47 protein-coding genes are annotated in these 49,347 nt (G+C 75.8%); 36 read left to right on the forward strand and 11 right to left on the reverse strand.

Translation table 11 applies throughout. From position 1 onward, the window contains the following. The 17 genes from KVT14_RS11480 to KVT14_RS11560 form a co-directional block, all read left to right on the forward strand. Positions 1 to 1,016: ATP-binding protein (locus KVT14_RS11480; protein WP_217615788.1), on the forward strand; the 1,016-nt coding region annotated here is incomplete at its 5' end. Continuing rightward, on the forward strand, positions 1,013 to 1,567 hold the full coding sequence (gene hpt, locus KVT14_RS11485; RefSeq protein WP_147795449.1) for a hypoxanthine phosphoribosyltransferase: 555 nt from the start codon (positions 1,013 to 1,015) through the stop codon (positions 1,565 to 1,567). The genes KVT14_RS11480 and hpt, both read left to right, overlap by 4 nt. Before the next feature lie 129 nt (positions 1,568 to 1,696). Then, complete coding sequence (gene ftsH / locus KVT14_RS11490; RefSeq protein ID WP_217615789.1) at positions 1,697 to 3,724, forward strand: ATP-dependent zinc metalloprotease FtsH; 2,028 nt, start codon at positions 1,697 to 1,699, stop codon at positions 3,722 to 3,724. A gap of 2 nt (positions 3,725 to 3,726) precedes the next feature. Continuing rightward, positions 3,727 to 4,329 carry a GTP cyclohydrolase I FolE gene (gene folE, locus KVT14_RS11495; RefSeq protein WP_217615790.1) on the forward strand — a complete coding sequence of 201 codons (603 nt, stop codon included), beginning with the start codon at positions 3,727 to 3,729 and terminating at the stop codon, positions 4,327 to 4,329. Positions 4,330 to 4,448: 119 nt separating this feature from the next. Next, the gene (gene folP / locus KVT14_RS11500; protein ID WP_217615821.1) at positions 4,449 to 5,267 is read left to right on the forward strand and encodes a dihydropteroate synthase; all 819 of its coding nucleotides are present in this window, start codon (positions 4,449 to 4,451) and stop codon (positions 5,265 to 5,267) included. After that, complete coding sequence (folK, locus tag KVT14_RS11505) at positions 5,264 to 6,610, forward strand: 2-amino-4-hydroxy-6-hydroxymethyldihydropteridine diphosphokinase (protein ID WP_217615791.1); 1,347 nt, start codon at positions 5,264 to 5,266, stop codon at positions 6,608 to 6,610. The genes folP and folK overlap by 4 nt, the downstream gene beginning before the upstream one ends. Beyond that, complete coding sequence (locus KVT14_RS11510) at positions 6,610 to 7,107, forward strand: DUF3180 domain-containing protein (RefSeq protein ID WP_217615792.1); 498 nt, start codon at positions 6,610 to 6,612, stop codon at positions 7,105 to 7,107. The genes folK and KVT14_RS11510 overlap by 1 nt, the downstream gene beginning before the upstream one ends. 97 nt (positions 7,108 to 7,204) lie before the next feature. After that, positions 7,205 to 7,801 (forward strand): PH domain-containing protein, encoded by a 597-nt coding sequence (locus KVT14_RS11515; RefSeq protein WP_217615793.1) that lies wholly within the window; start codon positions 7,205 to 7,207, stop codon positions 7,799 to 7,801. Continuing rightward, positions 7,798 to 9,423, forward strand: coding sequence for a PH domain-containing protein (locus KVT14_RS11520; protein ID WP_308161039.1), 1,626 nt, complete (start codon positions 7,798 to 7,800; stop codon positions 9,421 to 9,423). The genes KVT14_RS11515 and KVT14_RS11520 overlap by 4 nt, the downstream gene beginning before the upstream one ends. After that, complete coding sequence (locus KVT14_RS11525; RefSeq protein ID WP_217615794.1) at positions 9,420 to 10,523, forward strand: Rossmann-like and DUF2520 domain-containing protein; 1,104 nt, start codon at positions 9,420 to 9,422, stop codon at positions 10,521 to 10,523. Before KVT14_RS11520 ends, KVT14_RS11525 begins: the two co-directional genes overlap by 4 nt. After that, positions 10,520 to 11,410, forward strand: a complete 891-nt coding sequence (gene panC, locus KVT14_RS11530; protein WP_217615795.1) for a pantoate--beta-alanine ligase — start codon at positions 10,520 to 10,522, stop codon at positions 11,408 to 11,410. The genes KVT14_RS11525 and panC overlap by 4 nt, the downstream gene beginning before the upstream one ends. A 2-nt stretch (positions 11,411 to 11,412) precedes the next feature. Beyond that, positions 11,413 to 11,988, forward strand: a complete 576-nt coding sequence (gene panD, locus KVT14_RS11535; RefSeq protein WP_217615823.1) for an aspartate 1-decarboxylase — start codon at positions 11,413 to 11,415, stop codon at positions 11,986 to 11,988. Then, positions 11,985 to 13,688, forward strand: coding sequence for an L-aspartate oxidase (locus KVT14_RS11540; RefSeq protein WP_217615796.1), 1,704 nt, complete (start codon positions 11,985 to 11,987; stop codon positions 13,686 to 13,688). Before panD ends, KVT14_RS11540 begins: the two co-directional genes overlap by 4 nt. A 121-nt stretch (positions 13,689 to 13,809) precedes the next feature. Next, positions 13,810 to 14,745, forward strand: a complete 936-nt coding sequence (gene nadC / locus KVT14_RS11545) for a carboxylating nicotinate-nucleotide diphosphorylase (protein ID WP_217615797.1) — start codon at positions 13,810 to 13,812, stop codon at positions 14,743 to 14,745. Between the two features lie 36 nt (positions 14,746 to 14,781). Then, on the forward strand, positions 14,782 to 16,317 hold the full coding sequence (gene lysS / locus KVT14_RS11550) for a lysine--tRNA ligase (protein WP_217615798.1): 1,536 nt from the start codon (positions 14,782 to 14,784) through the stop codon (positions 16,315 to 16,317). 78 nt (positions 16,318 to 16,395) lie between these two features. Next, positions 16,396 to 16,572: a hypothetical protein gene (locus KVT14_RS11555; RefSeq protein WP_168216971.1), complete on the forward strand. Its 177-nt coding sequence runs from the start codon at positions 16,396 to 16,398 to the stop codon at positions 16,570 to 16,572. Positions 16,573 to 16,691: 119 nt separating this feature from the next. Further along, positions 16,692 to 17,033, forward strand: coding sequence for an Lsr2 family protein (locus tag KVT14_RS11560; protein WP_147795459.1), 342 nt, complete (start codon positions 16,692 to 16,694; stop codon positions 17,031 to 17,033). Between the two features lie 73 nt (positions 17,034 to 17,106). On the opposite strand, the gene xylB is transcribed toward KVT14_RS11560, so the two are convergent. Both xylB and xylA read right to left on the reverse strand, forming a co-directional pair. Then, complete coding sequence (gene xylB / locus KVT14_RS11565; protein ID WP_217615799.1) at positions 17,107 to 18,537, reverse strand: xylulokinase; 1,431 nt, start codon at positions 18,535 to 18,537, stop codon at positions 17,107 to 17,109. 121 nt (positions 18,538 to 18,658) lie between these two features. Further along, entirely contained in the window at positions 18,659 to 19,846 is a 1,188-nt protein-coding gene (xylA, locus tag KVT14_RS11570) for a xylose isomerase (RefSeq protein WP_147795461.1), read from the reverse strand. Positions 19,847 to 19,925: 79 nt separating this feature from the next. Between xylA and KVT14_RS11575 the strand changes: the two genes are divergently transcribed. The 4 genes from KVT14_RS11575 (at position 19,926) to mshA (ending at position 25,194) form a co-directional block, all read left to right on the forward strand. After that, complete coding sequence (locus KVT14_RS11575; RefSeq protein ID WP_217615800.1) at positions 19,926 to 21,233, forward strand: ROK family protein; 1,308 nt, start codon at positions 19,926 to 19,928, stop codon at positions 21,231 to 21,233. 82 nt (positions 21,234 to 21,315) lie between these two features. Continuing rightward, positions 21,316 to 22,380, forward strand: a complete 1,065-nt coding sequence (locus KVT14_RS11580) for a lactonase family protein (protein ID WP_308161040.1) — start codon at positions 21,316 to 21,318, stop codon at positions 22,378 to 22,380. Then, complete coding sequence (locus KVT14_RS11585; RefSeq protein ID WP_308161041.1) at positions 22,377 to 23,807, forward strand: sugar porter family MFS transporter; 1,431 nt, start codon at positions 22,377 to 22,379, stop codon at positions 23,805 to 23,807. The genes KVT14_RS11580 and KVT14_RS11585 overlap by 4 nt, the downstream gene beginning before the upstream one ends. A gap of 151 nt (positions 23,808 to 23,958) precedes the next feature. Beyond that, positions 23,959 to 25,194 (forward strand): D-inositol-3-phosphate glycosyltransferase, encoded by a 1,236-nt coding sequence (gene mshA / locus KVT14_RS11590; protein WP_254630802.1) that lies wholly within the window; start codon positions 23,959 to 23,961, stop codon positions 25,192 to 25,194. A gap of 4 nt (positions 25,195 to 25,198) precedes the next feature. On the opposite strand, the gene KVT14_RS11595 is transcribed toward mshA, so the two are convergent. Then, positions 25,199 to 25,639, reverse strand: coding sequence for a nitroreductase family deazaflavin-dependent oxidoreductase (locus KVT14_RS11595; RefSeq protein WP_217615802.1), 441 nt, complete (start codon positions 25,637 to 25,639; stop codon positions 25,199 to 25,201). Positions 25,640 to 25,728: 89 nt separating this feature from the next. Here KVT14_RS11595 and KVT14_RS11600 point away from each other — a divergent pair, with 89 nt between their 5' ends. Beyond that, the gene (locus KVT14_RS11600; RefSeq protein ID WP_217615803.1) at positions 25,729 to 26,469 is read left to right on the forward strand and encodes a phosphoglyceromutase; all 741 of its coding nucleotides are present in this window, start codon (positions 25,729 to 25,731) and stop codon (positions 26,467 to 26,469) included. Positions 26,470 to 26,645: 176 nt separating this feature from the next. Here KVT14_RS11600 and phoU read toward each other — a convergent pair whose 3' ends face one another. Continuing rightward, positions 26,646 to 27,308, reverse strand: a complete 663-nt coding sequence (phoU, locus tag KVT14_RS11605) for a phosphate signaling complex protein PhoU (RefSeq protein WP_217615804.1) — start codon at positions 27,306 to 27,308, stop codon at positions 26,646 to 26,648. A 208-nt stretch (positions 27,309 to 27,516) separates the two neighbouring features. Between phoU and KVT14_RS11610 the strand changes: the two genes are divergently transcribed. The 6 genes from KVT14_RS11610 to pstB all read left to right on the forward strand — a co-directional run bounded on the left by KVT14_RS11610 (position 27,517) and on the right by pstB (position 33,705). Next, positions 27,517 to 28,761 carry a cell wall metabolism sensor histidine kinase WalK gene (locus KVT14_RS11610; protein WP_217615805.1) on the forward strand — a complete coding sequence of 415 codons (1,245 nt, stop codon included), beginning with the start codon at positions 27,517 to 27,519 and terminating at the stop codon, positions 28,759 to 28,761. A 4-nt stretch (positions 28,762 to 28,765) separates the two neighbouring features. Next, positions 28,766 to 29,485: a response regulator transcription factor gene (locus KVT14_RS11615; protein WP_217615806.1), complete on the forward strand. Its 720-nt coding sequence runs from the start codon at positions 28,766 to 28,768 to the stop codon at positions 29,483 to 29,485. A gap of 164 nt (positions 29,486 to 29,649) precedes the next feature. Further along, positions 29,650 to 30,768, forward strand: coding sequence for a phosphate ABC transporter substrate-binding protein PstS (pstS, locus tag KVT14_RS11620; RefSeq protein WP_217615807.1), 1,119 nt, complete (start codon positions 29,650 to 29,652; stop codon positions 30,766 to 30,768). A 205-nt stretch (positions 30,769 to 30,973) separates the two neighbouring features. Then, positions 30,974 to 31,915, forward strand: coding sequence for a phosphate ABC transporter permease subunit PstC (gene pstC / locus KVT14_RS11625; protein ID WP_254630805.1), 942 nt, complete (start codon positions 30,974 to 30,976; stop codon positions 31,913 to 31,915). 1 nt (position 31,916) lies between these two features. Then, positions 31,917 to 32,879: a phosphate ABC transporter permease PstA gene (gene pstA / locus KVT14_RS11630; protein ID WP_217615809.1), complete on the forward strand. Its 963-nt coding sequence runs from the start codon at positions 31,917 to 31,919 to the stop codon at positions 32,877 to 32,879. 46 nt (positions 32,880 to 32,925) lie between these two features. Continuing rightward, entirely contained in the window at positions 32,926 to 33,705 is a 780-nt protein-coding gene (gene pstB / locus KVT14_RS11635) for a phosphate ABC transporter ATP-binding protein PstB (RefSeq protein ID WP_147795472.1), read from the forward strand. Positions 33,706 to 33,845: 140 nt separating this feature from the next. On the opposite strand, the gene KVT14_RS11640 is transcribed toward pstB, so the two are convergent. Then, positions 33,846 to 34,463: a hypothetical protein gene (locus KVT14_RS11640; RefSeq protein ID WP_217615810.1), complete on the reverse strand. Its 618-nt coding sequence runs from the start codon at positions 34,461 to 34,463 to the stop codon at positions 33,846 to 33,848. Positions 34,464 to 34,831: 368 nt separating this feature from the next. Here KVT14_RS11640 and KVT14_RS11645 point away from each other — a divergent pair, with 368 nt between their 5' ends. Genes KVT14_RS11645 through ispF form a run of 3 tightly spaced genes read left to right on the forward strand, consistent with a single transcriptional unit; the run spans position 34,832 to position 36,642 of the window. After that, positions 34,832 to 35,314 carry a CarD family transcriptional regulator gene (locus KVT14_RS11645; protein ID WP_147795473.1) on the forward strand — a complete coding sequence of 161 codons (483 nt, stop codon included), beginning with the start codon at positions 34,832 to 34,834 and terminating at the stop codon, positions 35,312 to 35,314. Between the two features lie 39 nt (positions 35,315 to 35,353). Beyond that, positions 35,354 to 36,097: a 2-C-methyl-D-erythritol 4-phosphate cytidylyltransferase gene (gene ispD, locus KVT14_RS11650; RefSeq protein WP_217615811.1), complete on the forward strand. Its 744-nt coding sequence runs from the start codon at positions 35,354 to 35,356 to the stop codon at positions 36,095 to 36,097. A gap of 53 nt (positions 36,098 to 36,150) precedes the next feature. After that, positions 36,151 to 36,642 (forward strand): 2-C-methyl-D-erythritol 2,4-cyclodiphosphate synthase, encoded by a 492-nt coding sequence (gene ispF / locus KVT14_RS11655; protein WP_217615826.1) that lies wholly within the window; start codon positions 36,151 to 36,153, stop codon positions 36,640 to 36,642. A 176-nt stretch (positions 36,643 to 36,818) separates the two neighbouring features. Here the strand turns inward: ispF and KVT14_RS11660 are convergent, their stop codons facing one another. Beyond that, a complete protein-coding gene (locus KVT14_RS11660) occupies positions 36,819 to 37,763 on the reverse strand; it encodes an EamA family transporter (RefSeq protein ID WP_217615812.1) in 945 nt (314 codons plus the stop codon). A gap of 72 nt (positions 37,764 to 37,835) precedes the next feature. On the opposite strand from KVT14_RS11660, the gene KVT14_RS11665 reads away from it, so the two are divergent. The 4 genes from KVT14_RS11665 to KVT14_RS11680 are packed head-to-tail and all read left to right on the forward strand — an operon-like array spanning position 37,836 to position 41,761. Further along, positions 37,836 to 38,771: a LysR family transcriptional regulator gene (locus KVT14_RS11665; RefSeq protein WP_217615813.1), complete on the forward strand. Its 936-nt coding sequence runs from the start codon at positions 37,836 to 37,838 to the stop codon at positions 38,769 to 38,771. 11 nt (positions 38,772 to 38,782) lie between these two features. Continuing rightward, positions 38,783 to 40,222 carry a cysteine--tRNA ligase gene (cysS, locus tag KVT14_RS11670; RefSeq protein ID WP_217615814.1) on the forward strand — a complete coding sequence of 480 codons (1,440 nt, stop codon included), beginning with the start codon at positions 38,783 to 38,785 and terminating at the stop codon, positions 40,220 to 40,222. Beyond that, a complete protein-coding gene (gene rlmB / locus KVT14_RS11675; protein WP_217615815.1) occupies positions 40,222 to 41,220 on the forward strand; it encodes a 23S rRNA (guanosine(2251)-2'-O)-methyltransferase RlmB in 999 nt (332 codons plus the stop codon). The genes cysS and rlmB overlap by 1 nt, the downstream gene beginning before the upstream one ends. A 55-nt stretch (positions 41,221 to 41,275) precedes the next feature. After that, complete coding sequence (locus tag KVT14_RS11680; RefSeq protein WP_217615816.1) at positions 41,276 to 41,761, forward strand: pyridoxamine 5'-phosphate oxidase family protein; 486 nt, start codon at positions 41,276 to 41,278, stop codon at positions 41,759 to 41,761. Here the strand turns inward: KVT14_RS11680 and KVT14_RS11685 are convergent, their stop codons facing one another. From KVT14_RS11685 to KVT14_RS11705, 5 genes are all read right to left on the reverse strand, one after another. Beyond that, positions 41,762 to 43,033: a DUF4032 domain-containing protein gene (locus KVT14_RS11685; protein WP_217615817.1), complete on the reverse strand. Its 1,272-nt coding sequence runs from the start codon at positions 43,031 to 43,033 to the stop codon at positions 41,762 to 41,764. Positions 43,034 to 43,115: 82 nt separating this feature from the next. Next, positions 43,116 to 44,240 carry an ABC transporter ATP-binding protein gene (locus KVT14_RS11690; protein ID WP_147795481.1) on the reverse strand — a complete coding sequence of 375 codons (1,125 nt, stop codon included), beginning with the start codon at positions 44,238 to 44,240 and terminating at the stop codon, positions 43,116 to 43,118. A 158-nt stretch (positions 44,241 to 44,398) separates the two neighbouring features. Next, positions 44,399 to 45,988: a PQQ-binding-like beta-propeller repeat protein gene (locus KVT14_RS23155; protein WP_217615818.1), complete on the reverse strand. Its 1,590-nt coding sequence runs from the start codon at positions 45,986 to 45,988 to the stop codon at positions 44,399 to 44,401. A gap of 9 nt (positions 45,989 to 45,997) precedes the next feature. Then, complete coding sequence (gene otsB, locus KVT14_RS11700) at positions 45,998 to 46,870, reverse strand: trehalose-phosphatase (protein WP_308161042.1); 873 nt, start codon at positions 46,868 to 46,870, stop codon at positions 45,998 to 46,000. Between the two features lie 11 nt (positions 46,871 to 46,881). Then, positions 46,882 to 48,315 (reverse strand): trehalose-6-phosphate synthase, encoded by a 1,434-nt coding sequence (locus KVT14_RS11705; RefSeq protein WP_217615819.1) that lies wholly within the window; start codon positions 48,313 to 48,315, stop codon positions 46,882 to 46,884. Positions 48,316 to 48,480: 165 nt separating this feature from the next. Between KVT14_RS11705 and KVT14_RS11710 the strand changes: the two genes are divergently transcribed. Next, a partial coding sequence (locus KVT14_RS11710; RefSeq protein ID WP_217615820.1) for a serine/threonine-protein kinase occupies positions 48,481 to 49,347 on the forward strand: 867 nt, incomplete at its 3' end.

Here is a 49,347-nt window from a genome sequence, read left to right on the forward strand (position 1 = left end):
CGATCCGGCTTGCCGCCCGGGCCCGGCGCCCGGGCAGCGCCCGGGGGGCGCCCCGCCCCGCGGCGGCCCGCCGGGCGCTGGGCCTGGACCCGGTCGCGGTGGTCGCGGTCGACGCGTCGGCCGGCGCGGGCGGCGGCGGGCCCGAGGCCGCCGCGCGGGACGCCCGGTACGCGGCGCTGGAATCCGAGGCCGCGCGGCTCGGCGCCGCGGCCGTGCTGCTCGGCCACACCCGCGACGACCAGGCCGAGGGGGTCCTGCTCGGCCTGGCGCGGGGCTCCGGGGCGCGGTCGCTCGCCGGGATGCCCGCCGCACGCGGCCTGCTGCGGCGCCCCCTGCTCGGGGTGTCCCGCGCCGAGACCCTCGCCGCGTGCGCCGCCGAGGGGCTGGACCCGTGGCACGACCCCACGAACACGCCCGCCGACGGGGACGCCGGGGTGCCCGCCCGGTCCCGGGTGCGCGCGCGGGTGCTGCCGGTGCTGGAGCGGGAGCTCGGCCCGGGGGTGGCCGCGGCGCTGGCGCGCTCGGCGGAGCTGCTGCGCGAGGACGCGGACGCGCTGGACGCCCTGGCGGCGGACCTGCTGGAGCGCGCGGAGGCGGCGGCCGGGCGAGTGGATCCCTCGGAGCGGACACGCCCGGGCGTGTCGGTGCCGAGGGATCCACTCGCAGCGGGCGACGGGGCGGCCGGCGACCCCGGCCTCGTCCTGGACGCCGCCGTCCTCGCCGCCGCGCCCGCCGCGCTGCGGCACCGCGCGCTCCGGGCCGCAGCCGTCCGCGCGGGCGCCCCCGCCGGCTCGGTCACCCGCGCGCACGTCGCCGCCGTCGCCGCGCTCGTGACCCACTGGCGCGGCCAGGGCCCCGTGCACCTGCCCGGGCGCGTGGCGGCGACCCGCGCGTGTGGCAGGCTTGCGCTGCGCGCAGCACCCCCGTCGACCGACCCGGACGACGTCGTGCGCGCGCGGGTCCGGGCGCAGCGCCGGGCCGTCGAGCCGGACGACGAGGGAGACCCGCAGCGGTGAACGTGGAGGACATGGGCGCGGACCTGGAGCGCGTGCTCCTGACCGAGGAGCAGCTCGGGACCCGCCTGGACGAGATCGCGGCCCGGATCGACGAGGACTACGCCGGCCGGGAGATCCTGCTCGTCGGCGTGCTCAAGGGCGCCGTCATGGTGATGGCCGACCTGGCCCGCCGGATCAGCACCCCGCTCGCGATGGACTGGATGGCGGTGTCGTCCTACGGCTCCGGCACCAAGTCCTCGGGCGTCGTGCGGATCCTCAAGGACCTGGACGCCGACCTGACCGGGCGGCACGTGCTGATCGTCGAGGACATCATCGACTCCGGCCTGACCCTGTCGTGGCTGCTCGCGAACCTGCGGAGCCGCGGCCCGGCGTCGGTGGAGATCGCGACGATGCTGCGCAAGCCCGAGGCGGCCAAGGTCGAGGTCGACGTGCGCTACGTCGGGTTCGACATCCCGAACGAGTTCGTCGTGGGCTACGGCCTCGACTACGCCGAGAAGTACCGCAACCTGCCGTGCGTCGGCACCCTGGCGCCGCACGTCTACTCGTCCTGACCGCGGCGGTCGCGCAGGGGCGCGTCCCGCCCTGGGCGAACACGGGCCGTGCGGCCAGGTTCGGCGTGTAACTTCTGAAGACTCCACCCCTGCGACCGGAGGGACGAGGGGGCCTGCCCCCGTCTGCCCATGACACTCAAGCGCCTCACCCGCGGACCCGTCCTGTGGATCATCGTGGCCGTCGTGATCCTGTGGATCGCGGCCAGCGCCTTCATGTCCTCCGGCGTGCAGCGGATCGACACCTCCGACGGCCTCGAGCTGCTCAAGGACGGCAAGGTCGACCAGGCCCTGGTCACCGAGGGCTCGCAGCGGGTCGACCTCACGCTGTCCGAGGACTTCGTCAAGGACGGCGACAACCTCGGCAAGAACGTGCAGTTCTACTACGTCGTGCCGCAGGGGCCGACCGTGGTGGAGGCCATCGCCGACGCGGACCCGTCCGGCGGGTACACCTCGGACGTCCCGCAGCAGTCGTGGTGGGGCAGCCTGCTGACGCTGGTGCTGCCGTTCGTCATCATCCTGGGCCTGTTCTGGTTCCTGATGTCGTCGATGCAGGGCGGCGGCTCGCGGGTGATGTCCTTCGGCAAGTCGAAGGCCAAGCTCGTCACCAAGGAGACGCCGCAGGTCACGTTCGCGGACGTCGCCGGCGTGGACGAGGCCGTCGAGGAGCTGCACGAGATCAAGGAGTTCCTCTCCGACTCGGACAAGTTCCAGGCGGTCGGCGCGAAGATCCCGAAGGGCGTGCTGCTGTACGGCCCCCCCGGGACCGGCAAGACCCTGCTGGCGCGCGCGGTCGCGGGCGAGGCGGGCGTGCCGTTCTACTCGATCTCCGGCTCGGACTTCGTCGAGATGTTCGTCGGCGTCGGCGCCAGCCGCGTGCGCGACCTGTTCGACCAGGCCAAGCAGAACGCCCCGGCGATCATCTTCATCGACGAGATCGACGCCGTCGGCCGGCACCGCGGCGCCGGCATGGGCGGCGGCCACGACGAGCGCGAGCAGACCCTCAACCAGATGCTGGTCGAGATGGACGGCTTCGACGTCAAGACGAACGTCATCCTCATCGCGGCGACCAACCGCCCCGACATCCTCGACCCCGCGCTGCTGCGCCCGGGCCGGTTCGACCGGCAGGTGTCGGTTGAGGCGCCGGACCTCAAGGGCCGCGAGCGGATCCTCCAGGTGCACGCGCAGGGCAAGCCGATGGCCACCGACGTCGACCTCGAGGCCGTCGCGCGCCGCACGCCGGGCTTCACCGGCGCCGACCTGGCGAACGTGCTGAACGAGGCCGCGCTGCTCACCGCCCGGTCGAACGCGCAGATCATCGACAACCGCGCGCTGGACGAGGCCATCGACCGCGTGATCGCCGGCCCGCAGAAGCGCACCCGCGTGATGAAGGTCAAGGAGCAGAAGATCACCGCGTACCACGAGGGCGGCCACGCCCTGGTGGCGGCGGCGCTGCGGTACACCGACCCGGTGACCAAGGTGACGATCCTGCCCCGCGGCCGCGCCCTCGGCTACACGATGGTCATGCCGACGGAGGACAAGTACTCCACCACCCGCAACGAGCTGCTCGACCAGCTCGCGTACGCCATGGGCGGCCGGGTGGCCGAGGAGCTCGTGTTCCACGACCCGACCACCGGCGCCAGCAACGACATCGAGAAGGCCACCGCCACGGCCCGCAAGATGGTCACGCAGTACGGCATGAGCGAGCGCGTCGGCGCCGTGAAGCTCGGCACCGACGGCAGCGAGCCGTTCATGGGCCGCGACATGGGCCACGGGCGCGACTACTCCGAGACGGTCGCCGGCACGGTCGACGTCGAGGTCCGCAAGCTCATGGACGCCGCGCACACCGAGGCGTGGGAGATCCTCATCGAGTACCGCGACGTGCTGGACCACCTGGTGCTGGAGCTCCTGGAGAAGGAGACCCTCAACCAGCAGGAGCTGGCGGTCATCTTCGAGCCGATCACCAAGCGCCCGCCGCGCGAGGTGTGGCTGTCGAGCGAGCAGCGCTCGGTCTCGGACCGCCCGCCGGTGCTGACGCCGAAGGAGAAGGCGGAGCAGAACGGCGCGGTCGTCCCGCAGGACGAGGCCGCCGCGGCCAAGGACGAGCACCCCGCCGCGATCGCGGTCGAGGTGCCGCCGAGCCAGACGCCGGACGCCTGACGGTGGCGGCCGACGGCCGCGGCCGGCGCCGCGAGGTCCCGGCGTACGACGCCGCGCGCGCCGAGGCGGCGATCCGGGAGCTGCTGCTCGCGGTCGGGGAGGACCCCGACCGCGAGGGGCTCCGGGACACCCCGGCCCGCGTGGCCCGGGCGTACCAGGAGATCTTCGCGGGGCTGCGCCAGGACCCGCACGACGTGCTGAGCGCGACGTTCGACATCGGGCACGAGGAGATGGTCCTGGTCAAGGACATCGAGGTGTACTCGACCTGCGAGCACCACCTCGTGCCGTTCCACGGCGTCGCGCACATCGGCTACATCCCGGGGCAGTCGGGCAAGGTCACCGGCCTGAGCAAGCTGGCCCGGCTCGTCGACGTGTACGCGCGGCGGCCGCAGGTGCAGGAGCGGATGACGGGCGAGATCGCCGACGCGATGGTCGAGGTGCTCGAGCCGCGCGGCGTGCTGGTGGTCGTCGAGTGCGAGCACCTGTGCATGTCGATGCGCGGCGTGCGCAAGCCCGGCTCCCGCACCGTGACGTCCGCGGTGCGCGGGCAGATGCGGGACCCGGCCACCCGGGCCGAGGCGATGAGCCTCGTCCTCGGCCGCTGAGGGGCCCGGAGCCCGTTCCCGTGCGCCCCGGTCGACCGCCTAGGCTGACGGACGTGCGTCCCCCCTCGCCGCTCCCGCCCGCGCCGACCGCCGCCGGTCGTGCGGGCCGGACCCTGGTCATGGGGGTGGTGAACGTGACGCCCGACTCGTTCTCGGACGGCGGGCGGTGGTTCGCGCCCGACGCCGCCGTGGCCCACGGGCTGGCGCTGCTGGCGGACGGCGCCGACCTGCTGGACGTCGGCGGCGAGTCGACCCGGCCCGGCGCGGCGCGGGTGCCGGTGGCCGAGGAGCTGGACCGGGTGCTGCCCGTGATCCGCGAGCTCGCGTCGCGCGGCGCGGCGGTCAGCGTCGACACCACGCGCGCGGAGGTGGCCGAGGCCGCCGTCGCGGCGGGCGCCGTGGTCGTCAACGACGTGTCCGGCGGCCTGGCCGACCCGGAGATCCGCGGCGTCGTCGCCCGCACCGGCGTGGTGTACGTCGCGATGCACTGGCGCGGGCACGCGGACGTCATGGACTCGCTGGCGGAGTACGGCGACGTCGTGACCGACGTCCGGTGCGAGCTCGCCGACCGGGTCGCCGAGCTGCGCGCGGCCGGGGTCGCCGACCACCAGGTCGTGCTCGACCCGGGGCTCGGGTTCGCCAAGCCGGGCTCCGCGAACTGGCCGCTGCTCGCGCGGCTGCCGGAGCTCGTCGCCGACGGGTTCCCGGTGCTGGTCGGGGCGTCCCGCAAGCGGTTCCTCGGCCACCTGCTGGCCGGCGACGACGGCGTGCCGGTCCCCCCGGAGCAGCGGGACGCGGCGACCGCGGCGGTGTCCGCGCTCGCCGCCGCGTCCGGGGCGTGGTGCGTGCGGGTGCACGAGGTACGGGGTACGGCCGACGCGGTGCGCGTCGCGGCCCGGTGGAGGGCGGCGGCGCCGTCCGGGGAGGACGAGGGATGAGCGACGAGGCGGACGTGCCCGGGCGGGACGGCCACCGGCTGGACCGGATCCGGCTGACCGGCGTCACGGCGACCGGCTACCACGGCGTGTTCGAGCACGAGCGCCGCGAGGGGCAGACGTTCGTCGCCGACGTGGTCGCGCACCTCGACACCCGGCGGGCCGCAGCGACCGACGACCTGCGGCACACCCTCAACTACGGCGTGCTCGCCGAGCAGGTGGTGACGGTGCTCGCCGGCGAGCCCGCGGACCTGGTCGAGACCGTCGCCGAGCGGATCGCCGCGACCGTGCTCGCGCACCCGCAGGTGCAGTGCGTCGACGTCGCGGTGCACAAGCCGCAGGCGCCGATCACCGTGCCGTTCGGGGACGTGGTGGTCGAGGTGCGCCGGGACCGGACGTGGCTGCCCGCCGCGGAGCCGGTGCCGGACGACGCGCCGCGGTGGCTGCCGGAGGGAACCGGCGCGCCGGCGCTGCCCGCGGCCGAGCCCGCGCCGGTGCCCCCGACGGCGCCGGCCGAGCCCGTCGCGCCCGTGGCGCCCGGGGCCACCGCCGTGCTGCCGCTCGCCGCGGTGCCCGTGCCCGGGGACCTCGACCTGCCGCCGGCGCCCCCGGGTCCCGTGCCGAGCGACCCGGCGGACGCCTGGGACGCCGACGAGGTGGTCGAGGCCGAGCTGGTGGCCGACGCCCTCGACGCCGCGCCGGACGCCCCGGTCGAGGTCGTGCTCGCCATCGGCTCGAACCTCGGCGCGGCGCAGGACACCCTGCGGGACGCGGTCGCCGACCTGGCCGCCGTCCCGGGCCTGGAGGTGCTCGACGTGTCGGCCCTGGCGCGCACGGCGCCCGTCGGCGGGCCCGAGCAGCCCGACTTCCTCAACGCGGTGCTGATCGCCCGCACCACGCTGTCGCCCCGCGACCTGCTGCGCGCCACCTCCGAGGTCGAGCGGCGGCACGGGCGGGAGCGCCTCGTGCACTGGGGCCCGCGGACCCTCGACGTCGACATCATCGTGTACGGCGACGTGTCGGCCGTGACCGACGACCTGGAGCTGCCGCACCCCCGGGCCCACGAGCGGGCGTTCGTGCTGCAGCCGTGGGCGCAGGTGCAGCCGGACGCCGTGCTGCACGGCCTCGGCGGCGGGCCCGTCGCGCAGCTCGCCGCCACAGCGCCGGACCGCGACGGGGTGCGCTGGCTCGCGCTCGACTGGCTGACCGCGCCGGTGCCGGCCGCGCAGCCCGACCCGGGCGGCGCGGGCGACGACGACGGCGCCGCGGGCGACCCGCTCGGCGGCGGGCCCGTCGCGTGGGCCGACCCGCTGGGCGGCACCCCCACCGGGCGGCAGGACCCCTGATGCAGCGCACCCGCGTCCGCACCCTCGTGCTCATCGCCGTCGTGGCGGCGGCGGTCGGCTGGCTCGTCGTGAGCGCCCTCGGCAGCCGGGGCGTCGTGCTGCCGCAGGTGCCGTGGCTCATGGTCGGCGTGCTCGTGCTCATCGCGGCCGTCGTGCTGGCGATGGGCTGGTCGGTGCGGCAGTACCTGCGCGGCAAGCACCCGACGCTCGACCCGATGCGGGCGGCCCGGACCGCCGTGCTGGCCAAGGCGTCCTGCTACACGGGCGCGCTGCTCGCCGGCTGGTACGCGGCGCAGGTGCTGGACGTGCTCGGCGACCTCGGCATCGAGGCGCAGCGGGAGCGGGCGCTGGCCGCGGGGCTCGCGGTGCTCGGCGCCCTCGTGCTGGCCGCCGCCGGGCTGGTCGTCGAGTGGATCTGCCGGATCCCGCCCGGGGACGACCCGGAGAAGGCGCCGGGGTCGCCCCGGGACGCGTCGCCGGACGCCGCGGCCGGCTGACCTCGCCGCGCGCCCGGTCGACCTCGCCGTGCGCCCGCGTGCCGGCCCGCGCGGGGTCCCGGGCGCCGCGGCACCGCGCGATGCGAGGATGGTGCGCATGAGCACGCCCGAGGGTGCCGCCGCCCACCCGCAGCCCGACGCCGCGCCCGTGCCGGGGGCCGCCCCCGCGCCCGGCGCGACGCCCGTGCCCGGGGCCGCCCCGGTGCGCGAGAGCGAGCCGTTCGAGCCCGCCGGCGTCGACTGGACCCCGGTGTCCCCGCGGCTGGCGTCGGCGCGCCTGGTGGTCGCGCTCGCGTGGCTGGGCGTCCCGCTGGTCGTGCTGGTCGTCGTGGCCGCCCTGACCGGGTCGGTCTGGGTGTGGGCCTCCGCCGCGCTCGTCGCCGCCCTGGTCGTCTGGGTCCTGTGGCTGGTGCCGCGCCAGGTGCGCGCGATGGGGTACGCCGAGCGCGCCGACGACCTGCTGCTGCGCCGCGGCATCCTGTTCCGCTCGATGGTCGTGGTGCCCTACGGCCGCATGCAGTACGTCGACGTGACCGCCGGGCCGCTGGCCCGCAAGCTCGGCATCGCGTCCGTCCAGCTGCACACCGCCTCGCCCGGCACCGACGCCTCGATCGACGGCCTGCCCACGGCCGAGGCCGCGCGGCTGCGCGACCAGCTGGCGTCCCGGGGCGAGGCCCGGCTGGCGGGGCTGTGACCGAGGACCGCCCGCTGCCGGCGGCCGCCGCCCCCGCCCCGGAGCCCGAGCCGCCCGCCGACGACCTCGCCTGGCGCCGGATGCACCCCGTCACCCCCGCGGTGAAGGGGTGGAAGGTGCTGGCCGCCGTGCTCGCGATCATCGCGTGGAACGCGGCCGACGACGTGCGCCAGCTCGCCGAGTGGCTCGGCGGCCGCGCGTGGCTCGTCATCGCGGGCGTCGTCGTGCTGGTCGGGCTGGTCGGCTTCGGCTACTCGGCGATCGCGTGGCGCATGACCCGGTTCGCCGTCACCGACGAGGCCGTGCACCTGCGCTCCGGCGTCGTGTTCCGCCAGCAGCGCCAGGCCCGGCTCGACCGGCTGCAGGCCGTCGACGTGGTGCAGCCGCTGCTCGCGCGCATCATCGGGCTGTCCGAGCTGCGCCTCGAGGTCGCCGGCGGCGCCGGGTCCGCGGTGTCGCTCGCGTTCCTGCGCGAGGCGGAGGCCGAGCAGCTGCGCGCCGAGCTGCTGGCGCGCGCGGCCGGCCTGCACCCCGGGCGCCGGCCGCGGCCCGCGGGAGCGCCGTCCGCCGCCCCGACCGCCCCGGCGGCGCCCGGCACCCCCGCCGCCCCGCCCCTCGCCACCACGACGCCCGGCGCGGTCCCGGCCACCGACCACCCCGCGACCGCCGACCCGGACGCCGCCCTGACCCTTCCGGTCGAGCCGGACGCCGACGGCGGCTGGGAGGGTCCAGCGCCCGTCGCGCCCGAGCACCCGGTCTACGAGGTCCCGGTCGGCCGGCTGCTGGCCTCCACGCTGCTGTCCTCGGCGACGATCTGGCTGGTCGTCATGCTCGGCGCCGTCGGCGCGCTGATCGCGGGCACCGGCCAGGTCGGCTCGGCGTTCGCGCTGCTGCCCGCCCTGCTCGGCGTCGTGTCGTACACGTGGACCCGGTTCAACCGGGGCGCGAACTTCCGCGCGGCGATCTCCCCGGACGGCATCCGGCTGCGGCACGGCCTGACCGAGTCGCGGGCGCAGACCGTCCCGCCGGGCCGGGTGCAGGCCGTGCGCGTCACCCAGGGGCTGCTGTGGCGCAAGCCGGACTGGTGGCGGGTCGAGGTGAACGTCGCGGGCTACGGCAGCAGCGGCGACCAGACCCAGACCGAGAACGTGCTGCTGCCCGTCGGGACGCGCGACGAGGCGATGCTCGCGCTCTGGCTCGTGCTGCCCGACCTGGGCACCGAGGACCCGCGCGCGCTGGTCGAGGCGGGGCTCGTCGGCCGGACCGCCGACGGCGGCTGGGCCGTGGCCCCGCGCCGGTCCCGGTGGCTCGACCCGGTCGGCTGGCGGCGGCACGGCGTGACCGTGACCGACCGCGCGCTGGTGCTGCGCTCCGGGGTGCTGGTCCGCCAGCTCGTCGTCGTGCCGCACGAGCGCACCCAGTCGCTGGGGCTGGAGCAGGGGCCGCTGCAGCGCCGGCTGGGGCTGGCGTCGTTCCAGCTGCACTCGACGCCCGGGCCGGTGTCGCCGCGGGTCGACCACCTCGACCAGCGGGTCGCCGCGGGCCTCCTCGACGAGCAGGCGACGCGGGCCCGCACCGCGCGCGCAGGGGCGGGGCCGGAGCAGTGGATGCGCCGGGCATGACGCGGCTGGGGATCGGCGTCGTCGGCGCGGGCCGGGTCGGCGCGGTGCTGGGGAGCGCCCTGCGCGCGGCCGGGCACCCGGTGGTCGGGGTGAGCGCGGTGTCCGAGGCGTCCCGCGAGCGGGCGGACGCGCTGCTGCCGGGCGTGCCCGTGCTGGACGTGCCCGAGGTGGTGCGCCGCGCCGAGCTGGTGCTGCTCGCGGTGCCGGACGACGCGCTCGCGGAGCTCGTGGCGGGCCTCGCGGCGACCGGCGCGTGGCAGGGGGGTCAGATCGTCGTGCACACCGCGGGCCGGTACGGGGCCGGGGTGCTCGACCCGGCGCGCGCGCAGGGCGTGATCCCGATCGCGCTGCACCCGGCGATGACCTTCACCGGCACGTCGCTCGACCTGTCCCGGCTGGTCGGCTGCACGTTCGCGGTGACCGCGCCGACCCCGGTGCTGCCGATCGGGCAGGCGCTGGTGGTGGAGATGGGCGGCGAGCCGGTCGTGCTCGACGAGGCGGCGCGCCCGCTCTACCACGCGGCCCTCGCGCACGGCGCGAACCACCTGGTCGTGCTGGTCGCGCAGGCCGGGCAGGCGCTCGCGGCCGCGGGCGTCGCCGACCCCGGTGCGGTGCTGCGCCCCCTGCTCACCGCGGCGCTCGACGGGTCGCTGCGGGCCGAGTCGGCCGGCGGCGGGCGCGACGCGGAGGGCGAGGTCACGAACGGCGCGGTCACCACGCTGACCGGCCCGGTACGGCGCGGCGACGCCGGGACGGTCCGCGACCACCTCGACGTACTGACCGACCTCGGGGTGCGGACCGGCGCGACCGACGTCGCCGCGTCCTACCGGGCGCTGTCCCGCGCGGCGACGGGGCGGGCGCTCGCGGCCGGGCTGCTGCGCGCCGAGCAGGGCCGGGCGCTGCTCGACGCGCTCGCCACGGGGGACCCCGCGGCGGAGGCCGCGCCGCGCGACCCAGGCACCACCCGCGGCGGCACCCCGGGTGGTGCCGGCCCGGCTCACACCGGGGGCCCGGACGGGAGTACGGTGCACGGCGCGCACGACGACGAGGGCGCGGGCGGGACGGACGAGCCCGGCGCCGACCAGGAGGACCAGGGATGACCGAGGCACGCACGGGTGCCCCCACGCTGGCGCGCACGCGCCCCGAGCTCGCGGCGGCGCTGGCGGCCCGCCCGGCCGGCGGCCGCGCCGTCGTGATGACGATGGGCGCGCTGCACGCCGGCCACCTGTCGCTGGTGCGCGAGGCCCGCGCCCGCGGTGAGCAGGTGGTGGTGACGATCTTCGTGAACCCGCTGCAGTTCGCCCCGTCGGAGGACCTGGACCGCTACCCGCGCGACCTCGAGGGCGACCTGGCGTCGCTCACCGGCCCCGACCTGCTGGGGGAGGGCGACGTCGTGTTCGCCCCGGCGCCCGACGTGGTCTACCCCGACGGCGACCCGGGCGTGCGGGTGTCCGCCGGCGCGGTCGGCACGGTCTACGAGGGCGCGACCCGCCCGGGTCACCTGGACGGCGTGCTCACGGTGGTGCTCAAGCTGATGCACCTGGTCGCGCCGGACGTCGCGCTGTTCGGCCGCAAGGACGTGCAGCAGCTCGCGGCCGTGCGCCGGATGGTGCGGGACCTGGACGTGCCCGTCGAGGTCGTGGGCGTGCCCACGGTGCGGGACGCCGACGGCCTCGCGCTGTCCTCGCGGAACGCCTACCTGTCGGCGGCCGAGCGGGAGCAGGCCCTGGCGCTGAGCCGCGCGCTCGCCGCGGGCCGCGCGGTGGCGGACGCGGGCGGCGACCCGGACGCGGTGCTCGCGGCGGCGCGGGCGGTGCTGGACGGCGCCGCGGTCGGTACCGACTACGTGGCCGTGGTGGACCCGCTGACCTTCGAGGACGTCACCGGCGCGGCGGCGGACCTCGCCGGGCGGACGGCCGTCCTGGCGCTCGCGGCCACCGTCGGGGCGACCCGGCTGATCGACAACTCCGACGTGGGGTGGGCGTGACCATGACCTCGCTGCAGCGGCCGATGATGATCGGCAAGATCCACCGCGCGACGGTGACGCAGGCGGACCTGCACTACGTCGGCTCGATCACGGTCGACGCGCACCTGCTCGCGGCGGCCGACCTGCTGCCCGGCCAGCAGGTCGACGTCGTCGACGTGACCAACGGCGCCCGGCTGACCACCTACGTGATCGCCGGCGAGGCCGGGTCGGGTCAGATCTGCATCAACGGCGCCGCCGCGCACCTGGTGCACCCGGGCGACGTGGTCATCCTCATCGCCTACGGGATGCTCTCGGACGCCGAGGCCCGGACGTACGAGCCGCACGTCGTCCTGGTCGACGCGGAGAACCGGATCATGGACACGGGCCACGACCCGGGCACCGTGCCGGAGTCCTGGACCGCGGCGTCGGGCCTGCACCCGAGCGGCGTGCCGTTCGACCAGGGGCGGACGCTCGTGGAGCGGGACGGGGCGGCCGAGCCCGACGCCGACGGGGCGCGCGACCGGCGGGACCACCCGGTGCGCGACGACCTGGGGTCGGGGGCGAACGACGCCGGGCGGGACGCGGGCGCCGGACGGTGATCACGCGGCTGGCTCGCCGGCTCGCCGCGCCCGCCCCGGGCTGGACCGCCCGGGCGGACGCCGTGGTCGTCGGCTCCGGCATCGCCGGCCTCACCGCGGCGCTCGAGCTGCGGATGCGGGTGCCGCGGGTGCTGCTGGTGACCAAGGACCGGCTGGTCTCGGGGTCGACGGTGTGGGCGCAGGGCGGCATCGCCGCGGCGCTCGACCCCGCCGACTCGCCGGAGGCGCACCTGCGGGACACGCTCGTCGCGGGCGTCGGCCTGTGCGACCCGCGGGCCGTCGAGGTGCTGGTCACCGAGGGACCGGCGCGGGTCCGCGAGCTCGTCGCGCGCGGCGCGGTGTTCGACACCGAGCCCGACGGCACCCTCAGCCTCACCCGGGAGGGCGGCCACCACGCCGACCGGGTCGCGCACGCGGGTGGCGACGCCACGGGCGCCGAGATCTCCCGGGCGCTGGTCGCCCAGCTCGCGGCCGTGCAGGCGGACCCGGGCATCGAGGTGATCGAGCACGCCCTGGTGCTCGACGTGCTCACCGGCGCCCCCGGGCGCGACGGCCGGCCCGGGCCGGTGTGCGGCGTGACGCTGCACGTGATCGGCGAGGGCAGCCGGGACGGCGTCGGCGCCGTGCTCGCGCCCGCCGTGGTGCTGGCGACCGGCGGCATCGGCCAGGTGTTCCGGTCCTCGACCAACCCGGTCCAGGCGACCGGCGACGGCCTGGCCGCGGCCCTGCGCGCGGGCGCGGCGGTCGGCGACATGGAGTTCGTGCAGTTCCACCCCACGGTGCTGTGGCTCGGCGCCGGGGTGAAGGGCCAGCTCGCGCTCATCTCGGAGGCGGTCCGCGGCGAGGGCGCGCACCTCGTCGACGTCGACGGGCACCGGTTCATGCTCGGCGTGCACCCGCTGGCCGAGCTCGCGCCGCGGGACGTCGTCGCGAAGGCGATCGTCCGGCAGCTGGCGCGCACCGGCGCCGACCACGTCCTGCTCGACGCCCGGCACCTCGGCGCCGAGCGCATCCGCCGCCGGTTCCCGACCATCGGCGCCCGGCTGGCCGAGCACGGCCTCGACCTCGCGACCGACCTGGTCCCGGTCGCCCCCGCGCAGCACTACCACTCGGGCGGCGTCGTCACCGACCTGGTCGGCCGGTCGACCCTGCCCGGGCTGTACGCGGTCGGCGAGGTCGCGTGCACCGGCGTGCACGGCGCGAACCGGCTGGCGTCGAACTCGCTGCTCGAGGGCCTAGTGTTCGCGCACCGTGCCGCGCACGACATCGCGCACCGGGTGGAGACCGGCGCCCTGCGCCCCGCGGAGCCCGTCGAGCGCCCCGGGCCCGAGGCCCTGGTCGCCGGCGCGGCCCGGTCCCGGGTGCAGCGGATCGCCACCGACGGGCCGGGCGTGCTGCGGTCCGCGGCGGGGCTGGCGGCGGCCGCGCAGGCGCTCGCGGCCGTGCGGACGGACGCGCACCGCGCCGTCGAGGGCGGCGAGCGGCCGGTGGCCGACCCCCAGGTCGCGGAGTGGGAGACCACGAACGTGCACCAGGTCGCCACGGTGCTGACCGCCACGGCGGCGACCCGGCGGGAGACCCGCGGCGGCCACCTGCGCAGCGACCACCCGGACCGCGACGACGCCGCGTGGCAGGTCCGCGTGGAGGCGACCCTGACCCCGGACGGCGAGCTCACCCAGCGCCTGGCCCCCCAGGACTGACCGACCCGGGGACCGAGTGGAGCGTTCTGCCCGACACGCCGGGGCGTGTCGGGCAGAACGCTCCACCGAACGCCACTCCGGCCCGCACGGAGCGCCTCGCGCGCGGCCCTAGGCTTCCGGGGTGACCACGCCCGACGCCCCCGACGCCCCCGACGCCCTCGACCCCGCCTGGCTCGCCCGCACCGTCGCGGTCGCCCTCGACGAGGACCTCGGCCCCGCGCCGGGCCGCGACGTCACCACCCAGGCCACCGTCGCCCCGGACGTCCCGGGCGTCGCCCACCTGGTGGCCCGCGAGGCCGGGGTCGTCGCCGGCCTGCCGGTCGTCGCCGAGGTGCTGCGCCAGGTCACCGACCGCCTCGGCCTCGCCCCCGCCACGGTCGACCAGCGGGTCGAGGACGGCACCGCCGTCGAGCCGGGCGACGTGCTGGCCGTGCTCACCGGCCCCGTGCAGGCGCTGCTGGTCGCGGAGCGCACCGCGCTGAACCTCGCGTCCCGCGCCTCCGGGGTCGCGACGCACACCCGCCGCTGGGCCGACGCCCTGGCCGGGACCGGCGCGCAGGTGCTCGACACCCGCAAGACCACCCCCGGCCTGCGCGAGCTGGAGAAGTACGCGGTGCGCCGGGGCGGCGGCACCAACAAGCGCATGGGCCTGCACGACGTCGCGATGGTGAAGGACAACCACGTGGTGGCGGCCGGCGGGGTCGCCGCGGCGGTCGAGGCGGTGCGCGCGCGGTTCCCCGACGTGACGATCCAGGTCGAGGCGGACACCACCGAGCAGGCGCTGGAGGCCGTGGGCGTCGGCGCCCGGTTCCTGCTGCTCGACAACATGCCGACGCCGGTGCTCGCGGCGACCGTCGAGGCCGTGCGCGCGGGGGAGGGGGCGACCGGGCGCGTCGAGCTCGAGGCCACCGGCAACCTCACGCTCGACCGCGCCGCCGAGGTCGCCGCGACCGGTGTCGACTACCTGTCGGTCGGGGCGCTCACGCACTCGTCGCCGATCCTGGACCTGGCGCTGGACCTGGTCGAGGGCGTCCGCGCGCCCGGACCGGCCGTGTGACGGCCGGGGCCCCGCCCGCTCGGTAGGATTCCGGGCGTGACCGAGCCCCAGCAGACGCCCGCCCCCGCCGCCGACGACCTCCCCGAGCAGCTCCGGGTCCGGCGCGAGAAGCGGGACCGGATGCTGGCCGAAGGCGTCGAGCCGTACCCGGTCGGCGTCCCCCGCACCCACACCGTCGCCGAGGTCCGCGCCGCGCACCCCGACCTGGAGCCCGGCCAGGAGACCGAGGACGTCGTCGGCGTCGCCGGCCGCGTCGTGTTCCTGCGCAACACCGGCAAGCTGTGCTTCGCCACGCTGCAGGACGGCGAGGGGAACCGGCTGCAGGCGATGCTCAGCCTGGCCAACGTCGGCGAGGACCGGCTGGCCGCGTTCAAGGCCGACGTCGACCTGGGCGACCACCTGTTCGTGCACGGCACCGTCGTGGCGTCCCGCCGCGGCGAGCTGTCGGTGATGGCCGACTCCTGGACCCTCGCGGCCAAGTCGCTGCGCCCGCTGCCCAACCTGTACGCGAAGGGCGACGAGGAGGCCCCGGAGCTGTCCGAGGAGGTGCGCGTCCGCCAGCGGTACGTCGACCTCATCGTCCGGCCGGCGGCCCGCGACACCGTCCGGCTGCGCGCCGGCGTCGTGCGCTCGCTGCGGGAGAACTTCCACCGCCGCGGCTACCTCGAGGTCGAGACCCCGATGCTGCAGACGCAGCCCGGTGGCGCCGCGGCGCGCCCGTTCGTCACGCACATGAACGCGTTCGACATCGACCTGTACCTGCGGATCGCGCCGGAGCTGTTCCTCAAGCGCGCCGCGGTCGGCGGCCTGGAGCGCGTGTTCGAGATCAACCGGAACTTCCGCAACGAGGGCGCCGACTCCACGCACTCGCCGGAGTTCGCGATGCTCGAGGCGTACGAGGCCTACGGCGACTACGACACGATGGCGGCGCTGACGCAGGACCTCGTGCAGACCGCCGCGCAGGACGTGCTCGGCACGACCACGATCACCCTCCCGGACGGCGAGGAGTACGAGGTCGGCGGCGACTGGGCGCAGCTCACGATGTACGGCTCGCTGTCCGAGTCGCTCGGCGAGGAGATCACGCCCGAGACCTCGGTGGCGCACCTCCAGAAGATCGCCGACCGCCTCGACGTGCAGCTCGACCCGAACCGGGTGAGCCACGGCAAGCTCGTCGAGGTGATCTGGGAGCACCAGGTGGGCGACCACCTGCACGCGCCGACCTTCGTGCGCGACTTCCCGGTCGAGACCAGCCCGCTGACCCGCGACCACCGCAGCATCAAGGGCCAGGTCGAGAAGTGGGACCTGTACGTCCGCGGGTTCGAGCTCGCCACCGCGTACTCCGAGCTGGTCGACCCGGTGATCCAGCGGCAGCGTTTCGAGGCGCAGGCGATCCTGGCCGCCGCCGGCGACGACGAGGCCATGCAGCTCGACGAGGACTTCCTCGCGGCCGTCGAGTACGCGCTGCCGCCGACCGGCGGCATGGGGATGGGCGTGGACCGTCTGCTCATGGCGCTGACCGGCCTCGGCATCCGGGAGACGATCCTGTTCCCGCTGGTGAAGCCCCAGGCCTGATCCACCGCGCCGCGCACCCGCCCGGCGGCCCCCCGCGGGCCGCCGGGCGGTGCCGTCCCCGGGCGTACCCTGGTCCGCATGAACATCGGTCCTGCGCTCGCCGCGCTCATCCCGTCCGTCGGCGTCGGGGTGATCTTCTGGATCGCCATCCGCGCGCTCATCAACGCCGATCGCACGGAACGCGCGGCTTTGGCGCGCATGGATCGCGAGGACGCGGCGCGCGCGAATGAGGCGGGCACTTCGCCCGAAATCTGAACCATTGACACGCGTCCTTTGACGCGACGCCATTCGGCTGCCATGCTTTTCCCGCACGCACATATTCGCCGCTCGCCGATCGGGGGCCTGCGACGGCGGCCGATGCTCGGGAGGGCGAAATGGCACAGAAGGTTCAGGTCCTGCTGGTCGACGACATTGACGGCGGCACGGCGGACGAGACGGTGACGTTCGCGCTCGACGGCGTCTCCTACGAGATCGACCTCACGAGCGCCCACGCGGCCGAGCTGCGCGACGCGCTCGGCACCTGGGTCGGCCACGCCCGCAAGGTCGGCGGCCGCTCCTCCGCGGGCCGCAGCAGCGGTGGCGGCGCCAGCCGTCCGCGCCGGTCCTCCGACGCCGGCGCCGTGCGCGCCTGGGCCAAGGAGAACGGCTACGAGGTCTCCGAGCGCGGCCGCATCTCCGCCGAGATCCGCGACGCCTACGAGGCCGCCCAGGGCTGACGCCCGCGGCACGCACGCGAACGGCCCGGCACCCCACGAGGGGCGCCGGGCCGTCCTGCGTCCGAGGCCGGGCTCAGCCGCGCGTCGCCGTCAGCTCGCGCACCGCGGCGTACTGCTCGCGCACGCGCGGCGCGGCGTCGGCCTCGTAGAGCTCCGCCTCGCCCGCGGCGGTCCACGCCGGCGGCTGCCCCGACCCGCCGAGCACCCACGCGGCCTGGCGCGCGGCGCCGTCGGCGACGTACTCGCCCGGCGTCGGCACGGTCACCGCGGTGCCGAGCACGGCCGGCGCGATCCGCCGGACCGCCTCGGACTGCGCGCCGCCGCCGATGAGGGACACCCGCTCGACCGGCACGCCCTGCGCGCGCAGCGCGTCCAGGCCGTCGGCGAGCGCGCACAGCATGCCCTCGACCGCGGCCCGGGCCAGGTGCGCCGGCGTGGTGTTCGCCAGCCGCATCCCGTGCAGCGCGCCCGTGGCGTCGGGCTTGTTCGGGGTGCGCTCGCCCTCGAGGTAGGGGACCAGCACCAGCCCGTCGGCGCCGGCGGGCGCGGAGAGCGCGAGCGCGGACAGGCCCGCGTGGTCGACGCCGAGCATCCGCGCCGCGGCGTCCAGCACCCGGGAGGCGTTCAGCGTGCAGGCGAGTGGCAGGTAGGCGCCGGTCGCGTCGGCGAACCCGGTGACCAGGCCCGAGCCGTCGGCCGTCGGCGTGGCGGACACCGCGGACACGACGCCCGAGGTGCCGATGGAGATCGCGACGTCGCCGGCGACCATGCCGAGGCCGAGCGCGGCGGCGGCGTTGTCGCCCGCCCCGGCGCCCAGCGCCGCACCCGCCCGCACGAGCCCGGTGTCCCCGGCGACGCCCGCCGCCTCGCCCGCGCCGACGACCCGCGGCAGCACGACGTCGTGGCCGAGCGCCAGCTCCAGCAGGTCGCGGCGGTAGTCCTCGGTGAACGGCGACCAGTAGCCGGTGCCCGACACGTCGGACCGGTCGGTCGTGAGCGCCGTCAGGTCGGCGTTGCCCGGCCCGTACCCGGCGAGCCGCCAGGTCAGCCAGTCGTGGGGGAGCGCGACGGCGGCGACCCGCGCGGCGGCGTCGGGCTCGTGGTCCCGCAGCCAGCGCAGCTTGGTCACGGTGAGCGAGGCGACCGGCACCGACCCGATCGCGTCGGCCCAGGCCTGCGGCCCGCCGAGCTCGTCGATCAGCGCCAGCGCCGAGGGCGCGGACCGGGTGTCGTTCCACAGCAGCGCGTCGCGGACGACCTCGCCGTCGGCGTCGAGCGCGACCATGCCGTGCTGCTGCCCGCCGACCGCCACGGCGTCGACGTCGTCGAGCCCGCCGGCGTCGCGCACGGCGGTCTGCAGCGCGTCCCACCAGTGCCGCGGGTCGATCTCGGTGCCGTCCGGGTGCGACGCGCGGCCGGAGCGCACCAGCGCCCCGGTCTCGGCGTCGCGCACGACGACCTTGCAGGACTGGGTGGAGGAGTCCACCCCGGCGACCAGGGCCATGCTGCTTCCTCGCTCTTGCTGGTACGGGACGAAGCGCCGAGGTCGAGGGTTCCACGCGAGACCGGGGGCAGGAACCCTCGACCTCGGCGGAAACCCTCGACCTCGGCGGTGGTGGCTCGGGTCAGCGGGCGCCGAGCGCGTGCTCCAGGGCCAGCTGGTTCAGGCGGACGAAGCCGAAGCCGCGGGCGGCGACGCCCTCGACGTCGAAGTCCTCGTACGCGGACCGGTCGGCCAGCAGGTCGGCCAGGGTCTCGCCCTCGCCGATCGTCGGCTGCGACAGCTCGAGCACGCCGGACGCCTCGAGGGCCTCCTGGACCTCCGGGTCGGCGCGGAACGCCTGCGCGCGCTCCTTGAGCAGCAGGTAGGTCGCCATGTTGGCCTTGGCCGACTCCCACACGCCGTCGAAGTCCTCGGTGCGGGACGGCTTGTAGTCGAAGTGCCGGGGGCCGTCGTAGCGCGGGCCGCCGGACGGGAAGCCATTCTCGATCAGGTCGACGGTGGCGAACGCGGAGAACAGGTCGCCGTGGCCGAACACGAGGTCCTGGTCGTACTTGATGGACCGCTGGCCGTTCAGGTCGATGTGGAACAGCTTGCCGGCCCACAGCGCCTCGGCGATGCCCTGCGTGTAGTTGAGGCCCGCCATCTGCTCGTGGCCGGTCTCCGGGTTCAGGCCGACGATGTCGCCGTGCTCGAGCTTCGCGATGAGCGCGAGGGCGTGGCCGATCGTCGGGAGCAGGATGTCGCCGCGGGGCTCGTTCGGCTTCGGCTCGATGGCGATCCGGAGGCCGTAGCCCTTCTCCTTGATGTACGCGGCGACGGTGTCGATGCCCTCGGCGTACCGGTCGTGCGCCGCGTTGAGGTCCTTGGCGGAGTCGTACTCCGCGCCCTCGCGGCCGCCCCACATCACGAACGTGTCGGCGCCGAGCTCGGCGGCCAGGTCGACGTTCCGGATGACCTTGCGCAGGCCGTAGCGGCGCACGCGGCGGTCGTTCGAGGTGAACGCGCCGTCCTTGAAGATCGGATGGCTGAAGGTGTTGGTCGTGACCATCTCGACCGTGATGCCGGTGTCGGCCAGCGCCTGCTTGAACCGGCCGAGGATGCGCTCGCGCTCCGCGTCGTCCGAGCCGAACGGCACCACGTCGTCGTCGTGGAAGGTCACGTGCGCGGCGCCGAGCTCGGCGAGCTTGTGCACCGACTCCACCGGGTCGAGCCACGGCCGGCTCGCGGAGCCGAACTGGTCCTGGGCGTTCCAGCCGACGGTCCAGAGACCGAAGGAGAACTTGTCGTCGCGGGTGGGCGTGCGCACCATCGTCTGCTCCTCGTCGAGTAACCCTGCGGGGTTTGTCTTGTGAGTGAACTTATACGCGGGACCGGTTAGGGTCAACCGCGTGACCGACCCCGCCGCCGCGCCCCGAGAGGCGCCCGCCGCCGACCCCGGCGCGGCCCGCCCGGCCGCCGCCGGTCCGGCCGCGCGCCGCCGGGTCCCGGCCCGGCAGGGCTCGCTGCGCGAGCACAACCTGGCCCTGGTGCTGCGGCACGTGCTGGACGCGGCCGGCCCGGGTCCGGCCGGTGCCGCGCCCGCCGCGCCGCCGTCGCGCGCGGACGTCGCCACCGCCACGGGGCTGACCCGCGGCGCGGTGTCCGCCCTGGTGGACCTGCTGATCGGCGCCCGCCTGGTCGCCGAGCTGCCGCCCGCCGCCACCGCCCGCGCCGGCCGGCCGGCCGTGCCGCTGGTGCCCGCGGCCGGGACCGTCGTCGGGCTCGGGGCCGAGGTGAACGTCGACTACGTCGGGGTGCGCGCGCTCGACCTCGCCGGCCACGTGGTCGCGCACCGCGAGACCCGCGGGGACTACCGGCACAGCGACCCCGCGCGGGTGCTGGGAGTGCTCGCCGCGCTGGTGGGGGAGGTGCGCGCCGCCCTGCCCGCCGGGGCGCGGCTGGCCGGCATGTGCCTCGCGCTCCCCGGCTTGGTGGACCGCGGCACCGGCCCGCTGCGGCTCGCCCCGAACCTCGGCTGGCGGGACGTCGACGTCGTGGCGCTGCTGGCCGGCCACCCGGAGGTCGACGGGCTGGCGGTCCGGCTGGCCAACGAGGCCAACCTCGCCGCCCGGGCCGAGGCGCGCGCCGGCGCGGCCGGGCAGTCGTTCCTGTACGTGTCCGGCGAGGTCGGCATCGGTGCGGCGATCGTGCTGGACGGCGAGGTGTTCGCGGGCCGGCACGGCTGGAGCGGCGAGCTCGGCCACACCGTCGTCGACCAGCAGGGGCCGCGGTGCACCTGCGGGGCGCGCGGCTGCCTGGAGCAGTACGCCGGCAAGGACGCGCTGCTGCGCGCGGCCGGGCGCGACGTCGAGGAGCCGGTCGACGCGCTGCTCGCCGCGGCCGGCGCCGGCGACGAGCGCACCGCGCGGGCGCTGCGGTCCGCGGGGGAGGCGCTGGGCGTGGCGCTCGCGAACTTCGTCAACCTCGTGGACGTCGAGCGGGTGGTGCTCGGCGGGATCTACGCGCCGCTGGCGCCGTGGCTGACGGACGCGGTGGTGGCGCAGCTGCGGTCGCGGGTGCTCGCGGCGGCCTGGGCGGACGCGCGGGTCGGCGTCGCCGCGGGCGGGGAGCACGCCGCGATGGACGGCGCCGCCCTGGTCGTCCTCCGCGCGGTCGCCGACGACCCGGCCGCCTGGCTGCCCGCGCCCGTCGCCTGACCCGTCGCCCGACCCCTCGCCCGACCCCTCGCCCGCCCCGGGCGGTCGCGGGTCGTCGGTGCCGTCGCCTACAGTCCTCGCCGTGACGGAGCACCTGCGCGACCTGTGGATCGGGACCTACCCCTCGGCCGGTGCGGGCACCCCCGCCGGGCTCGGCGAGGGCATCTGGCGGGTCGGGCTGGAGGCGGACACCGGTCGCCTCGTGGACCCCGTGCTCGTCGTCGAGACCCACGCGCCCTCGTTCCTGGCCGTGGACCGGCAGGCCGGCCTGCTGCTCGCGGTGGGCGAGCACGCCGGCGGCACCGTGTCCGCGTTCCGGGTCGGGTCCGGCGCCGACGGCCGGCCCGCGCTCGACCGGACGGGCACCGCGAGCAGCGGCGGTGACGACCCGTGCCACGTGCTGCTCGACCCGGAGGGCCGGGTGGCCTACGTGGCCAACTACTCCTCGGGCTCGCTGGCGGTCCTGGAGCTCGGCCCGGACGGCCTCGCCGCGGACGCCCCCGCCCAGGTGCTGACGCACACCGGCTCCGGCCCGGACGCCGAGCGCCAGGAGGCGTCGCACGCGCACTTCGCGGCGCTCACCCCGGACGGCGCGCACCTGCTGGTCTGCGACCTCGGCACCGACGAGATCCGCCGGTACCGGCGCGACCCGGCGACCGGCCTGCTGACCGAGGACGGGATCGCCGCGACGCTGCGCCCCGGCTCCGGCCCGCGGCACCTGGTGTTCTCCGCGGACGGCCGGATCGCGTACGTCGCCTGCGAGCTCGACGTGACCGTCGCCGTGCTGGCCTGGGACGCCGCGACCGCGTCCGGCCGGGTGGTGCAGCACGTCCCCGCCGCCGAGGACGGGGCCGCGCCGCGTGCCGGCGAGCGCCCGCTGCCCTCGCACATCGACCGGGCCGGCGACCGCGTCCTCGTCGCGACCCGCGGCACCGACGTGCTCGCGACCTTCGCGCCCGGGCCGGACGGCACGCTCGCGCCCGCGGGCCAGACCGCGCTGCCGGGCGCGTGGCCGCGGCACTTCGCGGTCGTCGAGGGCTGGACCGTCGTGGCGGACCAGCGCGGCGACTCCCTCACCGTGCTCCGGGACGGGGCCGTCGTGTCGACCGTGGCGCTGCCCGCCCCGGCGTGCGTCGTGCCGGCGTGAGCGCGACCCCCGCGGGCGCGCCGGGCGCCCGCACCCTCCCGCCCCTGATGCCGGGGCCGCACCTGCGGCGGCTCGACGTCATCACGGTCGTCGCGACCTTCGGCGGCCTGCTGTTCGGCTACGACACCGGCGTCATCAACGGCGCCCTCGACCCGATGGTCGCCGACCTCGGGCTCACCCCGGCGACCGAGGGCCTGGTCACGAGCAGCCTGCTGGTCGGCGCGGCGCTCGGCGCGCTGCTCTGCGGCCGGCTCGCGGACCGGGTCGGCCGCCGCCGCACGCTCGTGGCGCTCGCGGTGGTGTTCTTCGTCGGCGCGCTGGGCAGCGTCGTCGCGCCGTCGTTCGAGGTCATGGCCGCGACCCGGTTCGTGCTCGGCCTGGCCGTCGGCGGCGCGTCCGTCACGGTGCCGGTCTACCTGGCCGAGCTCGCGCCGACGGAGCGCCGCGGCGCGATCACGGGGCGCAACGAGATCGCCATCGTCGTCGGGCAGCTGGCCGCGTTCGTGATCAACGCGGTCATCGGCACCGTGTGGTCCGACCACCCCGGCGTCTGGCGGTACATGCTCGCGGTGCAGGCCGTGCCGGCGGTCGCGCTGTTCGTCGGGATGCTCCGGATGCCCGAGTCGCCGCGCTGGCTGCTGTCCCGCGGCCGGGAGGACGACGCGCTCGCGGTGCTGCGCCAGGTGCGCGACCCGGGCCGGGCGGCCGCCGAGCTGCGCGAGGTCCGCGACCTCGTCGCCCTCGAGCGCACCGACGCCGCGCGCGGGCAGGGCGGCTGGGCCGAGCTGCGGCTCGCCTGGGTGCGCCGGCTCGTGCTGATCGGCGTCGGCGTGGCCGTCGTGAACCAGCTCGGCGGCATCAACGCGGTCATGTACTACGGCACCCAGCTGCTCCGGCAGTCGGGGTTCAGCGGGGACGTGGCCCTGGTCGCGAACGTGCTGAACGGCGTGTTCTCGGTGCTCGGCATGCTCATCGGCCTGCGCGTCATCAACCGCGTGACCCGGCGCGGGCTGCTGCTGGTCGGCCTCACCGGCATCATCGCGTCGCACCTGATGATCGCGCTGTGCTCGGCGGCGATCCCCGAGGGCACCGGCCGGTCGGTGGCCGTCACGTTCTTCCTCGTGCTGTTCGTGGGCTTCAACCAGTCGTCCGTGGGACTGGTCTGCTGGGTGATCCTCGCGGAGCTGTTCCCGCTGCGGGTGCGCGGCTTCGCGATCGGGCTCTGCGTGTTCTGGAACTGGGCGGCGAACGCGGTCATCTCCGGGTTCTTCCCGTCGGTGGTCGCCGGGATCGGGGTCAACGGGACGTTCCTGCTGTTCGCGGCGCTGAACGTGCTGTCCTGGCTGTTCGTGCGGTTCGTGCTCCCGGAGACCCGGGACCGGTCGCTCGAGCAGCTGGAGGAGGACTTCCGGGCCGCGCGCCCCTGAGCCCCGGGCGCCCGGGCACCCCTCGATCCCACCCGGGTGGTCGGCGTCACGCGGTGCGTACCCCCCGAGATGGCCGACAATGGGGGGAGTCCGCCTGTCACCGTCCCCCTCCCGGAGCCCCGTCGTGCCGCACGAGCCGCAGCGCATCGCCATGCTGTCCGTGCACACCTCGCCCCGGGACCAGCCGGGCACGGGCGACGCCGGCGGGATGAACGTCTACATCGCCGAGCTGGCCCGGGCGCTGGCCCGCCGCGGCGCCGCGGTCGAGATCTTCACGCGCGCCACCTCCTCGGCGCTGCCGGAGTCGGTGCACCTCGACGAGCACGACGACCGGGTGCTCGTGCACCACGTGCCGGCCGGCCCGTACGAGGGGCTGGACAAGAACGACCTGCCCGGCCAGCTGTGCGCGGTGACCGCGGGGGTGCTCCGGGTGGGCGCGACCCGGCCCGCCGGCTGGTACGACGTGCTGCACAGCCACTACTGGCTGTCCGGCCAGGTCGGCTGGCTCGCGGCGGAGCGCTGGGACGTGCCGCTGGTGCACACCATGCACACCATGGCCCGGGTCAAGAACGCCGCGCTCGCGCCGGGCGACAGCCCCGAGCCGGCGACCCGGGTGATCGGCGAGGAGCAGGTGGTCGCCGCCGCCGACGCGCTGGTCGCGAGCACCGCCGAGGAGGGCCAGGACCTCGTCGGCATGTACGACGCCGACCCCGAGCGGGTGCACGTCGTCGCGCCGGGCGTCGACCTGAGCACGTTCCGGCCGCGCGCCGACCGCGCCGCCCTGCGCCGGGACCTCGGGCTGCCCCTCGACCGGGACGTCATCGTGTTCGCGGGCCGGGTGCAGCCGCTCAAGGCGCCCGACGTGCTGGTGCGGGCGCTGGGCGTGCTCCGGGCGACGGGCCGGCCGGTCCCGCTGCTGGTCGTCCTCGGCGGGCCGAGCGGCCGGGCGACGGCGCTGACCGAGCTGCAGGCGCTCGCCGCCGCGTCCGGGGTGGCGGACGACGTGCGGTTCCACCCGCCCGTCGCGCGCGCGGACCTCGCGCGGTGGTTCGCCGCGGCCGACCTCGTGGCCGTGCCGTCGCGCAGCGAGTCGTTCGGCCTGGTGGCCGTCGAGGCGCAGGCCGCGGGCACGCCCGTCGTCGCGTCCGCGGTCGGCGGGCTGCGGTCCGTCGTGCAGGACGGCGTGTCCGGGCGGCAGGTCCGCGGGCACGACCCCGTCGTGTGGGCGGACGCGCTCGCGACGGCGCTCGCGGACCCGGCGTCGCGCACCACCTGGCGGGCGGGCGCCCGGCGGGTGGCCGAGCAGTACGGCTGGGACGCGACCGCCGAGCAGGTGCTCAAGGTCTACGCCCTGGCCGCCGAGCGCCGCGCGCGCCTCGCGGTCTGATTCCTCAGCCGGCGACCGGCTCCAGGACCAGGACCGGGATCACCCGCGACGTGCGGGTCTGGTAGTCCGCGTAGTCGGGGTACGCCTCGACCGCCCGCGCCCACCACAGCTCACGCTCCGCGCCGGAGACCTCGCGGACGGTGTAGTCGGCCTTCGCGGGCCCGTCCTGCAGCTCGACCAGCGGGTGCGCCAGCAGGTTGTGGTACCAGACGGGGTGCTTCGGGGCGCCGCCGAGCGACGCGACCACGGCGTACGCGCCGTCGTGCTCGACGCGCATCACGGGGATCTTGCGGACCTTGCCGGACCTCGCGCCGAGCATCGTCACGACGACGACGGGCATCCCGCGCATCGTGGTGCCCCGCGTCCCGCCGGAGCTCTCGATGAGCTCCACCTGGTCGCGCGAGCGCTGGTCGGTGCTGGGCTGGTACTCCCCGGTGATCGGCATACCCGCTGCAACGCCCGGCGACGGGCCCCGTGTTCCGCGGGCCGAACGTCCCCCGACGCCCGGGCGCCGCGTGCGGCAGGATGGGACCCATGACCTACACCCTCGTTCTGCTCCGCCACGGCGAGAGCGAATGGAACGCGAAGAACCTGTTCACCGGCTGGGTCGACGTCGCGCTGTCCGAGAAGGGCGTCGCGGAGGCCAAGCGCGGCGGGACGCTGCTCACCGACGCCGGCGTGCTGCCGGACGTCGTGCACACGTCGCTGCTGCGCCGCGCCATCACGACCGCGAACTACGCGCTCGACGCCGCGGACCGCCTGTGGATCCCGGTCAAGCGCTCGTGGCGCCTGAACGAGCGCCACTACGGCGCGCTGCAGGGCAAGGACAAGAAGCAGACGCTGCAGGAGTACGGCGAGGAGCAGTTCATGCTCTGGCGCCGCTCCTACGACGTCCCGCCGCCGGACATCGAGCTCGGCTCGGAGTTCTCGCAGGACAGCGACCCGCGCTACGCCGGTGAGCCGATCCCGCGCGCCGAGGCGCTCAAGCAGGTGCTCGACCGCGCCCTGCCGTACTGGGACGAGCAGATCGTGCCCGACCTCAAGGCGGGGAAGACCACCCTGGTGGCCGCGCACGGCAACTCGATCCGCGCGATCGTCAAGTACCTCGACGACGTGGACGACGCGACGATCGCCGGGATCAACATCCCGACCGGCATCCCGCTCGTCTACCACCTGGACGAGGACACCCTGAAGCCGACGAACCCCGGCGGCACGTACCTCGACCCCGACGCGGCCGCCGAGGCCATCGCCGCGGTCGCGAACCAGGGCCGCTGACCGGCAGCACGACGCACGCGCGAAGGGGCCCGGGCCGACACCACGTCGGCCCGGGCCCCTTCGTCGTCCCCGGCCCTCGTCGTCCAGGCGCGGCGCCCCCCCGGACGCGACGAGGCCCGTCCCCCCGTGCGGCGGGGGAGACGGGCCTCGTGCGCGGACGGCCGTCCGCGGGCGGGTCAGCGGATGCCGCTGCCGTCGCCCGCGAACTCGCCGGTGACCAGGTAGACGATGCGGCGCGCGACCGAGACCGCGTGGTCGCCGAACCGCTCGTAGTACCGGCCGAGCAGCGTGACGTCGACCGTCTGCTGCGCGGTGCCGGTCCAGGTCGGGCTCAGCAGCACGCGGAAGGTCTCCTCGTGCAGCGAGTCGAGCAGGTCGTCGTCGCGCTCGATGCCCTCGGCCTCGGTGAGGTCGTGCGAGCTCAGCACGTGGGTGGTGCGCTGCGCGACGCGGCGCGCGGCCTCGTTCATCTCGGTGAACACCCCGCTCAGCGCCGGGTCGATCGCGGCGTTCGGGTACCGGCCGCGGGCCACCTGGGCCACGTGCCGGGCCAGGTCGCCCATCCGCTCGAGCGTCGCGCTCATCCGCAGCGCCGACACCACCACGCGCAGGTCGGTGGCGACGGGCTGCTGCTGGGCGAGCAGCAGGACGCAGCGCTCGTCGAGGTCGCGCTCGAGCGCGTCGATGGCGAGGTCGTCCGCGATCACCGACTCCGCGAGGGCCAGGTCCTGGTGGAGCAGCGCCTCGCCGGCGGCCCCGATCGCGTGCTCGACCCGGCGGCTCATCGCCACCAGGTCGTCCCCGAGCTGCTTGAGCTCGGCCTCGAAGATCTCCCGCATGGCTTCCTCTCGTTCGCGCGCAGGTCGCGCGCGGGCGTGCGTGGGTGCACCAGTCTGGTCCCGGCCACCCACGCTCGCACGCCTGGGTGAACGCGCCGGTGAACGGCAGGCCGCCGCGCGGTGAACGGAGATGAACACTCCGCCCGTCCGCCCGGCGGCGTGGCCGTGCCGGTCCGTGGCACGGCCACGGCGACCGTACGCTGGCGCCGTGGAGGGTCTCAACGGTCTCGGCGCGCTGCTGGTCGGCGTGCTGGGTCTGCTCACCGGCATCGGGGCGACGCTGGCGTTCCGGTTCAGCGAGCGCGCGCAGCGCAGCGCGCCGCCGCGCCCGGAGCCGGAGGTCGACGACGGCGTGGTGCGGACGCTCGCGGTGCTGCGCTCGGCGGCGGTCGTGCTCGACGACGACGACCGGGTCGTCCGGGCCAGCCCCCCGGCGTTCGCGCTCGGCGTCGTCCGGGACGGCATGGTCGTGCACGCCGCGGTGCGCGAGCTGATCGCCGACGTCCGCCGCACGGGCCTGATCCGGGACGAGGAGCTGGAGCTGCCGCGCGGCCCCCTGGGGCCGGGCACCGTGATGCTCCAGGTCCGCGTCGCCCAGGTCGCGCCCGGCCTGCTGCTGGTGCTGGCCGAGGACAACACCCAGGCCCGGCGCCTGGAGGCGATCCGCCGTGACTTCGTCGTCAACGTGTCCCACGAGCTGAAGACCCCGGTCGGCGCGCTGTCGCTCCTCGCCGAGACGGTGCAGGACGCCGCGGACGACCCCGAGGCCGTCCGCCGGTTCGCGGGCCGGATGGTCGGCGAGGCGCACCGGCTCTCCGAGCTGGTGCACGAGATCCTCGAGCTGTCCCGGCTGCAGGTGGCCGGCGCGCTGAAGGACATCGCGGTGGTGGACGTCGACGCCGTCGTCGCGGAGTCGGTCGACCGCGCGCGGACCGGCGCCGCCGCGAAGGACATGGGCTTCCAGGTCGGCGGCGAGCGCGGCACCCGGGTGTTCGGCGACCCCACGATGCTGGTCCAGGCCGTGCGCAACCTGCTGGACAACGCGGTGCGCTACTCGCCGGCCGGCACCACCGTCGGCGTCGGCGTCCGCAGCCGCGACGGCCTGGTGGAGATCGCGGTCGTCGACCAGGGCGTCGGCATCTCGCCCGAGGAGCAGGACCGGGTGTTCGAGCGGTTCTACCGCGTCGACCCGGCCCGCAGCCGCGAGACCGGCGGCACCGGCCTCGGCCTGTCGATCGTCAAGCACGTCGCGGCCGACCACGGCGGCGACGTGCAGGTGTGGTCGCAGCCCGGCCGCGGCTCCACGTTCACCCTGCGGCTCCCGGTCGCCGCCGGCCAGCCGCCGACCCCGACCGCGGACGACCGCCCGCAGCCCCTCGTCGTCCCCGACCGACCCGGCCCGGACGCCCCGCGCGCCGACGCCGCCCACCCCGACACCGCACCGGAGGCCTGACCCCGTGACCCGCATCCTGCTCGTCGAGGACGAGGAGTCCTACCGCGACCCGCTGGCGTACCTGCTCGGCCGCGAGGGGTTCCAGGTCACGACCGCCGCGACCGGGACCGAGGCCGTCGAGGCGTTCGAGTCCGAGGGCGCGGACCTGGTGCTGCTCGACCTCATGCTCCCCGGGATGTCCGGCACCGAGGTCTGCCGCCGGATCCGGCAGCGCTCCGACGTCCCGGTCATCATGCTGACGGCGAAGGACGGCGAGATCGACAAGGTCGTCGGCCTGGAGCTCGGGGCCGACGACTACGTGACCAAGCCCTACTCGTCCCGCGAGCTGCTGGCGCGCGTGCGCGCGGTGCTGCGCCGCCGCCAGGCGCCGGCCGCGGGCGGGGCGGGCGCCGACGACGAGGTCGAGGACGACGGCGTGCTCGCCGCCGGCCGGGTCCGGATGGACGTCGAGCGGCACACCGTCACGGTCGACGACCAGCCCGTGGCGTTCCCCCTGAAGGAGTTCGAGCTGCTCGAGCTGCTGCTGCGGAACGCGGGCCGGGTGCTCACCCGCGGCCAGCTCATCGACCGGGTGTGGGGGACCGACTACGTCGGCGACACCAAGACCCTCGACGTGCACGTGAAGCGGGTGCGGGCCAAGATCGAGCCGGACCCCGGCAACCCCACGCACCTGGTCACCGTGCGCGGCCTCGGCTACAAGCTGCTGGACGACGAGCCGGCCTGACCTGCCGGGCGTGACGCGCGCCACGCGGGTCCTCGCCAGGGTTGTCCGCTCGTTCACCGTCCGTTCACCCGGCTACGGGAGCCTGGTCACCTGCGCTCCCTAGCGTCGGCGCCAGGTCGCGCACAGACGGGTGCGCGCCGCGTCACGACAGGACGGACAACACTGTGAAGCTCAACCGCGGTCGTACGGGTGCCCTCGCCCTCGCCGGCGTCGTCGCCCTCTCCCTCACGGCATGTGGTTCGGACAACCCGACGGGCGCCGCCGAGACCTCCGGCGGTTCCGACACCGGCTCGACCAGCTCCCTCTCGGGTGAGCTCGCCGGCTCGGGCGCCTCGTCGCAGGAGTCCGCGATGGAGGCCTGGCGCGCCGGGTTCCAGAACGCGAACCCCGACGTCACCGTCTCGTACGACCCGGTCGGCTCCGGCGGTGGCCGCACCGCGTTCCTCGACGGCTCCGTGAAGTTCGCGGGCACCGACTCCGCGCTCGACGAGGACGAGCTGGCCCAGGCGCAGGAGCGCTGCTTCGGCGCGAACGCGGTGGACCTGCCGGTCTACATCTCCCCGATCGCCGTCGTCTTCAACCTCGAGGGCGTCACCGAGCTGAACCTCTCGGCCGAGACGATCGCGAACATCTTCAACAACACGATCACGAACTGGAACGACCCGGCCATCGCCGAGGCGAACCCGGACGCGACGCTGCCGGACCTGGCGATCACCACCGTGCACCGCTCGGACGAGTCGGGCACCACGAAGAACTTCACCGACTACCTGGCGAAGGCCGGCAACGGCGCGTGGACGGCCGAGGCCTCCGGCGACTGGGCGGTCGAGGGCGGCGAGTCCGGCCAGGGCACCTCCGGCCTGATCCAGACCGTCCAGGGCGGCCAGGGCACCATCGGCTACGCGGACGCCTCGAAGGCCGGCTCGCTCGGCAAGGTCTCGATCCAGGTCGGCGACGAGTTCGTCGCCCCGTCGGAGGAGGCCGCCGCGGCCGCCCTCGACGTCTCCCCGCGCGACGACTCGCGCGAAGAGGGCGACATCGTCATCGACATCGACCGCACCACGACCGAGGCCGGGGCCTACCCGCTGATCCTCGCCTCGTACCTGGTCGTCTGCCAGTCCTACGACTCGCAGGACGACGTCGACCTGGTCAAGGCGTTCGCGACCTACGTCGCCTCCGCCGAGGGCCAGGCGGCCTCCGAGTCGGCCGCGGGCTCCGCGCCGATCTCGGACGACCTGCGCACCGACGTCCAGGCGTCGATCGACGCGATCACCCTGGCGTCCTGATCACCCCGGGGGGAGGGGCGGTCGTCGTGACCCGTCGGCCGCCCCTCCCGCCCGGACCCCGGCCGGTCCACCTCGCGGTGGGCCGGCCGTCGGCGCGAGGCACGACCTCTCTCCTCCCCCTCCCCCTGGAGACCGTGTGACCAGCACCCAGCCCCGCACCGCGGGGCCCACCGAGCCGGTGAAGCCCGGCACGACGGCCCGCAGGCTGCGCTCGGGCCACGGCGACCGCGGCGGCAGCCTCGCCTTCCGCTGGCTCGCCACCGGGGCCGGCGTCCTGATCCTCGTGATCCTCGCCGCCGTGGCCGTGTTCCTGGTCCAGCGCGCGTGGCCGGCCCTCACCGCGGACTCGTCCGAGCTGTCGGACGCGGTCAGCTGGTTCCCCGAGGACACCAGCCTGCTGGGCTTCGTCGGCCCGCTGATCTTCGGCACGCTCCTCGCGGCCGCGGTGTCGCTGCTGCTGGCGACGCCGATCGCCATCGGCATCGCGCTGTTCACCTCGCACTACGCGCCGCGGCGGCTCGCGAGCGCGCTCGGGTACGTGGTCGACCTGCTCGCGGCCATCCCGTCGGTCGTCTACGGCCTGTGGGGCGGCCTGGTGCTCAGCCCGGTCGTGCAGCCGGTGTGGGAGTTCCTCGGGACGTACCTCGGCTGGATCCCGTTCTTCGGCGGCGTGGTCTCGCCGACCGGCCGCGTGATGATGACCGTGGCCGTCGTGCTCGCGGTGATGATCCTGCCGATCATCACCGCCATCTGCCGTGAGGTGTTCCTGCAGACCCCGCGTCTGCACGAGGAGGCCGCGCTGGCCCTCGGCGCGACGCAGTGGGAGGTCGTGCGGATGGCCGTGCTGCCGTTCGCCCGCTCCGGCATCGTGTCGGCCGCCATGCTCGGCCTGGGCCGCGCGCTCGGCGAGACGATGGCCGTGCTGATGATCCTGTCGCCCGGCTTCCTCTACTCGTTCCAGCTGCTCGCCGCCGGTCAGCAGCAGACGATCGCCGCGAACATCGCCGCGCAGTTCCCCGAGGCCAACCAGACCGGCGTCGCGACGCTGATCGCGACCGGTCTCGCCCTGTTCATCATCACCCTGGCCGTGAACATGGCCGCCCGCGCGATCGTCGCGCGGCGCAAGGACTTCTCGGGGGCGAACTGACATGACGACCACCCCGACCCCCACGACGCCGACCCCGGCGGGCGCGTCGCTGCGCGAGGCGCTCCAGGCCACGGACCGCGGCCGGCGGCGCACCGACGTCACGATGCGCGTGCTGATCATCGCCGCGTTCGTGCTCGCGATGATCCCGCTGCTGTCGCTGACCTGGACCGTGGTGTCCCGCGGCATCGGCCGGCTGGACTCGTACTTCCTGCTCAACTCCATGCGCGGCGTGTTCGGCGGCATGGACGCGGGCGGCATCTACCACGCCATCGTCGGCACGCTCGAGATCACGCTGTTCGCCGCGCTGATCTCGGTACCGATCGGCCTGCTCACCGCGATCTACCTGGTCGAGTACGGCAACGGCCGCGCGCTCGCGCGGGTCGTCACGTTCCTGGTCGACGTCATGACGGGCATCCCGTCGATCGTCGCCGGCCTGTTCGCCTACGCGCTGTTCGCGCTGATCCTCGGCCCGGGCGCCAAGTTCGGCGCGATCGGCTCCGTCGCCCTGTCCGTGCTGATGATCCCGGTGGTCATCCGGTCCAGCGAGGAGATGCTGCGGCTCGTCCCGAACGAGCTCCGCGAGGCCTCCCTCGCCCTCGGGGTGCCGCGCTGGCTGACCATCATCAAGGTCGTCCTGCGCACCTCGGTCGCCGGCCTCACCACCGGCGTGATGCTGGCGATCGCCCGCGTCATCGGCGAGACGGCCCCGCTGCTGCTCACCGTCGGCGTGGTCGACTCGATCAACTTCAACCTGTTCGAGGGCCGCATGATGACCCTGCCCGTCTACGTGTACCGGCAGTACGCTCAGGGCCTGGTCCCGTGCTCGGACGGCGACGCGAGCTGCATCCCGGACATCAACCTGCAGCGCGCCTGGGCCGCCGCCCTCACGCTCTTCCTCATCGTCATGGTGCTGAACCTCATCGGGCGCCTGGTGACCCGGCTCTTCGCCCCGAAGATCCGCTGACCGACCGCCCCCACCTCCCCTTTCAGAACCCAAGGAGACGACCGAGATGGCTCAGCGCATCGACGTCAAGGACCTGAACATCTACTACGGCGCCTTCAAGGCCGTCGAGGACGTGAACATGACCATCGAGCCCCGCTCGGTGACCGCGTTCATCGGCCCGTCCGGCTGCGGGAAGTCGACGTTCCTCCGCACGCTCAACCGCATGCACGAGGTCATCCCCGGCGCGCGCGTCGAGGGCACCGTCGCGGTCGAGGGCGTGGACCTCTACGGCGACGAGATCGACCCGGTGGCCGTGCGCCGCCAGGTCGGCATGGTGTTCCAGCGCCCGAACCCGTTCCCGACGATGTCGATCGCGGAGAACGTGCTCGCCGGCGTCCGGCTGAACAACCGCCGGATCTCGAAGGGCGACGCGAACGACCTCGTCGAGGCCTCGCTGCGCGGCGCCAACCTGTGGAACGAGGTCAAGGACCGCCTCGACCGCCCGGGCTCCGGCCTGTCCGGCGGCCAGCAGCAGCGCCTGTGCATCGCCCGTGCCATCGCGGTGAAGCCCCAGGTGCTGCTCATGGACGAGCCGTGCTCGGCGCTCGACCCGATCTCGACCCTCGCCATCGAGGACCTGATCGCCGAGCTCAAGAGCGAGTACACGATCGTCATCGTCACGCACAACATGCAGCAGGCGGCCCGCGTCTCGGAGCGGACGGCGTTCTTCAACATCGCCGGCACCGGCCAGCCCGGCAAGCTCATCGAGATCGACGACACCGCCACGATGTTCTCGTCGCCCAAGGAGCAGGCGACCGAGGACTACATCTCCGGCCGCTTCGGCTGAGCCGCTCCGGGGCACGGCGACCGGCGCGCGGGTCGGGAGGGGAGCCGCGCGCCGACCGCCCGGGCCGTACGACGCAGGCCCCGTCCGCGCTGGACGGGGCCTGTGCCGTGCGTGGGGGCGGGACGGGGCCCGCGGGGACGTCAGCCCTCGGTGCCGGCGGTCGCCTCGGCGGTCGGCGCCGTCGTCTCCTCGGTGCCGGGCTCCGTGGTGTCCTCGGCCGAGGCCGTCTGGGTCGCGGTCGGCTCGGGGGTCTCCTCGACGACCTCCGGGACCAGGTCCGCGTACTCGGGCAGGGTGCCGTCGAGGACGGGGACCGGGACGGTCTCGTCGCCCGCCGCGCCGGTGCTCAGCGTCAGCTCGACGGTCGAGCCCGGGGCGCCCGCGGTGTCGAAGACGACCCGCTCGCGCTCGTCGCCGTCCGCGCCGCCCTCGCCGGAGCCGCCGCCCAGCAGCACGGTGGCGCCGGACTCGACGCGCACGCGCTCGGACGAGCCCTCGAGCGACAGCTCGACGGTCAGCGCCTCGTCGCCGCGGTTGGTCAGGGCGCCCTGCAGCGCGCCGGGGGCGTCGGCCGCCTCCGCGACGATCAGCAGGTTCTCCGCCGTCAGGTCGCCGAGCGTCGCGCGCACGCCGTCCGACGCCGAGTACGCGACCTCGGTGGTGATCTGGTTGGTCACCGAGCAGCCGGACAGGGCCGCCGCGAGGGCCAGGACGGTCCCGACGACGACGGGACGGGCGGACGTGCGGCTGCGGGCCACGGTGGACTCCTCGGTGCGGTGGGGCGGGCGCTGCGGTGCGCGGGGGGCTGCGGCACGCGCGCGGGCGTGCGAGGCCGAGCCTACGTGGGCGCGGGGGTGCCGCGCACGGCCTCTCGGCGGCTGCGTGGGCCTTCGGTCCCATCGACGGCGTCGTCGCAGGTCAGCGGGGTGCGCGGCCGGGGACGGGGTCGCACGGGGCCCTCGTCGGAGACTAGCCACCCGCGGGCGTCCCGCCACCACGTCGCGCGGCGTGTCGAATCTCTGACGTGGCCTGCAACGCCCTGACCTGCGCAAACGCGGCTGATCTCCACGAAATCCCCCCGTTGCCGCGTGGTAGACTGGGCTTCCGCGAAAGGGGACACCTGCAGATGACTTTCACTGTTGGGGAGACGGTTGTCTACCCGCACCACGGTGCAGCGCTGATCGAGGAGATCAAGACCAGGACCATCCGCGGCGAGGACAAGATCTACCTCAAGCTGAAGGTCGCCCAGGGTGACCTGACCATCGAGGTGCCGGCGGAGAACGTCGACCTCGTGGGTGTGCGGGACGTCGTCGGGGCCGAGGGCCTGGAGCGCGTGTTCGACGTGCTGCGCGCCCCCTACACCGAGGAGCCGACCAACTGGTCGCGCCGCTACAAGGCCAACCTCGAGAAGCTCGCCTCCGGCGACGTGATCAAGGTCGCCGAGGTCGTCCGCGACCTCTCGCGCCGGGACGCCGACCGCGGCCTGTCCGCGGGCGAGAAGCGCATGCTCGCCAAGGCCCGGCAGATCCTCGTCTCGGAGCTCGCGCTGGCCGAGCACACCGAGGAGGAGAAGGCCGAGGCCATCCTCGACGAGGTGCTCGCGTCCTGACGGCGCGCTGACCCTCCGACACCGGCCGACCGCGCTCGCATGCCCACCGCGGCGATCCTGACCGCCGCCGGCAGCGGCACGCGGCTCGGCCTGCCGGGACCGAAGGCGCTCGTCGAGCTCGCCGGGGTCCCGCTGGTCGTGCACGCCGCCCGACGCCTCGCTGCGTCGGGCGTCGTGCTGTCCGTGGTCGTCACCGTCCCGCCCGGCCGGGCCGGGGGCTTCCGGGCTCTGCTCGGCGGTCCCGTGCGCCCGGGCATCGGCGTGCCGGTGACCGTCGTCGAGGGCGCGGGGTCGCGGCAGGCGTCCGTCGCCGCCGGGCTCGCCGCGCTCGCCGACGACGTCGACGTCGTCCTCGTGCACGACGCCGCGCGCGCCCTCGCGTCGCCCGCGCTGATCCGGTCCGTCGAGGCCGCCGTGCGCGCCGGGCACCGCGCCGTCGTGCCCGGGCTCCCGGTCGCCGACACGATCAAGCAGGTCGGCGAGCCCGTCGACGGCGGCGCCCCCGTGGTCGCGACCGTCCCGCGGGCCACCATGCGCGCCGTGCAGACGCCGCAGGGGTTCGACCGGGCGCTCCTCGACGCGGCGCACGCCGCCGGGGCCGACCGGGCCGCGTCCGAGGCGACCGCCGCGACCGACGACGCCTCGCTCGTCGAGGCGCTGGGTGAGCGGGTGTGGGTCGTGCCCGGGGAGGAGCAGGCCATGAAGATCACGACGACGCGGGACCTGGCGGTGGCGGAGCTGCTGGCCCGGGACGCCGCGGTGCGCGACGGGGCGCGGGCGTGACGGGCGAGGCCGCGGGGCCGGCGGGCGGGGTGCCCGAGGGCGCGGGGGCCGGCGTGCCGGGCCTGCCACGCACGGGCGTCGGCGTCGACGTGCACGCGAACGACCCCGAGCCCGCGCCCGGCGCGGTCCTGCACCTCGCGGGCCTCGCCTGGCCGGGCGAGGCGCCCCTGGCCGGCCACTCGGACGCCGACGTCGCCGCGCACGCCGCGGCCGACGCGCTGCTCTCGGCCGCCGGGATCGGCGACCTGGGGTCGGTGTTCGGCACGTCCCGCCCGGAGTGGGCCGGGGCCTCGGGGACGACGCTGCTGGCCGAGGCCGCGCGGCTGGTGCGGGAGGCGGGGTTCGCGGTCGGGAACGTCGCGGTCCAGGTGATCGGCAACCGCCCCCGCCTGTCCCCGCGCCGCGCCGAGGCGGAGGCCGCGCTCACGGCCGCGGCCGGCGCCCCGGTCTCGGTCTCCGCGACGACCACGGACGCCCTCGGCCTCACGGGCCGCGGCGAGGGCATCGCCGCGATCGCGACGGCCCTGATCGCCCCGCGCGCCTAGCGCTCCCGCGCGCCGCGCCGCGCGCCCCTCCGCGCGCCGGGTCGCGCGCCGAGTCTCCATCGCGCGCCTGTGCCGCGACGAGGATCGACAGTCCGCACCTGGAGACTCGACGACCCCAGCCTGTCGAGATGGCAACTCTCGGCTGTGCGCGGGTGCCGCGGGACAGCCGAGAGTTGTCATCTCGGGATGGACGCTCGCGTGGGGGTGGGCGGGAGAGCGACGGCGGGCGTGAGCAGTGCGGGGCTGGGCGGTGCGGGGCGGGTGGCGATCAGGACGCCCGCCACCACGACCGCGCCCAGGGCCAGCTCCGGCGCGGACGGGCGCTCGCCCAGGAAGGCCCAGGACGCGGCGATGCCCACCACCGGGACCAGCATCGAGAACGGCGCCACCACGCCCGACGGGTGCCGCGCCAGCAGGGCGGTCCAGATCCCCGACCCGACGACGGTCGCCACGAGGACCGTGAACGCCAGCCCCGCCAGCGCCCAGGCCCCGGTCGCGGTGCCGAGGGTCGTGAGCGAGCGGCCGATCGCCGCAGGCCCCTCGCGCACGAGCGACAGCGCCAGCATCGGCAGCGGCGGCACGACCGACATCCACAGCATGAACCGCAGCGGGCTGTCCGGGTGGGCCTGCCGGCTGGACGCGTTGCCGAACGCCCAGCCGAGCCCGCCGCACAGCGTCAGCACGACCGGCAGCAGCCCCGCGGACGCCCCCGCCCCGGCGCGCAGCGCCGCGATCCCGCCCAGCCCGCAGATCGCGACCGCCACGCCGACCGCCTGCCGCGCGGTGATCCGCTCCCGCAGCCAGGCCGCGCCGAGCAGCACGGTGAACGGGGCGGACGCCTGCAGCACCAGGGACGCCAGCCCGGTCGGCATGCCGGTGTCCATCGCGAGGTAGAGGAACGCGAACTGCAGCACCCCGAACCCGATGCCGTACCCGAGCAGCCAGCGCACCGGGACCCGCGGACGCGGCACGAGCAGCAGCGTCGGCACGGCGAGCAGCGCGAACCGGAGGGCCACCAGGAAGAACGGCGGGAACTGCTCGAGCGACAGGTGGATCGCCGGGAAGTTCAGCCCCCAGAGCACGGCGACGGTGAGGGCGAGCAGGCGGTCCCGGGGTGGCATGCGCCGATCCTCGCCCGCGCCCACCGTTCAGCACCATCGAAAGATCGCGCACCGTCCCTGTAGCGTTACTGCATGGACACCCGCCACCTCGCGACGCTCCGGGCGGTCCGGGACCGCGGCGGGGTGACCGCGGCCGCCGCGGCGCTGCACCTGACCCCGTCCGCGGTGTCCCAGCAGCTGCGGGCGCTCGCCCGGGACGCCGGCGCCGAGGTGGTCCAGCGCTCCGGCCGCGGCGTCCGGCTCACCGGCGCCGGGCACGCGCTCGCCGACGCCGCGGCGGACGTGGCGGTCGCGCTCGAGCGCGCGGAGGCGGCCGTCGACGCGTTCCGGTCCGCCCCGCACGGCCTGGTCCGGGTCGCCGCGTTCCAGTCGGGCGCCGAGCTGCTGCTGCCGGGCCTGCTCCGCCGGGTCGCCGCGATGGACGGGGTGCGGGTCGAGCTCGGGGACGAGGACGTCGCCCAGGACGAGTTCCCCGCGCTGGCCGCCGACTTCGACCTGGTGGTGGCCCACCGCCCGGACGCGGGCGCCGACTGGCCGGCGGGCGTCGACGTCGTCCCGCTGCTGCGCGAGCCGCTCGACGTCGCGCTGCCGCCCGGCCACCGGCTCGCCGACCGCGCGACCGTCACCCCGGCCGACCTCGCCGACGAGCCGTGGATCGCGGTGCGTGCCGGCTTCCCGGTCGCAGGCGTGCTGGACGCCGTCGGCGCGGTGGCGGGGCGGCCGCTGCGGATCGTGCAGCGGTTCAACGACTTCGGCGTCGTCGAGGCGCTCGTCGCCGCGGGGCACGGGGTGAGCCTGCTGCCGCGGCACACCGCGGGGCGCCGCGGCGCGGTGCTGGTGCCGCTCGCCGGCGTCCGCGCGGGGCGCCGGGTGGACGCCCTCGTGCGCCCCGACCGCCGTGCGCGCCGGGTCGTGCGGCGGGTGCTGGACGCGCTGCGCGCCGAGGCGGCCCGGTTCGCCGACGACCGGGGGCCGGTCGCCACCGGCCCGGAGCGCCCCGACCGGTAGCCTTGACCCTCGTGAGCCTGCGCCTGTTCGACACCGCCACCCGCGAGGTGCGCGACTTCGTCCCCGTGACCCCGGGCGCGGTCGGCATCTACCTGTGCGGCGCGACGGTCCAGGCGCCCCCGCACGTGGGCCACGTCCGGTCCGCCGTCGCGTTCGACGTCCTGGTCCGCTGGCTCCGCCGCACCGGGCACGACGTGACCCTCGTCCGGAACGTCACCGACATCGACGACAAGATCCTCGCGAAGTCGGCCGAGGCCGGCGTCGCGTGGTGGGCGTGGGCGATGCAGAACGAGCGCGCGTTCACCGCCGCCTACGACGCGCTCGGCGTGCTGCCGCCCACCTACGAGCCCCGCGCCACCGGCCACGTGCCCGCCATGGTGTCCCTGATGCAGCGCCTGGTCGACACGGGCCACGCCTACGTGGCGGCCGAGGGCGACGTCTACTTCGACGTGCGCTCGTACGCCGACTACGGCTCGCTCACCAGCCAGCGGCTCGACGACATGGCCCCGGCGCCCGACGGCACGGGCGACGACAAGCGCGACCCGCACGACTTCGCGCTCTGGAAGGCCGCCAAGCCGGGGGAGCCGGAGACGGCCTCGTGGGAGACCCCGTTCGGCCGGGGCCGGCCGGGCTGGCACCTGGAGTGCTCCGCCATGGCGCAGCGCTACCTGGGCGACACCTTCGACATCCACGGCGGCGGCCTGGACCTGCGGTTCCCGCACCACGAGAACGAGCAGGCGCAGTCCCGCGCCGCGGGCTACGGGTTCGCCCGGTACTGGCTGCACAACGGCTGGGTCACCCAGGCCGGCGCGAAGATGAGCAAGTCGCTCGGCAACGGCCTGCTGGTCAGCACGCTGCTGGAGACGGTGCGCCCGGCCGTCGTCCGGTACGCGCTGACCGCGGTGCAGTACCGGTCGATGCTCGAGTGGACCCCGGACACGCTCGCCGAGTCCGAGGCCACCTGGGACCGGCTCGCCGGCTTCGTGCAGCGCGCCACCGAGCGGGTGGGCGCGGTCGAGGCCGCCGAGCTGGCGACGGCGGAGCTGCCCGAGGGCTTCGGCGCCGCGCTGGACGACGACCTGAACGTGCCGGCGGCGCTGGCCGTCGTGCACGAGCACCTGCGCGCGGGCAACACCGCCCTGGCCGCCGGGGACGACGCCGCCGTGCGCGCGGGCCTCGTGGCCGTGCGCGCCATGCTCGACGTGCTGGGCCTGGACCCGGCCGGCGAGCAGTGGGGCACGGCCGCGGCCGACGACCGGCACGCCGAGGCGCTCGACGCCCTGGTGCGCGCCGAGCTCGACGCCCGCGCCGCGGCCCGTGCGGCCCGCGACTGGGCCACCGCGGACGCGATCCGCGACCGCCTGACGGCCGCGGGCGTGGCCGTCGAGGACAACGCCACCGGCGCGCGCTGGTCACTCGCCGCGCGCCAGACCACCGAGGACGAGGACTGATGGCCGGGAACTCCCAGCGCCGCGGCGCCACACGCAAGCCGGGCTCCAAGAAGGGCGCCTCCGTCGGCTCGGGCGGCCAGCGCCGCCGCGGGCTCGAGGGCAAGGGCCCGACCCCCAAGGCCGAGGACCGGTCGTACCACCCGGCGGCCAAGAAGAAGGCCGCGGCCGAGCGCCGCGCGGTCGCGGGCACCCGCGGCTCGGGCAGCCGCCCGGCCGGTCGCGGCGGTGCCGCCGCGGGCAAGGCGCGGGGCGCGGGCGCGACCGAGGTCGTCGCCGGGCGGAACTCCGTGGTCGAGGCGCTGCGCGCCGGCATCCCGGTGTCCGCGGTCTACATCGCGACCCGGCTCGAGGCCGACGACCGCACCCGCGAGATCCTGCGCACCGCGACCGAGGCCGGCTACCCGCTGCTCGAGGTCACCAAGCCCGAGCTCGACCGGCTCACCGACGGCTCGGTGCACCAGGGCGTCGCGATCCAGGTGCCGCCGTACGACTACGGGGACGTCGAGGACCTGCTGGACGTCGCCGCCGCGAGCGACCGCGCGCCGCTGATCGTCGCGCTCGACGGCGTGACCGACCCCCGCAACCTCGGCGCCGTGCTGCGGTCCGCCGGGGCGTTCGGCGCGCACGGCGTGCTGGTGCCCGAGCGCCGGTCCGCCGGCGTCACCGCGTCGGCGTGGAAGGTGTCCGCGGGCGCCGCCGCCCGCGTGCCGGTCGCGCGCGCGACCAACCTGGTCCGGGCGCTCGAGCGGCTGCATGAGGCCGGCTGCTTCATCGTCGGCCTGGACGGCGGCGGCGACGTCGCGGTGGCGGACCTGCCGTACTCGGCCGACCCGCTGGTCCTGGTCGTCGGCTCGGAGGGCAAGGGCCTGTCCCGCCTGGTGCGCGAGCACTGCGACGCGATCGCGTCCATCCCGATCGCGAGCGAGGTCGAGAGCCTCAACGCCGGCGTCGCCGCGGGCATCGCCCTCTACGAGGTCGCCCGCACCCGCGCCTCCTGACCCGCCCGGCCGTCCCCGGGGTGCGGTCACCCCGGGGCGGGCGGACAGTGGTCGCATGAGCCACGACACCACCGATCCCGTCCGCACCGTCGCCGGGATGCTGAAGGACGCGCGCCTCGGCGTGCTCACCACCGTCGCCCCCGACGGCACCCTGATCGCGCGCCCGATGGCGCTGCAGGAGGTCGAGTTCGACGGGGACCTGTGGTTCTTCGCCGAGCGCGGCTCCCGCAAGCTCGCGCACGTCGCCGCCGACCCGCGGGTCAACGTGACCGTCGGGTCGGGCGCGACCTGGGTGTCGGTCGCGGGCGTCGCCGAGCCGGTCGAGGACGTCGCGAAGAAGCGCGAGCTGTGGAGCGCCGGCGTCGAGGCGTGGCTGCCCGACGGCCCGGACTCGCCGCAGGCCGTGCTGCTGCGCGTGCGCGCCGAGTCCGCCGAGTACTGGGACGCCCCCGGCGGCCGGGTCGCGACGCTGCTCAGCTTCGTGAAGGCGAAGGCGAAGGGCGAGCGCCTCGAGGGCGAGAACGAGCGCGTCGAGCTCTAGTCAGTCCCGGACGACCGGGATGACGTCCGTGTCCTCGCGCAGGTCCGCCGCCGAGACGCCCAGGATCGACTCCTCGTCCGGGCGGTTCGGCAGGATGTCCTGCGTGTAGGACCTCACGGCCTCGCGCATCGGGACGTCGCGCTTCTGCGCCTCCGACAGGAACCACCGGTGGTCGAGCAGCTCGTGGTAGAGCTGCGCGGGCTCGAGCTTGGGCCGCAGGTCGCGCGGCACGGCGCGGACGGCGGGCTCGAACACGTCGGTCAGCCAGTCGTGCGCGACGAACGTCTCGTCGTCGTTCTGCCGGTCCATCGCGGCCACGTACTGGTCGAGGTCGTTGAGCAGCCGGCGCGCCTGGTTCTCCTGCACGTCGAGCCCGGTGAGCCGCATGAGCCGGCGCGAGTGGTGCCCGGCGTCGACGACCTTCGGCTGGATGCGGACCGTGGTGCCGTCGATGTCGGTGGTGATGTCGAGCTCGCCGACGTCGAAGCCCAGGTCGTTGAGCCGCTCGATCCGGGCCTGCACCCGCCAGCGCTCGTTCAGCCCGAACGACTCGGAGCTGGTCAGCGCGGACCACAGCTCCTCGTAGCGCTCGGCCAGGGCGTCGCCGATCGCGACGGCGTCGACGTCCTCGTCCAGGAACTCGCCGGCCTGCAGGTCCATGAGCTCGCCGATGATGTTGACCCGCGCGACCTCGAGGTCGTACGCGCGCTGACCCGGGGTGAGCTCGTCGTGCAGGTCGCCGGTCTCGGCGTCGACGAGGTAGGCCGCGAACGTCTCGGCGTCCCGGCGGAACAGCGTGTTCGACAGCGACACGTCGCCCCAGTAGAAGCCGACGAGGTGCAGCCGGACCAGCAGCACCGCGAGGGCGTCGATGAGCCGGGTCGCGGTGTCGGGGCGCAGCGCCTGGCTGAACAGCGCGCGGTACGGCAGCGAGAACCGCAGGTGCTGCGTGATGAGCACGGCCTCGAGCGGCTCGCCGTCGGGCGACGTCCGCCCGGTGATGACGCCCACCGGCTCGACGCTCGGCACGTCCAGGCGGCCGAGCTGGCGCAGCAGCTCGTACTCCCGGTACGCGACGGTCTCGCCGATCTCCTTGATCGCGACGACCCGGCCGGACAGCCGCGCGAACCGCACGGTGTGCCGGGAGATGCCGCGGGGGAGGGCGGCGAGGCGCTCCGCCGGCCAGTCGGCGAGCGGCACGTCCCAGGGCAGGTCGAGCAGGGCCGGGTCCGGCGCGGCCGCGGTGATCTGCAGGCGCGTGCGAGGGGTCATGGGTCGATTCTCCCATCCGGACGACGAAGGGGCGGGGCCGGTGCGTGCCGGCCCCGCCCCTACGGCGTGGAGATGTGGTGCGTCAGTGCGCGATGCGCTCGCCCGAGCCGGCGTGGAACAGGTGCTGCTCGCCGGTGCGGATGCGGACGTGGATGGTCTCGCCCTTGGCCGGGACCTGCCGCGGGTCGACGCGCACGATGACCTGCGCGTCGCCGGCGCCGGAGTGGACGTCCGCCGCGCCGGCCTCGCCGACGAGCGAGCCGTACACGAACGCGTCGGAGCCGAGCTCCTCGACGATGTTGACCGACACCGGGATCGAGTCCGGGGTGCCCTGGGGGACGACGTCCAGCGCCTCCGGGCGGAACCCGATGGTGATGGAGTTGTTGTCGTCCGACGCCAGCGTGCCGAGCACGTCGCGCGGCACGGCGATGCCGGCCGAGCCGACCTTCGCGACGCCGTCGGTGATCGGGAACGTGCCGATGTTCATGGCCGGGGAGCCGATGAAGCCGGCGACGAACACGTTGGCCGGGGTGTCGTACATGTCGCGCGGGGTGCCGACCTGCTGCAGGAGGCCGTCCTTGAGGACCGCGATGCGGTCGCCCATGGTCAGCGCCTCGGTCTGGTCGTGCGTGACGTAGACCGTGGTGACGCCCAGGCGGCGCTGGAGCGACGCGATCTGGGTGCGGGTCTGCACGCGGAGCTTCGCGTCCAGGTTCGACAGCGGCTCGTCCATGAGGAACACGCGCGGCTGGCGGACGATGGCGCGACCCATCGCGACGCGCTGCCGCTGGCCACCCGAGAGGGCCTTCGGCTTGCGGTCGAGGTACTGGGTCAGGTCGAGGATCTTGGCGGCCTCCTCGACGCGGGTGCGGATCTCCGCCTTCGGGGTGCCGGCGATCTTGAGCGCGAAGCCCATGTTGTCGGCGACCGTCATGTGCGGGTACAGCGCGTAGTTCTGGAACACCATCGCGATGTCCCGGTCCTTCGGCTGGACGTCGGTGACGTCGCGGTCGCCGATGAGGATGCGACCCGCGTTGACGTCCTCCAGGCCCGCGAGCATGCGGAGGGAGGTCGACTTGCCGCAGCCCGAGGGGCCGACGAGGACGAGGAACTCGCCGTCCTCGATGTGCAGGTCGAGGGCGTCCACCGCGGGACGCTCCGTGCCCGGGTACACCCGGGTGGCCTTGTCGAACGTGACCGTAGCCATGGTTCATCGATCCCTTCACCGGCAGGTACGTGCCGGACGATCCGTCGTGAAGAGTGTCAGAGTGTCTTCGCTGACACGGGTCGAGGGAGGTCGGGTGACCCCCCTCGGTCCACGGACATCCAACCACACCAGGCTGACCTGCGGGTGAACTCGCGCGGTCAGTTCAGGACGACGACGTCCGAGGCGCCGTAGCCGAGCAGGTCGCCGCCGTACGGCCACACGCCCTGCACGTCGGCGGGCAGCCGCGTCGCCCACGCCGGGGCGCCGGAGGACAGCGCGAACGCCGCGAGCGCGCGCGGGGAGCCCGGGTCGGTCCCGCCCCCCTCGTCGGCCCGCCCGGACGCCGTCGGCGCGTCCCCGACCGCGACCCCCAGCCCCGCGAGCGCGTCCGGCCGCGCCAGGACCAGGACGTACCGGCCGTCGGTCATCACCGACGCGCCGTCGCCGGACACCTCGACGACCGTGCGCCAGACCTCGCGGCCGGTCGCCACGTCGAGCGCCCACAGCCCGTCCGTGTCCGCGCCGTACAGCGTGCCCTCGAGCAGCACCGCGGCGGGGTCCGACCAGCGGGGGTGCGGCGACGTCCACAGCTCGGCGCCGGACTCGGCGTCGACGCCCACCAGGACCCGGCCCTCCGAGGTCGACGAGGCCACCAGCTCCACCCCGGGCACCGAGCCGTCGTCCACCGACAGCCAGAGCGGCTGGCCGGGCAGGTCGGTCGGGGGCTCCCCGTCGTCGTCGAGCAGCCGCGCACCGGTGCCGCCGCTGGCCAGCAGGTGCCCCGTGCGGGACACGGACAGGTAGTCGGCCCCGGACGCCTGCAGCCGCCCGTCGTCGGCGTCGAACGCCCAGGAGCCGAGCTCGCCCTGCACCAGGACCCGCCCCGGGGCGACGGACACGCCCGGCGGGTAGAAGAGCCGCGCGGCGGCCTCCGGGTCGGTGAGCGGGACGTCGGTGCGCCACAGCGGGGCCGCGCCGCCGTCGTCGGGTGCGCCCCGGTCCGCCGCCGTGTCCCACGCGGACACCCGCAGGGTGCCGTCGGCGATCGACGCGAGCACCTGGAGGCCGTCGGCGCCGCCCCAGCCGGACATCGGCGCGACCTGGCGGGTGGCGCGCAGCTCGCCGGTCGCGGCGTCGAGCGCCACGAGGCGGGCCGCGCTCGGCGCGGCCGGCGCCCAGCTCCCGGAGTCGTCGGCGGCGTCGGCCGCACCGCGGTCGAGGACCAGGCAGCGGACGGTCGCCACCGGCTCGGCGTCGGGCACGCAGGTGGGGTACTCCATGCCGACGTCGGGCTCCGCCCGGCCGCCGTCCTCCAGCGACGTCGACCAGACCTGGGTGCCGTCGCGGTCGAGCGCGACCAGCTCGCGGGCGGCGTCCCACGGCGGCGACGCGACGCCGATCCGCAGGTCGTCCACCGGGATGCCGGAGAGCACGACCGACGCCGTCTCCTGGCTGTACCGGTGCGCGGCGGGCAGGCCGGGCGCGACGGTCCGCAGCACCCCGGCGACCTCCTGCCGGGCGGCGACCCGGCCGTCCTCGCGGGCGTCGAGCAGCGCCTGCGTGCCGACGAGCGCGAGCGCGGCGACGACCGGGACCGGCCACCACCGGCGCAGCGCGCGCCGGCGCCGGGCGACCCGGCGGGCGCGCGCGGCCTCCGCCTCGGGGTCCTCGGCCTCGGGGGCGAGCGGCAGGTCGGTGCCGACGTCGACCAGCTCGACGTCCTGCATCGGCTCGCGTCGTCGCCCCACGACCGGAACCTACGCCCCGGGGGGCGCTCCGCGCGCGGGATCGGCCCCGCCGGCACCGGCGGCCCGGGACGCGAGGTCCGCCGCCAGCCCCGCCAGCAGCGCGGACAGCGCCTCGGGGTCGGGCACGCGGTACCGGGCGGCGGTGGGGCCGTCGCCGACCTTGACGGTGAGGTCGTCGGGCCCGAGCGCCTCGAAGGCGTGCTCGTCGGTGACGTCGTCCCCGGCGGACAGCACCGACCCGGCCCGGAGCTCGTCCCGGAGCGCCACCAGCGCGGCGCCCTTGTCGGCGTCCAGCACGGACACCTCGACGACCTTCTTGCCGTGCAGCGTCACGGACCCGAGGCGCTGGCCAACGCCGAGCGCCTCCCGCTCCGCGGCGTCGCCGGTCCCGGGGTCCGCCATGCGGGTGTGCACGACGACCGCGGCGGGCTTCGTCTCGACCCAGACGCCGTCCCGGCCGCGCGCGACCGCCTGCATCTCGCCGCCGAGCCGGGTCAGCCGGTCGGACTGGTCGTCGGTCAGCGTGAGGACGTCGCGGTCCAGGCCGTGCTGGCCGACCCGGGCCCGCTCGGCGCCGTGGCTGCCGATCAGCACCGTGCCGGCCGGGACCTCCGCCAGCCGGTGCAGGTCGGCGGCGGGGCGGCCGGAGACCAGCGCGAGGCGCACCGCGTCCGGGTGTCCCGCGAGCTCGCGCAGCGCGGCCACGGCCTCCGGCAGCAGCCGCGACGCCTCGGGGTCGTCCTGCAGCGGCGCGAGCGTGCCGTCGAAGTCGAGCGCGACGAGCAGCGGGCGCCGGGCGGGGTCGGCCACCAGCGCGCGGAGCGCGGCGCGGAGGTCGTCGGTGCCGGCGGGCTCGGCGGGCGGGGTGGGTGCTGCGGGCACTGCGGGGCTCCTCAGACGTGGCGCTCGCGCACCGGGACGGCGGTCAGCACCGACAGGAACGACTCCGACCAGTGCGCGACGTCGTTCTCCAGCACCCGGCGGCGCAGGCGGCGCATCCGCTTGCGGGCCTCGCGCGGGTCGATGTTCGCGGCGTGCTGGATCGCGTTCTTCAGGCCGGCGATGTCGTGCGGGTTGACCAGGATGGCCGCGCCGCCGAGCTCGTCGGCCGCGCCGGTGAACTCGCTGAGCACCAGGGCGCCCCGGTCGTCGGACCGCGCGGCGATGTACTCCTTCGCGACCAGGTTCATGCCGTCGCGCAGCGCGGTGACCAGCATGACGTCGGCCGCCAGGTACAGGGCCGCCATCTCCTCCATGGGGTAGGAGTGGTGCATGTAGTGCACGGCCGCGTGGCCGAGCTCGCCGTGCTCGCCGTTGATCCGGCCGACCTGCGCCTCGACCTCCTCGCGGAGCTGCTGGTAGGCGCCGACGTTCTCCCGGCTGGGCGAGGCGACCTGCACCAGCGTCGACTCCGGCACGGTCATCCGGCCGTCCTCGAGCAGCTCCTCGAACGCCTTGATCCGGTGCCGGATGCCCTTGGTGTAGTCGAGCCGGTCGACGCCGAGCAGCAGCACCTCCGGGTCGCCGAGCTCGGCGCGGATCTCCTTGGCGCGCTGCTGCACCTCGGGGGTGCGGGCGAGCCGGTCGAACGCCTTGGAGTCGATGGAGATGGGGAACGCCGCGGCGCGCACGTGCCGCTCGACCCGGCCGTCGGCGTCGGTCAGCGTGATCATCTGGCCGCGCGTGGTGCGGTCGGTGAGCCGGCGGACCACCCGGACGAAGTTGGCCGCGTCGCCGCCGCGCTGGAAACCGATGAGGTCCGCACCGAGCAGGCCCTCGACGACCTGGAGCCGCCACGGCAGCTGGGCGAAGATCTCCAGCGGGGGGAACGGGATGTGGTGGAAGTAGCCGATCCGGACGTCCGGGCGCAGCTCGCGCAGGAACTTCGGCACCAGCTGCAGCTGGTAGTCGTGCACCCACACCGTCGCGCCGGGCGCGGCCTGCGCCGCCGCCGCGTCCGCGAACCGGCGGTTGACCCGCTGGTAGGCGTCCCACCACTGCCGGTGGAACGTCGGGGGCTGGATCACGTCGTGGTACAGCGGCCACAGCGTGTCGTTGGAGAAGCCCTCGTAGTAGAAGCGGAGGTCGTCCTCGGTCAGCTTCACGGGGACGAGCCGCATGTCGTCGGCGTCGAACGGCTCGAGCTCGAGGTCGGCCGAGCCGCCCCAGCCGACCCACGCGCCGTCGGACTGCTGCACGACGGGCTCGAGGGCGGTCACGAGGCCGCCCGGGGAGCGGGTCCAGCTCGGCGCGCCGTCCGCGCCCACGGTCACGTCGACCGGGAGGCGGTTCGCGACGACGACCAGGTCATAACCAGCAGAATCCACTGAAGTCCATCTCCTTGGTGTCGGCTCGACCTTAACGTGACCGAGCACCGACCGCCCGGGGACGGCCCAGGTCCGGCCGTGGCCCCGACCGCGCGTCCGGGTGCCTTCACGGGTCCCGCCGCGCGGCACCACGACCCCCGCCCGAGCGGCGGCTACCGTGCCCGCATGGAGCGCATCGGGCTGTCGCCGGGCGCCGAGATCGGCGGGTACACCATCCTCGCGCCGCTCGGCTCCGGCGGCATGGGCACGGTGTACCGCGCGGTCGACGGCGGCGGCACCCCGGTGGCGCTCAAGCTGCTGCACCCGCACATCGGCGCCGACCCGTCCTCGCGCGAGCGGCTGCGCCGCGAGGTGCTCGCCCTGCAGCGGCTCCGGCACCCCGGCGTCGCCGCCGTCCTGGACGCGGAGGCCGACTCGACCGAGGCGTTCCTCGTCACCGAGCTGGTCCCCGGCGCCGACCTCGCCGAGCACGTGCGCCAGCGCGGGCCGCTGGACGCCGCCGCCCTGCACCGGCTGGCCGACGGCCTGCGGGACGCGCTCGGCGCGGTGCACGCGGCCGGCGTGGTGCACCGCGACCTCAAGCCCAGCAACGTGCTCGTCACCGCCGACGGGCCGGTGCTCATCGACTTCGGCATCGCCCAGTCGGTCGACGAGACCCGGGTGACCTCCACCGGCTTCGTGGTCGGCACCCCCGGCTACCTCGCGCCCGAGCTCGTGGACGGGGCGGAGCCGACGCCCGCCACGGACTGGTGGGGCTGGGCGGCGCTGCTGGCGTACGCCGCGACCGGCCGCGCGCCGTTCGGCACCCGGCCGCTGGAGGCGGTGCTGGTCCGGACGCGCAGCGGCGACGCGGACCTGGCGGGCCTGGGGCCGGTGACCGCCGGGGCGCTGTGGGACGCGCTGGCCGCGGACCCCGCCGACCGGGCCGAGCCCGACGAGGTGGTGGCGGCGCTGGCCGAGGCCGCGCGGCGCGGGGAGGCCAACGACGCGGACGCGGCGGCCGCGGCGCTCGCGGCGGGACCGCGGGGCGGC

The sequence above is a fragment of the Cellulomonas sp. GbtcB1 genome (assembly GCF_019091725.1).
Lineage (GTDB): Bacteria > Actinomycetota > Actinomycetes > Actinomycetales > Cellulomonadaceae > Cellulomonas.

Excerpts from the sequence above, each read along its gene's own strand:
- KVT14_RS11600 (WP_217615803.1), top strand. The coding sequence starts at position 25,729 with ATGACCTACACCCTCGTTCTGCTCCGCCACGGCGAGAGCGAATGGAAC.
- KVT14_RS11555 (WP_168216971.1), top strand. The coding sequence starts at position 16,396 with ATGAACATCGGTCCTGCGCTCGCCGCGCTCATCCCGTCCGTCGGCGTC.
- xylA (WP_147795461.1), bottom strand. The coding sequence starts at position 19,846 with ATGGTGCGCACGCCCACCCGCGACGACAAGTTCTCCTTCGGTCTCTGG.
- rlmB (WP_217615815.1), top strand. The coding sequence starts at position 40,222 with ATGGCCGGGAACTCCCAGCGCCGCGGCGCCACACGCAAGCCGGGCTCC.
- KVT14_RS11560 (WP_147795459.1), top strand. The coding sequence starts at position 16,692 with ATGGCACAGAAGGTTCAGGTCCTGCTGGTCGACGACATTGACGGCGGC.
- KVT14_RS11510 (WP_217615792.1), top strand. The coding sequence starts at position 6,610 with ATGCAGCGCACCCGCGTCCGCACCCTCGTGCTCATCGCCGTCGTGGCG.
- KVT14_RS11645 (WP_147795473.1), top strand. The coding sequence starts at position 34,832 with ATGACTTTCACTGTTGGGGAGACGGTTGTCTACCCGCACCACGGTGCA.
- KVT14_RS11665 (WP_217615813.1), top strand. The coding sequence starts at position 37,836 with ATGGACACCCGCCACCTCGCGACGCTCCGGGCGGTCCGGGACCGCGGC.
- panC (WP_217615795.1), top strand. The coding sequence starts at position 10,520 with ATGACCGAGGCACGCACGGGTGCCCCCACGCTGGCGCGCACGCGCCCC.
- KVT14_RS11685 (WP_217615817.1), bottom strand. The coding sequence starts at position 43,033 with ATGACCCCTCGCACGCGCCTGCAGATCACCGCGGCCGCGCCGGACCCG.
- KVT14_RS11690 (WP_147795481.1), bottom strand. The coding sequence starts at position 44,240 with ATGGCTACGGTCACGTTCGACAAGGCCACCCGGGTGTACCCGGGCACG.
- KVT14_RS11680 (WP_217615816.1), top strand. The coding sequence starts at position 41,276 with ATGAGCCACGACACCACCGATCCCGTCCGCACCGTCGCCGGGATGCTG.
- panD (WP_217615823.1), top strand. The coding sequence starts at position 11,413 with ATGACCTCGCTGCAGCGGCCGATGATGATCGGCAAGATCCACCGCGCG.
- KVT14_RS11515 (WP_217615793.1), top strand. The coding sequence starts at position 7,205 with ATGAGCACGCCCGAGGGTGCCGCCGCCCACCCGCAGCCCGACGCCGCG.
- folK (WP_217615791.1), top strand. The coding sequence starts at position 5,264 with ATGAGCGACGAGGCGGACGTGCCCGGGCGGGACGGCCACCGGCTGGAC.
- ftsH (WP_217615789.1), top strand. The coding sequence starts at position 1,697 with ATGACACTCAAGCGCCTCACCCGCGGACCCGTCCTGTGGATCATCGTG.
- mshA (WP_254630802.1), top strand. The coding sequence starts at position 23,959 with ATGCTGTCCGTGCACACCTCGCCCCGGGACCAGCCGGGCACGGGCGAC.
- folP (WP_217615821.1), top strand. The coding sequence starts at position 4,449 with ATGGGGGTGGTGAACGTGACGCCCGACTCGTTCTCGGACGGCGGGCGG.
- pstA (WP_217615809.1), top strand. The coding sequence starts at position 31,917 with ATGACGACCACCCCGACCCCCACGACGCCGACCCCGGCGGGCGCGTCG.
- KVT14_RS11595 (WP_217615802.1), bottom strand. The coding sequence starts at position 25,639 with ATGCCGATCACCGGGGAGTACCAGCCCAGCACCGACCAGCGCTCGCGC.
- pstB (WP_147795472.1), top strand. The coding sequence starts at position 32,926 with ATGGCTCAGCGCATCGACGTCAAGGACCTGAACATCTACTACGGCGCC.
- xylB (WP_217615799.1), bottom strand. The coding sequence starts at position 18,537 with ATGGCCCTGGTCGCCGGGGTGGACTCCTCCACCCAGTCCTGCAAGGTC.
- KVT14_RS11660 (WP_217615812.1), bottom strand. The coding sequence starts at position 37,763 with ATGCCACCCCGGGACCGCCTGCTCGCCCTCACCGTCGCCGTGCTCTGG.
- phoU (WP_217615804.1), bottom strand. The coding sequence starts at position 27,308 with ATGCGGGAGATCTTCGAGGCCGAGCTCAAGCAGCTCGGGGACGACCTG.
- ispD (WP_217615811.1), top strand. The coding sequence starts at position 35,354 with ATGCCCACCGCGGCGATCCTGACCGCCGCCGGCAGCGGCACGCGGCTC.
- KVT14_RS11525 (WP_217615794.1), top strand. The coding sequence starts at position 9,420 with ATGACGCGGCTGGGGATCGGCGTCGTCGGCGCGGGCCGGGTCGGCGCG.